The organism is Pseudomonas sp. GW821-FHT09E12, assembly GCF_059416085.1.
The window spans coordinates 108,493-164,741 of record NZ_JBWKOM010000009.1 but is presented as its reverse complement, the minus strand read 5'-3'; the positions used below and the strand labels follow the sequence as shown (position 1 = coordinate 164,741).

The 56,249-nt window shown below is 64.9% G+C and carries 51 protein-coding genes (2 of these 51 only partly in view); 22 read left to right on the top strand and 29 right to left on the bottom strand.

Annotation, left to right across the window (positions count from 1 at the left end):
- The 4 genes from AC07PQ_RS24855 to AC07PQ_RS24840 all read right to left on the bottom strand — a co-directional run.
- A protein-coding gene (locus tag AC07PQ_RS24855) for a heme acquisition protein HasA (protein WP_007928863.1) crosses the window boundary here: on the bottom strand, positions 1–618 show its 5' portion. Its footprint begins 3 nt before the window's first position; the window shows 618 of its 621 coding nt (coding positions 1–618); the start codon lies at positions 616–618; the stop codon falls past the left edge of the window.
- Between the two features lie 81 nt (positions 619–699).
- Positions 700–3,384 carry a TonB-dependent receptor gene (locus tag AC07PQ_RS24850; RefSeq protein ID WP_493186542.1) on the bottom strand — a complete coding sequence of 895 codons (2,685 nt, stop codon included), beginning with the start codon at positions 3,382–3,384 and terminating at the stop codon, positions 700–702.
- 132 nt (positions 3,385–3,516) lie between these two features.
- Positions 3,517–4,521: a FecR family protein gene (locus AC07PQ_RS24845; RefSeq protein WP_493186543.1), complete on the bottom strand. Its 1,005-nt coding sequence runs from the start codon at positions 4,519–4,521 to the stop codon at positions 3,517–3,519.
- A gap of 63 nt (positions 4,522–4,584) precedes the next feature.
- On the bottom strand, positions 4,585–5,103 hold the full coding sequence (locus tag AC07PQ_RS24840) for an RNA polymerase sigma factor (protein WP_007928868.1): 519 nt from the start codon (positions 5,101–5,103) through the stop codon (positions 4,585–4,587).
- Positions 5,104–5,359: 256 nt separating this feature from the next.
- On the opposite strand from AC07PQ_RS24840, the gene aroQ reads away from it, so the two are divergent.
- Both aroQ and AC07PQ_RS24830 read left to right on the top strand, forming a co-directional pair.
- Entirely contained in the window at positions 5,360–5,809 is a 450-nt protein-coding gene (gene aroQ / locus AC07PQ_RS24835; RefSeq protein WP_007928871.1) for a type II 3-dehydroquinate dehydratase, read from the top strand.
- On the top strand, positions 5,806–6,660 hold the full coding sequence (locus tag AC07PQ_RS24830; protein ID WP_493186544.1) for a shikimate dehydrogenase: 855 nt from the start codon (positions 5,806–5,808) through the stop codon (positions 6,658–6,660). Before aroQ ends, AC07PQ_RS24830 begins: the two co-directional genes overlap by 4 nt.
- Before the next feature lie 87 nt (positions 6,661–6,747).
- Here AC07PQ_RS24830 and AC07PQ_RS24825 read toward each other — a convergent pair whose 3' ends face one another.
- A complete protein-coding gene (locus AC07PQ_RS24825) occupies positions 6,748–7,947 on the bottom strand; it encodes a benzoate/H(+) symporter BenE family transporter (protein ID WP_493186545.1) in 1,200 nt (399 codons plus the stop codon).
- Between the two features lie 134 nt (positions 7,948–8,081).
- Between AC07PQ_RS24825 and pdxR the strand changes: the two genes are divergently transcribed.
- Entirely contained in the window at positions 8,082–9,563 is a 1,482-nt protein-coding gene (pdxR, locus tag AC07PQ_RS24820) for a MocR-like pyridoxine biosynthesis transcription factor PdxR (RefSeq protein WP_493186546.1), read from the top strand.
- A 4-nt stretch (positions 9,564–9,567) separates the two neighbouring features.
- Here pdxR and AC07PQ_RS24815 read toward each other — a convergent pair whose 3' ends face one another.
- A complete protein-coding gene (locus AC07PQ_RS24815; RefSeq protein WP_007928882.1) occupies positions 9,568–10,245 on the bottom strand; it encodes a TetR/AcrR family transcriptional regulator in 678 nt (225 codons plus the stop codon).
- Between the two features lie 104 nt (positions 10,246–10,349).
- Positions 10,350–12,257, bottom strand: coding sequence for a 3-dehydroshikimate dehydratase QuiC (gene quiC, locus AC07PQ_RS24810; RefSeq protein ID WP_493186547.1), 1,908 nt, complete (start codon positions 12,255–12,257; stop codon positions 10,350–10,352).
- A 646-nt stretch (positions 12,258–12,903) separates the two neighbouring features.
- On the opposite strand from quiC, the gene AC07PQ_RS24805 reads away from it, so the two are divergent.
- Positions 12,904–14,241, top strand: a complete 1,338-nt coding sequence (locus tag AC07PQ_RS24805; protein WP_007928884.1) for an MFS transporter — start codon at positions 12,904–12,906, stop codon at positions 14,239–14,241.
- 91 nt (positions 14,242–14,332) lie between these two features.
- Here the strand turns inward: AC07PQ_RS24805 and AC07PQ_RS24800 are convergent, their stop codons facing one another.
- The 4 genes from AC07PQ_RS24800 to AC07PQ_RS24785 form a co-directional block, all read right to left on the bottom strand.
- Positions 14,333–15,211 (bottom strand): DMT family transporter, encoded by an 879-nt coding sequence (locus AC07PQ_RS24800; protein WP_493186548.1) that lies wholly within the window; start codon positions 15,209–15,211, stop codon positions 14,333–14,335.
- Between the two features lie 124 nt (positions 15,212–15,335).
- On the bottom strand, positions 15,336–16,151 hold the full coding sequence (locus AC07PQ_RS24795) for a sugar phosphate isomerase/epimerase family protein (protein ID WP_007928886.1): 816 nt from the start codon (positions 16,149–16,151) through the stop codon (positions 15,336–15,338).
- A 2-nt stretch (positions 16,152–16,153) separates the two neighbouring features.
- Positions 16,154–17,209, bottom strand: coding sequence for a Gfo/Idh/MocA family protein (locus AC07PQ_RS24790; protein ID WP_493186549.1), 1,056 nt, complete (start codon positions 17,207–17,209; stop codon positions 16,154–16,156).
- A 502-nt stretch (positions 17,210–17,711) separates the two neighbouring features.
- A complete protein-coding gene (locus AC07PQ_RS24785; RefSeq protein WP_007928890.1) occupies positions 17,712–18,488 on the bottom strand; it encodes an IclR family transcriptional regulator in 777 nt (258 codons plus the stop codon).
- Positions 18,489–18,698: 210 nt separating this feature from the next.
- Here AC07PQ_RS24785 and AC07PQ_RS24780 point away from each other — a divergent pair, with 210 nt between their 5' ends.
- The gene (locus tag AC07PQ_RS24780; protein WP_493186550.1) at positions 18,699–20,426 is read left to right on the top strand and encodes an FAD-dependent oxidoreductase; all 1,728 of its coding nucleotides are present in this window, start codon (positions 18,699–18,701) and stop codon (positions 20,424–20,426) included.
- Positions 20,427–20,599: 173 nt separating this feature from the next.
- Here the strand turns inward: AC07PQ_RS24780 and pcaG are convergent, their stop codons facing one another.
- The 3 genes from pcaG to pcaQ all read right to left on the bottom strand — a co-directional run bounded on the left by pcaG (position 20,600) and on the right by pcaQ (position 22,968).
- Complete coding sequence (gene pcaG / locus AC07PQ_RS24775) at positions 20,600–21,205, bottom strand: protocatechuate 3,4-dioxygenase subunit alpha (RefSeq protein ID WP_493186551.1); 606 nt, start codon at positions 21,203–21,205, stop codon at positions 20,600–20,602.
- A gap of 10 nt (positions 21,206–21,215) precedes the next feature.
- Entirely contained in the window at positions 21,216–21,935 is a 720-nt protein-coding gene (pcaH, locus tag AC07PQ_RS24770) for a protocatechuate 3,4-dioxygenase subunit beta (protein ID WP_007928900.1), read from the bottom strand.
- A 103-nt stretch (positions 21,936–22,038) separates the two neighbouring features.
- Positions 22,039–22,968, bottom strand: a complete 930-nt coding sequence (pcaQ, locus tag AC07PQ_RS24765; RefSeq protein WP_493186552.1) for a pca operon transcription factor PcaQ — start codon at positions 22,966–22,968, stop codon at positions 22,039–22,041.
- Positions 22,969–23,107: 139 nt separating this feature from the next.
- Here pcaQ and ypfJ point away from each other — a divergent pair, with 139 nt between their 5' ends.
- Together ypfJ and AC07PQ_RS24755 are read left to right on the top strand one after the other, a co-directional pair.
- On the top strand, positions 23,108–24,004 hold the full coding sequence (gene ypfJ / locus AC07PQ_RS24760) for a KPN_02809 family neutral zinc metallopeptidase (RefSeq protein ID WP_085534569.1): 897 nt from the start codon (positions 23,108–23,110) through the stop codon (positions 24,002–24,004).
- Positions 24,004–24,981: an alpha/beta hydrolase gene (locus AC07PQ_RS24755; RefSeq protein ID WP_274304713.1), complete on the top strand. Its 978-nt coding sequence runs from the start codon at positions 24,004–24,006 to the stop codon at positions 24,979–24,981. The genes ypfJ and AC07PQ_RS24755 overlap by 1 nt, the downstream gene beginning before the upstream one ends.
- A 120-nt stretch (positions 24,982–25,101) precedes the next feature.
- Here the strand turns inward: AC07PQ_RS24755 and AC07PQ_RS24750 are convergent, their stop codons facing one another.
- The 3 genes from AC07PQ_RS24750 to AC07PQ_RS24740 form a co-directional block, all read right to left on the bottom strand.
- The gene (locus AC07PQ_RS24750) at positions 25,102–25,695 is read right to left on the bottom strand and encodes an HAD family hydrolase (protein WP_493186553.1); all 594 of its coding nucleotides are present in this window, start codon (positions 25,693–25,695) and stop codon (positions 25,102–25,104) included.
- Positions 25,692–26,561: an acyl-CoA thioesterase II gene (tesB, locus tag AC07PQ_RS24745; RefSeq protein ID WP_007928905.1), complete on the bottom strand. Its 870-nt coding sequence runs from the start codon at positions 26,559–26,561 to the stop codon at positions 25,692–25,694. Before tesB ends, AC07PQ_RS24750 begins: the two co-directional genes overlap by 4 nt.
- A 101-nt stretch (positions 26,562–26,662) precedes the next feature.
- Positions 26,663–27,232, bottom strand: a complete 570-nt coding sequence (locus AC07PQ_RS24740) for a GNAT family N-acetyltransferase (protein ID WP_007928906.1) — start codon at positions 27,230–27,232, stop codon at positions 26,663–26,665.
- 74 nt (positions 27,233–27,306) lie between these two features.
- Between AC07PQ_RS24740 and AC07PQ_RS24735 the strand changes: the two genes are divergently transcribed.
- Positions 27,307–28,227, top strand: a complete 921-nt coding sequence (locus tag AC07PQ_RS24735; protein WP_493186554.1) for a histone deacetylase family protein — start codon at positions 27,307–27,309, stop codon at positions 28,225–28,227.
- A 759-nt stretch (positions 28,228–28,986) separates the two neighbouring features.
- Entirely contained in the window at positions 28,987–30,228 is a 1,242-nt protein-coding gene (locus AC07PQ_RS24730; RefSeq protein ID WP_493186555.1) for a TIGR03862 family flavoprotein, read from the top strand.
- Positions 30,229–30,429: 201 nt separating this feature from the next.
- Here the strand turns inward: AC07PQ_RS24730 and rhlE1 are convergent, their stop codons facing one another.
- On the bottom strand, positions 30,430–31,764 hold the full coding sequence (rhlE1, locus tag AC07PQ_RS24725) for an RNA helicase RhlE1 (protein WP_007930755.1): 1,335 nt from the start codon (positions 31,762–31,764) through the stop codon (positions 30,430–30,432).
- 214 nt (positions 31,765–31,978) lie between these two features.
- Here rhlE1 and AC07PQ_RS24720 point away from each other — a divergent pair, with 214 nt between their 5' ends.
- The gene (locus AC07PQ_RS24720) at positions 31,979–32,434 is read left to right on the top strand and encodes a hypothetical protein (RefSeq protein ID WP_493186556.1); all 456 of its coding nucleotides are present in this window, start codon (positions 31,979–31,981) and stop codon (positions 32,432–32,434) included.
- A gap of 69 nt (positions 32,435–32,503) precedes the next feature.
- Here the strand turns inward: AC07PQ_RS24720 and yedA are convergent, their stop codons facing one another.
- Entirely contained in the window at positions 32,504–33,418 is a 915-nt protein-coding gene (yedA, locus tag AC07PQ_RS24715) for a drug/metabolite exporter YedA (RefSeq protein WP_493186557.1), read from the bottom strand.
- A 161-nt stretch (positions 33,419–33,579) separates the two neighbouring features.
- Between yedA and AC07PQ_RS24710 the strand changes: the two genes are divergently transcribed.
- Positions 33,580–34,032, top strand: coding sequence for an Lrp/AsnC family transcriptional regulator (locus AC07PQ_RS24710; RefSeq protein WP_007930752.1), 453 nt, complete (start codon positions 33,580–33,582; stop codon positions 34,030–34,032).
- 125 nt (positions 34,033–34,157) lie between these two features.
- Here AC07PQ_RS24710 and AC07PQ_RS24705 read toward each other — a convergent pair whose 3' ends face one another.
- From AC07PQ_RS24705 to AC07PQ_RS24695, 3 genes are all read right to left on the bottom strand, one after another.
- The gene (locus AC07PQ_RS24705) at positions 34,158–34,769 is read right to left on the bottom strand and encodes a 3'-5' exonuclease (protein ID WP_007929135.1); all 612 of its coding nucleotides are present in this window, start codon (positions 34,767–34,769) and stop codon (positions 34,158–34,160) included.
- Positions 34,770–34,801: 32 nt separating this feature from the next.
- Entirely contained in the window at positions 34,802–35,281 is a 480-nt protein-coding gene (locus tag AC07PQ_RS24700; RefSeq protein ID WP_007929138.1) for an NYN domain-containing protein, read from the bottom strand.
- 138 nt (positions 35,282–35,419) lie between these two features.
- A complete protein-coding gene (locus AC07PQ_RS24695; protein WP_007929140.1) occupies positions 35,420–36,202 on the bottom strand; it encodes a DUF2076 domain-containing protein in 783 nt (260 codons plus the stop codon).
- A 180-nt stretch (positions 36,203–36,382) separates the two neighbouring features.
- On the opposite strand from AC07PQ_RS24695, the gene AC07PQ_RS24690 reads away from it, so the two are divergent.
- Both AC07PQ_RS24690 and AC07PQ_RS24685 read left to right on the top strand, forming a co-directional pair.
- A complete protein-coding gene (locus AC07PQ_RS24690; protein WP_007929142.1) occupies positions 36,383–37,042 on the top strand; it encodes a DUF7847 domain-containing protein in 660 nt (219 codons plus the stop codon).
- Positions 37,043–37,131: 89 nt separating this feature from the next.
- Positions 37,132–38,211, top strand: coding sequence for an endonuclease/exonuclease/phosphatase family protein (locus AC07PQ_RS24685; RefSeq protein WP_493186558.1), 1,080 nt, complete (start codon positions 37,132–37,134; stop codon positions 38,209–38,211).
- Between the two features lie 92 nt (positions 38,212–38,303).
- Here AC07PQ_RS24685 and hrpB read toward each other — a convergent pair whose 3' ends face one another.
- On the bottom strand, positions 38,304–40,835 hold the full coding sequence (hrpB, locus tag AC07PQ_RS24680) for an ATP-dependent helicase HrpB (RefSeq protein ID WP_493186559.1): 2,532 nt from the start codon (positions 40,833–40,835) through the stop codon (positions 38,304–38,306).
- Positions 40,836–40,952: 117 nt separating this feature from the next.
- Between hrpB and pmcY the strand changes: the two genes are divergently transcribed.
- Together pmcY and AC07PQ_RS24670 are read left to right on the top strand one after the other, a co-directional pair.
- Entirely contained in the window at positions 40,953–41,372 is a 420-nt protein-coding gene (gene pmcY, locus AC07PQ_RS24675; protein WP_007927053.1) for a periplasmic Zn2+ metallochaperone PmcY, read from the top strand.
- Between the two features lie 31 nt (positions 41,373–41,403).
- Positions 41,404–42,300 (top strand): cation diffusion facilitator family transporter, encoded by an 897-nt coding sequence (locus AC07PQ_RS24670; RefSeq protein WP_007927055.1) that lies wholly within the window; start codon positions 41,404–41,406, stop codon positions 42,298–42,300.
- Here the strand turns inward: AC07PQ_RS24670 and AC07PQ_RS24665 are convergent.
- A complete protein-coding gene (locus AC07PQ_RS24665) occupies positions 42,294–43,301 on the bottom strand; it encodes a DUF6515 family protein (RefSeq protein ID WP_493186560.1) in 1,008 nt (335 codons plus the stop codon). The genes AC07PQ_RS24670 and AC07PQ_RS24665 overlap by 7 nt on opposite strands.
- A 443-nt stretch (positions 43,302–43,744) precedes the next feature.
- Here AC07PQ_RS24665 and AC07PQ_RS24660 point away from each other — a divergent pair, with 443 nt between their 5' ends.
- Both AC07PQ_RS24660 and AC07PQ_RS24655 read left to right on the top strand, forming a co-directional pair.
- Entirely contained in the window at positions 43,745–44,224 is a 480-nt protein-coding gene (locus tag AC07PQ_RS24660) for an Lrp/AsnC family transcriptional regulator (protein ID WP_007927059.1), read from the top strand.
- Between the two features lie 213 nt (positions 44,225–44,437).
- Complete coding sequence (locus tag AC07PQ_RS24655) at positions 44,438–44,647, top strand: DUF2788 domain-containing protein (RefSeq protein ID WP_007927060.1); 210 nt, start codon at positions 44,438–44,440, stop codon at positions 44,645–44,647.
- On the opposite strand, the gene AC07PQ_RS24650 is transcribed toward AC07PQ_RS24655, so the two are convergent.
- The 4 genes from AC07PQ_RS24650 to AC07PQ_RS24635 form a co-directional block, all read right to left on the bottom strand.
- Positions 44,642–45,283 (bottom strand): pseudouridine synthase, encoded by a 642-nt coding sequence (locus AC07PQ_RS24650; RefSeq protein ID WP_009045773.1) that lies wholly within the window; start codon positions 45,281–45,283, stop codon positions 44,642–44,644. The genes AC07PQ_RS24655 and AC07PQ_RS24650 overlap by 6 nt on opposite strands.
- 70 nt (positions 45,284–45,353) lie before the next feature.
- Positions 45,354–46,826 carry an AMP nucleosidase gene (gene amn, locus AC07PQ_RS24645; protein WP_162136172.1) on the bottom strand — a complete coding sequence of 491 codons (1,473 nt, stop codon included), beginning with the start codon at positions 46,824–46,826 and terminating at the stop codon, positions 45,354–45,356.
- 165 nt (positions 46,827–46,991) lie between these two features.
- Complete coding sequence (locus AC07PQ_RS24640; protein ID WP_493186561.1) at positions 46,992–48,641, bottom strand: acyl-CoA dehydrogenase family protein; 1,650 nt, start codon at positions 48,639–48,641, stop codon at positions 46,992–46,994.
- Positions 48,642–48,716: 75 nt separating this feature from the next.
- A complete protein-coding gene (locus AC07PQ_RS24635; RefSeq protein ID WP_493186562.1) occupies positions 48,717–51,098 on the bottom strand; it encodes a hybrid sensor histidine kinase/response regulator in 2,382 nt (793 codons plus the stop codon).
- Between the two features lie 292 nt (positions 51,099–51,390).
- On the opposite strand from AC07PQ_RS24635, the gene AC07PQ_RS24630 reads away from it, so the two are divergent.
- The 4 genes from AC07PQ_RS24630 (at position 51,391) to AC07PQ_RS24615 (ending at position 54,901) form a co-directional block, all read left to right on the top strand.
- Positions 51,391–52,188, top strand: a complete 798-nt coding sequence (locus tag AC07PQ_RS24630; RefSeq protein WP_009051019.1) for a hydroxymethylpyrimidine/phosphomethylpyrimidine kinase — start codon at positions 51,391–51,393, stop codon at positions 52,186–52,188.
- Positions 52,189–52,205: 17 nt separating this feature from the next.
- Entirely contained in the window at positions 52,206–52,823 is a 618-nt protein-coding gene (gene thiE / locus AC07PQ_RS24625; RefSeq protein WP_493186563.1) for a thiamine phosphate synthase, read from the top strand.
- A gap of 24 nt (positions 52,824–52,847) precedes the next feature.
- Positions 52,848–54,131: a glutamate-1-semialdehyde 2,1-aminomutase gene (gene hemL, locus AC07PQ_RS24620; RefSeq protein ID WP_007927075.1), complete on the top strand. Its 1,284-nt coding sequence runs from the start codon at positions 52,848–52,850 to the stop codon at positions 54,129–54,131.
- Between the two features lie 215 nt (positions 54,132–54,346).
- On the top strand, positions 54,347–54,901 hold the full coding sequence (locus AC07PQ_RS24615) for a tetratricopeptide repeat protein (protein WP_007927077.1): 555 nt from the start codon (positions 54,347–54,349) through the stop codon (positions 54,899–54,901).
- 47 nt (positions 54,902–54,948) lie between these two features.
- On the opposite strand, the gene AC07PQ_RS24610 is transcribed toward AC07PQ_RS24615, so the two are convergent.
- On the bottom strand, positions 54,949–55,275 hold the full coding sequence (locus tag AC07PQ_RS24610) for a DUF1820 family protein (protein ID WP_007927079.1): 327 nt from the start codon (positions 55,273–55,275) through the stop codon (positions 54,949–54,951).
- Positions 55,276–55,410: 135 nt separating this feature from the next.
- Here AC07PQ_RS24610 and miaB point away from each other — a divergent pair, with 135 nt between their 5' ends.
- On the top strand, positions 55,411–56,249 hold the 5' portion of the coding sequence (miaB, locus tag AC07PQ_RS24605) for a tRNA (N6-isopentenyl adenosine(37)-C2)-methylthiotransferase MiaB (protein WP_493186594.1). The gene runs 511 nt beyond the window's last position; the window shows 839 of its 1,350 coding nt (coding positions 1–839); its start codon is at positions 55,411–55,413; the stop codon falls past the right edge of the window.

Here is a 56,249-nt window from a genome sequence, read left to right as displayed (position 1 = left end):
GGCTGCCAGCGCCCAGTCCTGGGCCACATCCTGCACACCCACCAGGCCGATGTCGGCCGCGGCGGCGGATGCCGGGGCAACGTGGGCGACACCGGCCGCGGCCAGGTCGTCGAACGTCGAGTTGACCGACAGGTTCGGGCTGATCGCCTTGAGCAGGGCATCGATCTCGCCGGCCAGCGCCGAGCTGTCGCCGCTCATCAGGCCATACACCACCTTGTGCACTTCGCCAGCACGGCCTTCGTCGCGCAGGCTGTTGAGGCCCAGGTTGGTGAAGCTGACTTCCTGGCTGACTAGGTCGTAGCCGCCGGCGCTCGGGCCACCGGTCAGGGTGTCGCCCAGCGAGACGGTGTTCAGGTTGCCCCACAGGGTGTGGCTCGGGCTCTCGAACAGGGTGTAGTTCAGGTTGCCTTCGGCCACGAACGCGGCGTCGCTGTTGGTGCTCTTCAGGGCGTACTCGGTACCCGAGAACGGGCCCGGGTTGAAGCCGCCGGTGTTGGTGCCATCGACCACCTGGCCCGGGCGATGGTTGACGTCGCCAAAGTAGGCCGACCAGTCATTGAGGTAGTTCGCAACGCTGACGCCGCCGTAGGTAGCGCTGTAGGAAATGGAAATGCTCATGCAAAACTCCAGTACATAGGTTGGTCACTCCGCAGCGGGCCAATGCCCACTACGGTTTTGCCCTTCTCTGGGCAAAAGCGGTCAGAACTGATATTCGAGGGTGCCCTGCAAGGTGCGGCCACGCCCCAGGGTGAAAGCCAGCACGTCGCCCATGGGCACCAGGTAGGCGCGGTCGGTGACGTTCTCCATCGCCAGGCGCAGGGTCAGTTCTTCGGTGGCGCGGTAGCTGCCGTACAGGTCGTAAACGGTGTAGGACTTCCAGTCCGCGGGGTAGACGCTGGTGGTGGTACGGGTGTTGCTGCCGCCTTCCGAGTAGCCCGCGCTGTAGCGGGCCCGGGCGCCGATATCCAGCTTGCGCTCGAAGAAGCGCGCGCCCAGGGTCAAGGTGCCGCGGTCCATCGGCATGTGTTCGGCCGAACCGAGGATCGCGCTGCAATGGCTGGCGCTATTGGCCTGTGCGTCCGGGCGCATGCCGACCACCGGGGCGCGTCCGGCCGTGCTGTTCTTTACGGTCTGGGTCACCCCGCCCAGCCACGCGGTCTTCGAGCAGAAGTCGTTGCTGCCGATCATGTGGGTGTAGGCCAGCTGCCCGTAGGCGCGCCCGGCGTCGTAGTCGAGCTGGTACTCCACACCCTTGAAGCGGGTGTCCTGCAGGTTGTTGACGTAGGCGCTGTTGCCGATCCCGGCCATGCCGTAGCCGGGGGGCTGCACGCCCATGTTCATGAAGATGAAGTCTTCGACGCGGGTGTCGAAGTACGCGACCTTGATCCCCAGCCGGTCCTCGTCGAACCACAGGTTTTCCTTGAACACATTGACCCCGGCTTCCCAGGTGGTGGAACGCTCCGGGCGCAGGAAGGGGTTGGGGTACATGCTTTCGGCGCCACCGCCGTGGGGCCGGCCGGTGATCAGGGTCTCGGTGATCGCCGGCGGACGCCAGCCCTTGCCGTAGCTGGCGAACAGTTGCAGCCAGTCCACGCCGGGCTTGATCGACAGGCCGAAGGTCGGCGAGAAACGCCCTTCCTCGGTGTCCACGTCATAGTCGATCGGCACCGTGGTTTGCCGGGTGGTGCCGAGAATGAAGGTGCGGGTATTGATCCCGGTATCGCCGCGCAGCCGGTAACGGTCGTAGCGCAACCCGGCGTTCAGGTTCAGCCAGCCGTCGTAGTCGTAGTCCAGGCGCGCGAACAGGCTGCCGAGGGCGCGGTCGCCCTTGGGCGTCATGCCTTCCGAGGCCGGGGCGTTCACCGCCGAACCGCTCGCCACCGGCTGGCTGGAGTCCGGGCGCACCTTGTCGTAGAAGAACTCCAGGCCGTAGTTGGCCTTGAGCGTCGACAGCTCGCCGAGGGCGAAGGTCGAGGTGTTCTGCGCCTGGGCGCCGTAGGTGTCGGTCTGGTAGGTGATCGAATATCCGGGAGTGATGCCCCGTTGCAGGGTGCTCTGGTCGTTGCGATTGTCGACGTAATAGAGCTTGGCCTTGAAGTCCACCAGCGGGTTGTCCGGGGTGTAGCTGTAGTCGAGGGCGAAGTTCTGCGAGCGCACATCGCTGCTGCCCAGCTTCTCCCACAGCTGATCCTTTTCGGTGTTGAGCATGTTGGCGTCGTCGTAGGACACCTGGGTGGTCAGGTAGCTGAACTGCAGGCGCTGGTCCTGGGGCAGGTTCAGCCCGAGCTTGGCCAGGCGCGAGCGCATCACCGAAGCGGAATAGGCCACCGGCGAGTTCTTCACCCGGTCGTTGATCGAAGGGTCCCGCCAGCCGCCGGTGCGCAGTTCGCCGATGCTGCCGCGGGTTCCCGGGTCGTAGTCGCCCAGGTGCCGCTCGCTGGCGGCGACCAGCATGTCCCAGACTTCAGTGCCGATGGCGAAGGCCGAACTGCCGATAAAATGCGTGCCGTTGCTGCGCCCGCCCAGGCCGCTGGTCAGGCGGATGCGCCCGCCCATTTCCTCGCCCGGCTTGATCAGGTCGCGGGCTTCCAGGGTGCGGAAATTGGCGATCCCGCCGATCACCCCGGCACCGCCCATGCTGGAGGTCGCGCCCTTCTCGATCACCACCTCGGAGAGCAGCTCGGGGTCGACATACAGGGTGCCGTTGCGTTGCTGGTGGCCGCTCTGCTGGTAGTTCTGGCGCATGCCGTCGACCGCCATGTTGACCCGCCCGTAATCCTGGATGCCGCGGATGTTCACCGACAGGCCGGGGTCCTGCTGGCTGACCGCCGAATACACGCCGCTGGTTTCTTCCAGCATGTCCGCCGCGTGCCGGGGCGGATTGCGGTCGATTTGCTCACGGCTGACGACGCTCACCGAACGCGGCGCGCTGTAGACCCAGTCGCCTTTGCGCCCTTCGAGGTTGCCGGACACGGTGGTGGTGGCCAGGGCCAAGGCCCCCTGGTGCTCGGCGGCGACGCGGTTCAGGGTGACCTGGCTGTCGCCGGTGAAGCGGTATTCCACCGGCGCGTTGCCCAGCAGCCGCGCCAACCCTTCCTGGACGCTGTAGCTGCCCTTGAGCGGCGAACTGTGCAGGCCCTTGAGGCGCTGGCTGTCGAACAGCACTTGCAGCCCGGCCTGTTCGGCGAAGGCCAGCACGGCGCTGTCCAGGGCCTGGGCAGGAATGTCGAACATCAGGCGGCTTTGCTGCTCGGCACCGGCAACCGCGGCCCCCTGCGCCGCATGCGCCAACCCGGCATCGAGCAGCAGCCCCGCGGCGCCCAGATGAATAGCCAGGGCCAACCGGCTTGCGGCATGAACTCCAGTGCGACTGCTTACCCTCATATCCGTATTCCTGCGCTGGCTGCTTTTTATTGATGCGAATGCATCTCAATTAGCTAGACGTGCCAGGCAGGAAAACTCAGTAAGGTTTTTTCCAACTATTTTTCACGGGGAGGAAAGCGGCGGCGCCAGGCCTCAGTAAATCAGGCTGACGCCGGCCAGATCGAAGTGCCGCACCTGCAGTTCCCGGGTCAGGGTGGCCAGGGCAGTGTCGAGCATGTCCAGGCGGAACACGCCGCTGACCTGACGCTGGGCCAGGGCTTCGTTACCCAATACCACCCGGCCGGGGCGATAACGATTGAGCTGTTCGATCACCAGCGCCAGCGGCTGGCGATCGAACACCAGCACGCCACGCCGCCAGCTCGTGGCCCGTTGCAGATCCAGGCCATCCAGAGTGACCACTCCCGACAGCGGGTTGTAGCGGGCGCTCTGCCCTTCCTGCAGGACCCGCTCGGAAGCGCCCTGCTGCGCCGGCGCATCCAGGCTTACGGCAACGCTGTGTTGCAGCACGCCGACCCAAACCTGCTGGCTGCTTTCACGCCCCACCACGAAGCGCGTGCCCAGGGCGCGGGTCTGCCCGCCGGCACTCTCGACCACAAAAGGGCGGGACTCCTCGCCGCCCATGGGCGCCACGTCGAACACCGCGGAGCCGGCGAGCAAATGCACCTGGCGCTGGGCCTGGTTGAAATTGAGGCGAATGGCGCTGGACGAATCCAGCTCCACGGTACTGCCGTCGGCCAGGTGCACGGTGCGCACTTCGCCTTTGCCGGTGAGGTAGTCGGCCTGCATCCGCAGCAAGGCGTGCGGCCCTTGCCACCAGCCGAGCGCGACAGCCAGCACCAGCACCGCCGCGCTGGCCGCCCGTGGCAGGAAACGCCGGCGGCGCGGCCGCTGAACCGCCGTGGCCCTGGCGGCGGGCGCGCGACGCGGTTGCGCCAGTTCCGGCTCCAGGCGCAGCTCACCCAGCGCGTCCCAGGTCCGCCGGGCAAACGCCAGCGCCGGGGCGTGGCGCGGGTCCCGCGCTTGCCATTGCTCCAGCTCGGCCTGCTCGGCGGCGCTCAGTCCACCGGCATGCAAACGCACCGCCCAGTCGGCGGCGGCCTCAGTGATACTGCGCTCTTGCGGACCCTGGCTATTCACGTGTGAATCTCGATTTCTCGTTATATATAAGCAGTGACGACTGACCCCGGGTTTTACCGTAACTCACTCGTCGGCCGCCCGACCGCCGGTAGCCAGGCGCTGCATCACATGGGCCAGGGCCCTGGACAGGTGTTTCTGCACCGAGCTGTCGGAAATCTCCAGATGCCTGGCCACTTCGGCGTGGGTCATGCCTTCGATCCGGTTCAAGCGGAAGATCTCCTGAGTGCGCGGCGGCAACTCCAGAATGGCCTGCTTCAATGCCTTGCGCTGTTGCTGCGCCATCGCCTGAGCCTCCAGACCGGCCTGCTCGTCTTCGATCTCGGCCAGGGCTTCATGGGGCACGGTGTCGGTCTTGCGCCGCGCCTCCTGACGGACATGGTCGATCAGCAGATTGTTCGCCGTGCGGTAGAGATAACCCTGGGAATTGTCGATGCGCTCGCCGCGCGTCTGTTCGGCCAGCCGCAGGAAACTCTCCTGCACCAGATCAGCGGCCAACTGCGGGTCCCGTACCTTGCGCGCCAGGTACCCACGCAAGGTAGCGGCATGCTTGAGAAACAGCCCCTTGAGATCCACGTCCGACAAACCGACTCCCTGGAACTTGAAGGAAATTGGCCGGCATCTTACGGCTTACTAAGAATTATTTTCAATTGATATGAGTACGCATCCTCTGCCGAGAAGGTGAAAGAACTTCTCCGCTCATCCGGGTAGTGTTCGATTATCGAACCATTATTTCGGGGCTGTCCCCCGGCTCATTGACCAAATTAACCAGTTAGTACAATTTAGCCCCAGCCGCTGGCCGCTCAAGCCACGCCCACAATAACAACGGAGAATTCCCCCCATGCGCCCTATCGTTCTGGTGCTCAACGGCCCGAACCTGAACCTGCTCGGCACCCGCGAACCCGCCACCTATGGTCACGAGACCCTGGCCGACATTTCCGCCCTGTGCGGGCGTGCCGCCGAGGAGTTCGGCCTGACCGTGGAGTTTCGCCAGACCAACCACGAAGGCGAACTGCTGGACTGGATTCACGGCGCCCGTGGCCGTTGCGCCGGGATCGTGATCAACCCGGCGGCCTGGACCCACACCTCGGTGGCGATCCGCGATGCCCTGGTGGCCAGCGAGTTGCCGGTGATCGAAGTGCACCTGTCGAACGTCCACGCCCGCGAACCGTTCCGCCATCATTCCTTTGTCTCGGGCATCGCCCTGGCAGTAATGTGCGGCTTTGGCAGCCATGGCTATCGCCTGGCACTGGCGCATTTCAGCCAGCGCTTTCAAGGAGCCCAGGCATGACCCAGCAGAACACCGTACTGGCCGGACTGATCGGCGCCGGCATCCAGGCCTCGCGCACCCCGGCGCTGCATGAGCACGAAGGCGACGCCCAGGGCCTGCGTTATCTGTACCGGCTGATCGACCTGGACCAGCTGCAACTCGACAGCAACGCCCTGCCCGACCTGCTACTGGCCGCCGAGCGCATGAACTTCACCGGGTTGAATATCACCTTCCCGTGCAAGCAAAGCATCATCCCGCTGCTCGACGAGCTGTCGCCGGAAGCCCGCGGCATCGGTGCGGTGAACACCGTGGTGCTCAAGGATGGCAAGCGCATCGGCCACAACACCGATTGCCTGGGTTTTGCCGAAGGTTTGCGCCGCGGCTTGCAAGGCGTGGCCCTGGCGCGCGTGGTGCAGATGGGCGCCGGCGGTGCCGGTGCCGCGGTGGCCCATGCGCTGCTCAGCGAAGGCGTGCAACAGTTGCATATCTTCGATGTGGAAAGTGCCCGCGCCCAGAGCCTGGCGGATAACCTCAACCAGCATTTCGGCCCCGGCCGGGCCAAGGCCGGCGTCGACCTGCCCGCCACCCTGGCTGCCGCCGACGGCCTGGTGAACACCACACCCGTGGGCATGGCCAAGCTGCCGGGCATTCCGGTACCGGTCGAGTTGCTGCGCCCCGGATTATGGGTCGCGGAGATCGTCTACTTCCCCCTGGAAACCGAGCTGCTGCGCAACGCCCGAGCCCTCGGTTGCCGCACCCTGGACGGCGGCAACATGGCGGTGTTTCAGGCGGTGAAGGCGTTCGAGCTGTTCAGCGGCGTGGCGCCGGATGCCCAGCGCATGCTCGCGCATTTCCAGAGCATGAATGGCTGACAGCGCCTGACCAGGTCAGTGCGGGGCTGTGATCGGCTCCGCTCTCGACAGGTACCTGCCACACTCCCCCGCGGCCATGCATGGCGACTAGGCGCGTTCATGACGACCAGCTGGCCGCAGCCGTCCGTGCATCACGCCGTGCGCCAGCAACCCCGCCAGCAAGCCCCAGAATGCGCCGCCCAACCCGAACAAGGTGATATTGGCGGCGGTCGCCAGGAAGGTGATCAAGGCGGTTTCCCGGCCACTCGGCTCGACCAGCGCGGTGGCGAGGTTGCCGCCGATCGCCCCCAGCAGGGCCAGGCCCGCCAGGGTGGTGATAAAGGTCGCCGGCAGGACCACGAACAGCGCCGCCAGGGTGCTGCCGAAGATCCCCACCAGCAGGTAGAACACCCCACACGCGAGCCCGGCCAGATAACGCTTGGCCGGTTCTTCATGCGCCTCCTTTCCCGTGCAGATGGCGGCGGTAATGGCGGCGACATTGAACGCATGGGAACCGAACGGCGCCATCAGCAAGGAGCCCAGGCCGGTCGCGGTGAGAATCGGATTGGCACTGGTCTTGAACCCATCGTTGCGCAGCACCAGCATGCCGGGCATGTACTGGCCGGTCAGGGTGATCAGGAACAACGGCAGGGCCACGCTCAGCAGCGCATTCAGCGAGAACACCGGCACAGTCAGCACCGGCAGGGCCGGCTTGAGTTCGAGGCTGGCGAAACTGACCTGCCCCAACCCGAGCAACAGCACAATGCCAATCAGCAACACCCCGACAATCGCATAACGCGCGGTAAAGCGCCGTAGCAGCACATAGCTGAGCAGCAGCGCGCCCACCAGCAAAGGATCGCCCCCTGCGCCGTCGAAAGCGCCAATCCCGAAGCGCAACAGAATGCCCGCCAGCAGGCCCGCCGCGATCCCCGGCGGGATCAGCTTCACCAGCCGCTCGAAATAACCCGACATGCCCAGCACCACGAAGCCGGCAGCCGACAGCATGAAGGCGCCGATCATTTCCGGGTAAGGCGTACTCGGCAGTACCGCGATCAGGAAGGCCGCGCCCGGTGTCGACCAGGCGGTAATGATCGGCTCGCGGTAGCGATAACTCAGCCAGGCGCCGGTCAGGCCGACGCCGATCGAGATCGACCAGATCCACGAGGCGGTCTGCTCCGGGCTCAGCCCGGCCGCCTTGGCCCCCTGGAAAACCAGAATGAAGGTTCCCCCGTAATTGACGATGACCGAGATCAGCGCGGCAACGCTTGGATGCAGCAGGTCAGTGATTCTGATGCTGGCGGTTTTCATCGGGGAAACCCTCTGGCTGTGTTGGCAAGGCGAGGGAGTATCCGCAGGTAATGGCCTGTATAAAATATCCACTTTCGATCAATATCCCAGACCACTTTTCCAGCTGCCGCCGACCGGCGATCCACAGGCCCCCGATGAAAACCCGCAAAACCGCCTATCCCATCTGGAACCGTCTGCAACTGGCCAAGGACGGCCACTTGTCCTTGCGCGAGCAATTGCTGCTGTTCCTGCGCAAAGGCATCGCCGACGGCAGCGTCAAGGCCGGGATCCGCCTGCCGGCTTCACGCGTGCTGGCGACACAATTGGGGCTATCGCGCATGACCGTGACCGAGGTCTATGGGCAGTTGATCGCCGAGGGATTCCTCGAGGCCCGGACAGGTTCGGGGACCTACGTCATGGCACGGATCGCCGAGCAAACGGCCTCGCCGCCCGCCCGGACAGAGGCCCCCGTCGGCTCCACCCGGGCGCTGACGGGGACCGACTCGATGTCCGTGGCCCGGGCCGCCTGGCCGCTGACCCCGGGCCTGCCGGCGCTGGATGCCTTTCCCTATGCGCTGTGGGGGCGCCTGGAAGGCCGCTTCTGGCGACGCCGGCCACTTCCCGACCTGTCCTACGGCGACCCGCAGGGTTTCCTGCCATTGCGCGAAGCCCTGGCGGCGTACCTCGGCGCGGCACGCGGAGTGGTGTGCCAGGCCAGTCACATCGTGATTACTCCCGGTGCCCAGGCGGCGGTGTCGATTGCCACCCTGGCGCTCACCGACCTGGGAGAGCGGGTCTGGGTCGAAAACCCCGGCTACGATGCGGCCTACCGCAGCGTGCTGCTGGCCGGTGTGCAGGCCGTGGGCGTTCCGGTGGATGCAGAAGGCCTGGATGTGCAGGCCGGCCGCCGGCTCGCGCCCGATGCGCGGCTCGCCCTGGTATCGCCTTCGCATCAGTATCCCCTGGGGGTCGGCATGAGCCTGGCGCGACGCCTGGCCTTGCTGCAATGGGCCCACGATGCCGATGCCTTCATCCTCGAAGACGATTACGACAGCGAGTTTCGCTACGGCGGCGCGCCAACCCCGGCGCTCAAGGCCCTGGACGGCCATCAGGGGCGGGTCATTTATGTCGGGACCTTGAGCAAGCTGCTGGCGCCGGGCCTGCGCCTGGGGTTCCTGGTCGCCCCCGAGGCGGTGGTGGAGGTGTTGCGCAACGTGCGCAATGGCAGCGGCCACCGCGTGCCTTTGTCGCTCCAGGCGACGGCGGCGGAGTTCATCGGCAATGGCCACCTCGGCAGCCACATCCGTCGTAGCCAGGCGGTTTATGCGCAGCGTCGCGCCGCCTTGCTGGCGGCCATTCACAACGCCGGCAGCGAGCGCATGACGGTAGCCAGCAGCGCCAGCGGATTGCACCTGCTCGCCGAACTGCCCGATGGGCTCGACGACCAGGCGATCGCGGCCGCCGCCCATGTCCGGAAGATCGGCGTCGCGCCGCTGTCAGGTTTTTTCGTGGGTGCCCAGGGCGGATCACGCCCGGGCTTGCTGATGGGCTTTGGCAATACCCGGGCGGAGTCAATGCCGGATGCGGTTGAAACCTTGTGCCGGCTGATCGACCGGCAACGAGGTTCAACCCTCTAGGCGATCAGGCCTGCAAGTAGCGCAGCACCGACTCGCAGATCATCTCGCGGTGGCGCTGCTTGATCGCTTCGTCGGGCAGGTCGATCTGGAAGATCTCGCCGAACGTGTGACGGTTGGACACGCGGTAGAAGCAGAACGAACTGATCAGCAAATGCACGTCCAGTGGGTCCAGGCCGGCGCGGAACACGCCCTCGTCGGCCCCGCGCCGGAGGATCTCGCCCAGGGCATGCAGGATGGTGTTGTTCATCGCCTTGATCGCTTCGGAGCGCTTCACGTATTCGGCGTTATGGATGTTCTCGATGCTGACGATGCGCACGAAATCGACGTTGCGGTCGTGGTGATCGAAGGTGAACTCCACCAGCCGGCGAATCGCCTCGCGCGGCGCCAGCTCCGCCAGGTGCAGGCGGCTTTCGGTGTTGCGGATATCGCCGTAGAGCTTCTCCAGCACCTCGACGTACAGCTGCTCCTTGCTGCCGAAGTAGTAATAGATCATGCGCTTGGAGGTGTGGATGCGCTCGGCGATGGCATCCACCCGAGCACCGGACAGGCCCTGCTGCACGAACTCCACAATGGCTTCTTGCAGAATGTTCTCGCGGGTCTTTTCCGGGTTGTTCTTGCGACTCTTGCGTGGCTCGATCACGGGCTGCTCGGGCGCTACGGAGAGTTCTGTGGTCATTGTCATTCTGGGGCTCACGGCCATCGCTGCACACGCGGGCGATTATGGGCCGCCTCGCGCAGCGAAGGAAAGCAGGACGGCGGCCCTTTGCCGCCGCCGTTACGAAACTCCTACAACTTCGCGTGCCGCACCCCGCCACTGCGCGACTTGGCCATGGCCGCCAGGCGTACCGCGACGTTCGCCGCGCCATACCCGACATAGCCATTCTTGCGCTGGATGATCTCGAAGAAGAAGCGCCCCTCGAACGGCTCGGTGTAGACATGGAACAGCTCGCCACCCTGGGTGTCACGGTCGTAGAGCACGTTGTAGTAGGCCAGTTCGCTGAGGAACTCGTCGTCGAAATCGAAGCGCGCCGCCAGGTCGTCGTAGTAGTTGAGCGGGATATCCAGCAGCGGCACGCCCGCCTCCTTGGCCCGGCTGACTTCGGCAAAGATATCGTCGCAATCGAAGGCGATGTGATGCACGCCCGAGCCGCCGTAACTGGACAGCGCATGGGAGATCGCGGTCTTGCGGTTCTCGGAAATGTTCAGCGGCAAACGAATGGTGCTGCAACGGCTGCGCAGCGCCCGGCTCTTCACCAGGCCGTAGGGGTCGGGCAGCACCACTTCGTCGTCGGCGGTGAAGTCCAGCAGGCTCTTGTAGAACAGCACCCAGCTGTCGAGGCTGTCGGCCGGCAACGCCATGGCCATGTGGTCGATGCGCTTGAGGCCGCCCTTGGCCACCACGCCGGGGAGCATATTGAAATCGGTGTCGTACAGGTTCCCGCCCTGCTCCTGGTCCACCAGGTAGATCAGGCTGCCATCCAGCTCGCGTACGGAGGCCAGTTCCAGTTCGTTGGGGCCCACCAAGCCGCGGTACGGCTGGCCCTTGTAGGCCACTGCGCGCTCCAGCGCCTTGGCGCTGTCCTTGACCCGGATCGCCGTGGCGCACACCGAGGGGCCGTGGGCTTCGAAGAAGCTGTGGGCAAAGGAATAAGGCTCGGAGTTGAGGATCAGGTTGATATCGCCCTGGCGCATCAGGCTGACATTCTTCGAGCGGTGCTGGCCGGCCCTGGCGAACCCCAGGCGTTCCAGCCAGCCGCCAAGCTTGGCGCCCAGCGCTTCGTCCACGGCGAACTCGAGAAACTCGGTGCCGCCATATTCACTGGCCGGCGGCGGCGCGAACAGCGTATCGATATTGGCCACCGGCGTGGCTTCCTGCGCCAGGCGCTGGCGGGTTTTCTCCTCGAGGTACAGCAGCGAGCGCAGGCCGTCCGCGGCGTTGGCCCGGGGTGGCGCGGCGCGGAAACCGTCGTTGAAGATCTCCAGGGACAAAGGCCCGGTGTAGCCGCTCTTGATGATCGGCGCGAGGAACCCCGGCAGGTCGAAATCGCCCTGCCCCGGGAAGCAGCGAAAATGCCGGCTCCACTCCAGCACGTCCATGGCCAGGATCGGCGCGTCGGCCATCTGCACGAAGAATATCTTGTCCCCGGGAATCTCGGCGATCGCCGCCGGGTCGCCCTTGAGCGACAAGGTGTGGAAGCTGTCGAGCAGCACGCCCAGGCTCGGATGGTCGGCCTCACGGACGATGTCCCAGACCTGTTGATAAGTATTGACGTGCCGGCCCCAGGCCAGGGCTTCGTAGCCGATCCGCAGGCCACGGCTGCCAGCGCGCTCGGCCAGCAGGCGCAGGTCGTCCACCAGGATCTGCCGATCGCCGACGCTGTCGGCCGCGGCATTGCTGCACACCAGCACCAGGTCGGTGCCCAGTTCCTGCATCAGGTCGAACTTGCGCTCGGCGCGTTCCAGGTTGCGTTGCAGGCGGTCGCGGCGGCAGCCTTCGAAATCGCGAAAAGGCTGGAACAGGGTGATGGCGATGCCCAGGTCTGCGCACATCTGGCGGATTTCCCGAGGGCTGCCGTCGTAGTAGAGCAGGTCGTTCTCGAAAATCTCCACACCGTCGAAACCGGCGGCGGCAATGGCTTCGAGTTTTTCCGGCAGGGTACCGCTCAAGGAGACGGTGGCAATGGAGCGCTGCATGTTTCAACTCCCGGTAATGACCACAGATCGGGCGCCGTGCCTGTGGCCGCTGCCGCAGGTCCTCCAGCGCACTGAAGATCCCGCGCCCGCTTCGCGGGCGATCGCAGCCTGCGGCAGCGGCTACAGGTACGTTTGTTATTGGATGGGGCGGATTATTGAGCCGGGCAGTACAGACAGCAATTCAAAGTGTACGAACCAGTTAGTTTTTCGTGCGATTATCGAACAAAATGGCCGTTGGCGAATTGACGATTTTTCGTCCGCTGCGCACCATCGACAGCACATTGAGCCGGCACCTAAGCGCCGGCTTCAATCGTCCAAGACCCAGAACACACCATAAAAATTTCAAAAATCGGGTACACCCTCATGCTTGCACTCAACGCCACACCTCTCTGTCTGGCCCTCTGGCCCTCACCCGGCCAGACCTCCAACAGCCGCCTTCAGACGGACGCACTACGGCCCCTGGGCTGACCATGCCCGCACGCTGACCAACCCGCTTTCCACCGCCGCGCCCGACGCGCGTCGACCAAAGCACTCAGCCGATCGATCATCGAGTTCATCCGCGGTCCGTCCGCACAGTCGACAATCGATCACGCGCCCTTGAGTCCCGACGAGTTGTCCCTCGTCAGTCATTGAACGGATGGCACACATGATTCCTTCTCAAAGCTCCCGCATGGCCCCGAGCCTCGGCACCGCCTCCGGCGGCATCGGCGACAAGATCCGCGGCGCCATGGCGGTCGGCAAGACCCGCTGGGGCATGCTCGCCCTGGTGTTCTTCGCCACCACCCTGAACTACATCGACCGCGCCGCCCTGGGTGTGATGCAGCCGATCCTGGCCAAGGAAATGAGCTGGACGGCGATGGACTACGCCAACATCAACTTCTGGTTCCAGGTCGGCTACGCCGTCGGTTTCGTCCTGCAAGGACGGTTGATCGACCGGGTCGGCGTCAAGCGCGTGTTCTTCTTCGCCGTGCTGTTGTGGAGCCTGGCCACCGGCGCTCACGGCCTGGCCACTTCGGCCGCGGGCTTCATGGTCTGCCGCTTTATCCTCGGGCTGACCGAGGCCGCCAACTACCCGGCCTGCGTGAAGACCACACGCCTGTGGTTCCCGGCCGGCGAACGCGCCGTGGCCACCGGCATCTTCAACGCCGGGACCAACGTCGGCGCCATGTTCACGCCGATGCTGCTGCCGTTGATCCTGCATGCCTGGGGCTGGCAGGCGGCATTCCTGTGCATGGCTGCGCTGGGCGGCATCTGGCTGCTGTTCTGGGGCCTGAAGTACTTCAACCCGGAAGATCACCCGAGCGTCAAACAGTCCGAGCTCGAGTACATCCAGAAAGAAGTCGAACCGGAACAGGCCCGCGTGCCTTTCTCGCGCATCCTGCGTATGCGCGGCACCTGGGCTTTCGCCCTGGCCTACTCGATCACCGCGCCGGTGTTCTGGTTCTACCTGTACTGGCTGCCGCCGTTCCTCAACCAGCAGTACAACCTGGGCATTAACGTGACCCAGATGGGCATCCCGCTGATCATCATCTACCTGACCGCCGACTTCGGCAGCGTCGGCGGCGGCATCCTCTCGTCGTTCCTGATCGGCCGCGGGGTCAACCCGATCAAGGCGCGCCTGATGTCCATGCTGCTGTTCGCCTGCTGCATCGTCGGCGTGGTCATGGCCGCCGGGGCCAGCAACCTGTGGCTGGCGGTGTTCGCCATCTCCCTGGCCATCGGCGCGCACCAGGCCTGGACCGCCAACATCTGGAGCCTGGTGATGGACTACACGCCCAAGCACATGATGAGCACGGTGTTCGGTTTCGGCGGCATGTGCGCGGCCATCGGCGGCATGTTCATGACCCAGCTGGTGGGCCATATCCTGACCGTCACCAACAACAACTACACCGTGCTGTTCACCCTGATCCCGGCGATGTACTTCATTGCCCTGACCTGGATGTACTTCATGGCCCCACGCAAGATTCCAAAAATAGAAGACTGACGCTTTCCTCTCGCAGGCCCGGTTCCGGGCCTGCTTTTTTCTCCCCCCTTCTCTCAGTCGATACCGGCTGTCCTCCCGTTGCCAACGCCACTCAGCGCCGCCGCTGTTGCCAGGCAGCCGCCAGGCCGCTGAGGCAGATCACCGCGATGCCCAGCTGGGTGATTGGCTGCGGCGTATGGCTGAACAACAGCCAGCCCAGCAATCCGGCGAAGACGATCTGGCAATAGCCGAACGGTGCCAACAGCGCCGGCGCCGCATGGCGGAAGGCCTGGGTCAGGAACAGGTGGGCGGTCATGCCGCAGGCCCCCAGCGCCAGCATCAGCGCGCCATGGACAAAGCCCGGCACCTGCCAGAAGAACGGCACCAGCGCGCTCATCACCAGGGTGTTGCACAGGCCGGCGAAGAAGTTGCTGGTGGTCGGGCTGTCGTGCTCGGCGAGCTTGCGGGTCAGCAGTTGGTAAAAGCAGAAAAACAGTGCCGAGCAGAAAGGCAGCAGCACCGCTGGGGTGAACAGGTCGCCACCCGGGTGAACGATGATCAGCACCCCGATAAAACCGCAGATCACCGCCAGCCACTGGCCCTTCGTGACCCGCTCGCCCAGCAGCGGCACCGACAGCGCGGTGACCAGCACCGGCGCCAGGAAGTTGACCGCCGTGGCTTCGGCCAGCGGGATAAACAGCAGCGCCGAGGTGAACAGCAGGCTGGTGCCGAGCAGGCACAAGGCCCGCGCCAGTTGCAGCAACGGCCGCTTGGTGCGCAACACCCGCAGGCCCGATTGCGGCAGGAAGATCCCGGCCATCAGCAGGGTATGAACCAGGTAGCGGGCCCAGACCACCATCACGATCGGATAGAACCCCGAGAGGTATTTCGACAGGGCGTCGTGGCTGGCGAACAGGAAGGTCGCCACGACGACCAGCAGGATGCCCTTGAAGGGCTGGTTGACACCGGAAAGGGGTGTACTGAGGGTCATCCGCGGAGTCTCTCAAGATAGGGTTTGTTTGTAGAAAACAGCTTCGCGGGCAAGCCTCGCTCCTACAGACGCGGCGTCCGTAGGAGCGAGGCTTGCCCGCGAAAAGGGTCACACCTGCTACCCGCTAAAGCCGGGCCAACAACGCCCGGGTCTTGTCCAGGGCCATTTGCGCCCGCTCCAGGGCGCCGACACCCTGTTCGAGCAATTTCACCGTGGGGATCTCCAGGCTCAACGGCAGGTTGGCCGGCAGACAATGCAAGAGCCCCGCCAGGTCGCAATCGCCATCCCCGGGGAAACGCCGCTCGTTGCGGGCCTGGCGCAGGATCTCCTGCATATCGTCCGGTCGCGGGCCGGCCACGTCGCACAGCTGGGCATAACGCAGCCGTGACGGCGCGACCTTTGCCAAGTCCTCCAGGCGCGAGGCCGAGCGATCGAAGTGGAATGCATCCACCAGCACGCCGGCGTTGTCGCGGCCGGCGTTCTCCACCACCCGCAGCGCCTGTTCCAGGTTGCGTGCATCGGTCCAGGGCATGAACTCCAGGTGCGGGTGCAGGCCGTAGATCGACGCCAGGTCGCACAGTTCGGCGAAGCGCTCGGTCATGCGCCCCTCGTCGGGGTCGTTGCCGGCCACCAGCAGCTCGCTGGCGCCGAACTCCGCGCCGACCGCCAGCACCGCTTCGAAATCCGCCACCCGGGTGTGCGGTTCGAGCCGCAGGATCTCCACATCCAGCACGCCGACGCCGGTGTCGCGCAGGCGGCTCAGGGTCTGTCGGCGCAGCTCGGCATCGGCCACCAGGGCAAAGTGATGCTCCTGTGGCGTCGCCGGTACCAGGCGCAAACCGACGTGGCTGTAACCGGCACGGGCCGCCACCTCGACCATCTGCGGCGGTGAAATTTCCAGCACCGTGAGGCTGGCCAGGGACAGAATACGTTCGCTCATGCTCATCCCTCGATCAGCGCCGGGGCACAGGCCCGACCGGTCACCGCCGCTTCGCGGATCGCCTCGATCAGCGCCAGGGTCCGCGCCGCATCGGCCACGCTGACCAGCGGCTCGACCTCGCGTCGCGCCACTTTGACGAAATGCTGCAACTGCAGGCGCAGGGCCTCGGCGGCGGTGAAAGGTTCCTCGACCGCCAGCAACGGCTGATGCCAGCCGGCGCCGGCCTCGGCGTACTGCCAGCGCTTGAGCTGCGGAATGCTCAGGGCGCCAGCGGTGCCAGCCAGCAGGTAGCACGGCTGGTCGGCCTGGCGCGGGTATACCGGGTTTTCGCCGGAATCCAGCTCCCAGCTCCAGGGCGCCGCCACGGCGTCGGAACCGGTCAGGCTGCCCAGGGCACCGTTGGCGAATTGCAGCAGGACGGCGGCGCAATCCTCGTTGGCAAAACCACGCACCGCGTTGCTGGTGACGGCCTGCACCTGATGCACCTCGCCGCACAGATGACGCAGCAGGTCGAGGTCGTGAATCAGGTTGGTCAGCAGCATCCCGGCCCCGGGTTCGCGGCGCCAGGGAATCTCGAAATAGCTGTCGGGCTTCTGCAACTGCCAGAGCGCGGTGACCGTGGTCAGCCGGCCCAATGCCCCGCCCCGCACCAGCGCATGGGCGCGAACGATCAGCGGATTGTGGCGCCGGTGATGCCCGACCAGCACCGGGACGCCGCTGGCTTTCACCGCGGCCACCAGTTCGCGCGCTTCATCCAGGTGCACGCCAACCGGTTTCTCCAGCAGCACCGGCACCCCGGCCGCCAGGCAATCCAGGGCGGTGCCGACGTGCAGGTTGTTCGGGTTGGCGACTATCACGGCGTCGGGGCGGGCCTGTTCGAGCATCAGTCCATGGTCGGGGTAATACGGCACCTGCCACTGCGCGGCGATCCCGGCGGCTAGCGTACCGGGATCGGCCACGGCGCAGAGCCTGGCCTCGGTGAGGGTCTTGAGGTGCTGGTAATGCTGCTGGCCCATGTTGCCGGCGCCGATCAGGGCAATGCGCAAAGGCGAGTCCAAGGCGGGATCCTCTTGTGATTGTTATGGGAACGTGAGATTTCAAATATTTAGAACTCGGTTCCACTTTCACACAAGAGCAAAACGAAATAGTGTCCGATCAACGAACAGCTTTAAGGCTTGAGATCGTGAAGGCCCTACGACCAGCGTGGCCCGGGCTTATCGCAGGCTGCGCCAGCGGCTACAGAACACGAGGAAACCCTGTAGCCGCTGCCGAGCCCCGCGAGGCTGCGATCGGGCGCGCAGCGGCCGCAAAACCGGCGACCGCGCTCAGCCTGTCCCACCCGTGGTGAGCGGTTTTGCGGCTCCTGCGGAGCCGATCGCAGGCTGCGCCAGCGGCTACAGAAAACGGAGGAAACCCTGTAGCCGCTGCCGAGCCCCGCGAGGCTGCGATCGGGCGCGCAGCGGCCGTAAAACAGGCGACCGTGTTGAGCCTGCCACACCGCAGTGAACGGTTTTGCGGCTCCTGCGGAGCCGATCGCAGGCTGCGCCAGCGGCTACAGGCTCAGCTGAAGAGTTCGGAGGCCTGGCTGGCGGCCGAGAGTTCGTCGGTGAACTTCAACAGCAGCGGCGCCAGTTCATGCAGGCGCGCCAGCGGCATGCGCGCGCTGGGGCCGGCGATGCTCAGCACTCCGACCACCCGGCCGTCGACCGGATGACGCACCACCGCGGCCACCGCCGAGGTGCCCACCGCCGAACTTTCCTCGACCCAGGCGTAGCCCTGTTCCCGGGCCAGGCGCAGGCGTTCGAGCAGTTCGATGTTCGAGCGCGGCGCGTTAGGGCCCAGGTCCGCGGGGATCTCGGCGGCCTGGCGCTCCACCAGCGATAACGCCTCAGCATCGCTCAAGCAGGCCAGCCAGGCATGCCCGGAAGCGGTATAGAACAACGGCGCCTCGCGGCCCATGTCGGGGTCGTAGCGCAACCCGGAACGGGCGCCCTGGGACTTGGCGATCCAGGTCTGGCGCTCGTCCTCGATCACCCCGAGGCGCACCAGCTCGCCGGTTTCCTGGGCCAGCCGGTCGAGCACCGGCTGGACGATATCCGCGCCGCTGCTGGACAGGTAGCGAAAGCCCATGGCCACCAGCTTGGTCGACAGGTGATAGCGCAGGTTGTCCGGGTTCTGGCGCACATAACCCAGGCGGATCAGCTCCGCCAACAGCCGGTGGGTGGCGCTTTTGGGGATGCCCAGCTGCTCGGCCAGGGTCTGCATCGGCAGGCCGCGAGGGTCGCTGGTAAGACTTTCCAGAACGCTGAAGACGCGCTCGATTTGACTGCCGGCCATGGTCGGGTCCAGACGAAATTTGGCCGATTCTAGTGACAACCGGCGCAATGGGGAAACACACCGCGGCCTCGTTCGATAACCGCCCATAAAAACCTCGGCACGGCGCAGATGATCCTGCCCTCGCCTTGCTGCCGACTATTCGACTCCGTATATTTTTTGGAATCAAGTTCCAAAAATAATAATCATTCGTTTAGCGGAGTTGCTTCTTCCATGCCTGCCATCGCCTCCCTGCACCACCCCGATATCGATTGCGACGTGCTGGTCGTCGGCTCCGGCGCCGCCGGCCTTTCGGCGGCCGTGACCGCGGCCTGGCATGGCCTGAAGGTCATAGTGGTGGAGAAAGACCCGGTGTTCGGCGGCGCCACCGCCTGGTCCGGCGGCTGGGCCTGGGTGCCGTGCAACCCGCTGGCGCGACGCGCCGGCATAGTCGAGGACGTGGAACTGCCGCGGACTTACCTGAAACATGAACTGGGCGAACGCTACCGGCCAGCAATGATCGACGCCTTCCTCGAAGCCGGCCCGCGCATGGTGTCGTTCTTCGAGCGCCATACCGCGCTGCAATTCGCCGACGGCAACGCCATCGCCGATATCCACGGCGATACGCCGGGCGCCGGCACCGGCGGACGCTCGGTGATCGCCGCGCCCTACGATGGGCGCGAGGTCGGCACGCTGCTCAAGCGCCTGCGCAAGACGATGCGCGAAACCTCGTTCATCGGCATGCCGATCATGGCCGGCGCCGACCTGACGGCCTTCCTCAACCTGAGCCGTTCGCTGCCGGCAGCCTGGCATGTGAGCAAACGCGTCGCTCGCCACCTGCGCGACCTCGTCACCCATCGCCGCGCCCTGCAACTGGTCAATGGCGTGGCGCTGGTGGCGCGCCTGGCCAAGTCGGCGCAGGACCTTGGCGTGCTGCTCTGGGAGTCGGCGCCGGTCACCGAATTGCTGCGTGACGGCGACGCGGTGACCGGAGCGATTGTCAGCAGCGCCACCCGGGGGCCCATTCGTATCCACGCCCGCAAAGCGGTGGTGCTGGCGGCCGGTGGTTTCGCCAACGACATCGAGCGGCGCAAGGCACTGTTCCCACGCACGCCCACCGGCCACGAGCATCTGGCCCTGCCGCCGCTGGCGGTCTCGGGCGACGGCTTGCGCCTGGGGGAAAGCGTCGGTGCCCGGGTCGATACCGACATGGAATCCCCCGTGGCCTGGGCCCCGGTTTCCGCGGTGCCCTACCAGGACGGCAGCCACGGGCATTTCCCGCACATCATCGAGCGCGGCAAGCCGGGAGTCATCGGCGTCTTGCGCAACGGCCAGCGCTTCGTCAACGAAGCCGACGGTTACTACGACTATGTGCGAGCGATGGTCGCGGCGGCGCCCGAGGGCGAAGAAGTGGCGTCGTGGCTGATCTGCAGTCACCGGTTCCAGCGCCGCTATGGCCTGGGCATCTCCCGGCCCTTCCCGGTGCCGCTGGCGCCCTTTATCCGCAGTGGCTACCTGAAACGCGGCGCGAGCATCGAGGAACTGGCCGAGGCCTGCGGCATCGATGCGGACGGCTTGCGCGCCACCCTGGCGGAATACAACCGGCATGCCCGACAAGGCCAGGACCCGCTGTTCGGCCGGGGCTCGACGCCCTACAACCGCAAGCAGGGCGACCCGCGCCAGCAACCCAACCCGTGCGTGGCGCCCATCGAACAGGGGCCTTTCTACGCGGTGAAAGTCCAGCCGGGCTGCTTCGGCACCTTCGCCGGGCTCAAGGTCAACCCCCACGCCCAGGTGCTCGACGGCCAGGGCCAGGCCATCGCCGGCCTGTATGCCGCCGGCAGCGACATGGCCAGCATCATGGGCGGCCACTACCCCGCCGGCGGCATCAATCTCGGCCCGGCGCTGACCTTCGGCTATATCGCCGGGCGGCACATCGCGGGCGCCAGCGATTACGAATAAGCCAGCAATCAACTTCGAAAAGGGTGTGGTTCCTGAGATCGCTTGAAGGCCCTGCGGACCTTATCGCAGGCTGCGCCAGCGGCTACAGAAAGCACGGAATCCCTGTAGCCGCTGCCGAGCCCGCGAGGCTGCGATCGGCTCCGCAGGAGACGCCCGCGGTTACGGATGGCCAATCAGAAATCGAAGAACACCGTCTCCTCTTCCCCCTGGATGCGGATATCGAAGCGGTACGCCCGCTGCCCATCCACGTCACAGGGATGCGCCAGCAGGGTGTCGCGCCGCTGCGGCTGCTCGATCAGGTTCAGCACCGGGCAGGCGGCGTTGGCTTCCGGCTCGTCGGCGAAATACAGGCGAGTATGCAGGTGGATGTTGATCCCCCGGGCGAACAGCGCCACGTTGATGTGCGGCGCCATCGGCGCCCCGGCGGCGTTGTTCACCACGCCCGGCTTGACCGTGTGCAGCGTCCACTCGCCGGCATCGAAGGTGGTGGCCGTGCGCCCGAAGCTGTTGAAGGCTTTCTCCGAATCGAACACTGGGTCGTAGACGCCCTCGTGGTTGGCTTGCCAGAACTCGAGGAACGAGTCGCGCATCAGATGGCCGTTACCGTCATACACATGGCCGATCAGCAGGATCTTTTCCCCCTGGGCGTCGGGCCCGGCCATCCGGTTCCAGATCTCGTCGCTGCGGGTCGGGTTGCCCGCGGCGGCCAGCGCCAGGCCGATGTGCACATAAGGGCCGGCTGTTTGCGAAGGGGTTTCAGGCAGCAATTGGATAGGCATGGCGGGCTCCTCAGCAATTCTCGAAGTGGGTCTTGCGCTGGCCGCGCAACACGATGTCGAAGCGATAGGCCAGGCAGTCCATCGGGTTGGCGCTGCTCATGTCCAGCCGCGCGATCAGGCTCTGCACCGCGTCCGGGTTGGCGATCGACTTGACGATCGGGCACAGCGGGATCAGCGGGTCGCCCTCGAAATACAGCTGGGTGATCAACCGCGTGGCGATCGACGGCCCGCTGATGGAGAAGTGGATATGCGCCGGGCGCCAGTCGTTCGGGCCGTTGCGCCACGGGTAAGGGCCGGGCTTGATGGTGCGGAAGCTGTAGTAGCCATCACGGTCGGTCAGGGCCCGGCCGACACCGCCGAAGTTCGGGTCCAGGGGCGCCAGGTAACGGTCGTTCTTGTGCCGGTAGCGACCACCGGCGTTGGCTTGCCACATCTCCACCAGGGTGTGGGGAATCGGCTGGCCGTACTGATCGCAGACCCGGCCGGCGACGATGATCCGCTCGCCCACCGGCAAGCCGCCGTTATTGAAATTGAGCAGCAGGTCGTTGTCGAAACGCCCGGTCTTCAGATGGGAGAAATCGGGGCCGCTGGTTTCGCTCAGCGATTGCGGGATGCTCACCAGTGCCTGGCGTGGCGAACGGGCCACGGAGGTCTTGTAGTCGGGGGTCAGGGCCTTGGGATGCCAATTACGGTCACGGATAACGAAACGACTGCTGTCTGCATCGGACATGTCGGTCTCCTGTTGTTTGATTTATGGAGCGCAGCCCACGCAGTTTCAAACAACAGCAGCCCGGCGACTATTGAAAAGCCCCCTCAACAACATAACCAAACGGTTATGGATAACGCCCCTCGCGATAGGCCTGCCCGACCTCCCGCAGCACCTCGACGCACCATTGCGCCGCCAGCGATAGCGGCAGGCTGGCATTGCTGGAGATGCCCACCGAGCCGCCCGGCTCACGCTGCCCCAGCTCGATCTCGCGCAGCTCGCCGTTGGCCAGGTCCAGGCGCACCGCATCCAGCGGGGCGATCCACAGCGCATCGCTGGACAGCGCATAGCGCCGGCTCAAGGCCACCGAGAGGGTCTCCAGGCGCTGGCGCGACTGGCTGATGCCGCATTGCACGAACAGGCTGTCGGCGAACTTGCGGATGGTGGTGCCGGCCAGCGGCAGTACCAGCGGGTAGCGCTCCAGCGCATGCCGGTCCAATGGCCCGTGCAGCAACGGATGATCGGGGCGCGCCACCAGGGTCATCGACTCGCTGTACAGATGCTCGAAGCTCAGGCCCTGGATCTGCGGGCTGTCCGTCATGCGCCCGACCACCAGGTCGACATCGCCGACCCGCAACTGCGACAGCAGGTAGGCGCTGGGGCCGGTGACCACGCTCACCACCAGCGCCGAATGCCGTTCGTGCAGGCGCCGCACCACCTCCGGCAGCAGCAGGCTTTCGGCGGTCGAAAGCACACCCAGGCGCACCACGCCGGCGGCATATTCGCCACCTCGCAGGGTGTTCACCCCCTCGCGCAGGGCCTGCACCGAGGGCCCGGCGTAACGCAGAAAGGCCATGCCGGCCTCGGTCAGGCTGAGCCCGGCCTTACTCCGGGCGAACAGCCGGGTATCGAGCAGTTCTTCCAGTTCCTTGAGGGTTTTCGACATCGCCGGCTGGCTTACCGCGAGCACATCCGCCGCCCGCGCCAGGCTGCCCTGGCGAGACATTTCAAGAAAACATACGAGGTGACGGAATTTGATGCGGGTATCGATGTTCAAAGGAGGCCCCGGATGTGTCGCGACAGGATCGATGCGGCTGTGGGCCATGGTAGCGTGCATGCAAAAGGCTGACGACCGGACTGGCGTCTGCCCTACTCACCAGCAACACTGATCAGCAAATTAGAACGAGGATTCACCCATGCTTTGGAAGAAAGGACGGCGCAGCGACAACGTGGTGGATGCTCGCGATGACAGTGGCGGCGGTGGAGGCGGCGGTCTGCGCTTTGGCGGCGGCAAGGGCCTGAGCCTGACCGCCATCATCCTGATCGTCGGCATCGGCTGGGTCACCGGCCAGGACCCGCTGCAAATCCTCGGGCAGCTCGCCGGGCAGATGGACCAGTCCTCGGCGCCCGCCACCACCCAGCAGACCCGCCAGGCGCCGCCGGCCAACGACGAGCAGGCGGAATTCGTGCGCTCCATCCTCGGCGACACCGAAGACACCTGGGGCCAGATCTTCCAACAGGCCGGACGCGCCTATCAGCAACCCAAGCTCATTCTGTTCCGTGGCCGGGTGAACTCCGCCTGCGGATCGGCGACCTCCGCCACCGGCCCGTTCTACTGCCCGGCCGACCAGCAGGTGTACCTGGACATGGACTTCTTCCGCGAGATGGACCAGCGCTTCTCGGCCGCCGGCGACTTCGCCCAGGCCTACGTGATCGCCCACGAAATCGGCCACCACGTACAGACCCTGCTCGGCGTCTCGGCGAAGATCCAGGCGGCCCGCCAACAAGGCCGGCAGATGGAAGGCGACGGCGGCCTGCTGGTGCGCCAGGAACTGCAGGCCGACTGCCTGGCGGGTGTCTGGGCCAACCATGCGCAGAAACGCCTGAACTGGCTGGAGCCGGGGGATATCGAAGAAGCCCTGAACGCCGCCAATGCCATCGGTGACGACCGCCTGCAACAGCAAGGCCAGGGCCGCGTGGTACCGGACTCCTTCACCCATGGCAGCTCGGCGCAACGGGTACGCTGGTTCAAGGCCGGTTTCACTCAAGGCCAAGTTGCCCAGTGCGACACCTTCGCGGCGAAGAGTCTGTAATGCGCCGGGTACTGGTGCTGCTCACGCTATGGATGATCTGCGCCGGTGCGCAGGCAGCGGAAAATGGCGTCAAGACGATCAGCCCCGCGCGACTGAACCTCGAAGGCGGCGAACTGGCCATCGGCCTGAGCCAGGACTGGCAGCGGCCGCTGCCCGAGGTCCAGCGGGCGCTGATCATTGTCCACGGGCGTCTGCGTAACGCCCAGACCTACCTGCAAAGCGCCGAACAGGCCACCAGCCAGGTCGGGCAAAGTGCGTCCACCCTGGTGGTCGCCCCGCAGTTTCTCAACCAGAGCGATATCGAGCGTCACCAACTACCCGGTTCGCTGCTGCGCTGGCAGGGCAATGACTGGATGGCCGGCGAGCCGTCCAGCGGGCCCAGGGCAGTCAGTTCCTATGCGGTGCTGGACGCGATCATCACGCGGCTGAGCGATCGCCAGCAGTTCCCGTCCCTGACCGAGATCGTCATCGCCGGCCACTCCGGTGGCGCCCAGGTGGTGCAGCGTTTCGCCCTGCTCGGCCAGCACCATCCGGGCCTGGAGGATGACGGCATCAAGCTGCGCTACGTCATCGCCAACCCGTCGTCCTATGCCTACTTCGACGAGCAGCGCCCGGTGAAGGTCGATGCCGGCGCGTGCCCCGGTTTCAACCGCTGGAAGTACGGCCTGCTCAAGCTGCCGGCCTACGCCGCCGGCCAGACCGCGCAGCAACTGGAACAGCGCTACGTCAAACGCGATATCACCTACCTGCTAGGCAAACAGGACACCGACCCGCACCACCCGGCGCTGGACACCAGCTGCGCCGCCGAGGCCCAGGGCGCCTACCGCTTGATTCGCGGGCACAACTACTTCGACTACCTGAAACAGCGTCATCCCCAGGGATTGCAACAGCAATTGATCGAAGTGCCCGGGGTCGGGCATGACGGCGACAAGATGTTCACTTCGCCCGAGGGGCAGAAGGCATTGTTCGGCCAATAAACAGAGTGAGATCAGCAAGAACGCTATCGCGGGCAAGCCTCGCTCCTACAGGTTCGTTGTCGTACCCGGCAGAGGGCTACAACGCAGATCCGTAGGAGCGAGGCTTGCCCGCGATGCTTTTTAAGCCAGCACCATCCGCCGCAGCGCGCTGCAATCCTCGGCATGCCAGTCGGCCAGCTCCGGCCACGGGTTATCCGGCAGGTTGACCAGCACCGTGTGGGTGCCCGCCGCGCGACCGCAATCAAGGTCGAAGCGGTAGTCGCCGACCATCACCATTTCGGCGGGCGCCACCTCCCAGGCCGTGGCCAGCTTCAGCAAGCCGCCCGGGTGAGGCTTGGGCGGTGCTTCGTCGCGCCCCAGCACGTCCTCGACGGCAAAGCAGTCGGCCAGGCCGATGGCCTCCAGGGTGACATGGGCCAGCTCCCGCGCATTGCGGGTCAGGATGCCCAGGCGATAGCCCCGCGCCGCCAGCTCCCGCACCAGCTCCACCGCCCCCGGCGCCGGCCGCGAACCCAGCGCCAGGTCGCGTTCGTGCTCCAGCAGCCAGGCGTGTTTCGCCGCGGCTTCGACGGCGGGCAAGGCCGCGAGGTGGGTCAGGATGTCGTGCTCCGGCGGGATCCCCAACGCCTCGCGGATGGCCGCGAAATCGTGCACGGCCACCGTCAGGGTGCCGTCCATGTCGAACACCCAATGCCGAACCTCGGCCAGGCTCATGCCCAGTCCTTGCGGTGGCGGATCAGGCCTTCCTGGGTCACCGACGCCACCAGCTGGCCGGCGCGGTTGAACACGCTGCCACGGGAGAAACCGCGGGAATTGCCGGCCCACGGACTGTCCATGGCATACAGCAGCCAGTCGTCGGCGCGCAGGTCGGCGTGGAACCACAGCGCATGGTCGAGGCTGGCGACCTGCATGTCCTTCTGCCACACCGACTTGCCGTGGGGCAGCATCGAGGTGGTCAGCAGGCCGAAGTCCGAGGCGTAGGCCAGCAGGTATTTATGCAGCGCGGGAATGTCCGGCAGGCTGCCGTCGGCGCGGAACCAGACGTATTTGATCGGGTCCGCCGGCTGCGGGTTGTAGGGGTCTTTCTCGGTGACCGGGCGCACTTCGATGGGCTTGGGGCACAGCAGTTTCTCGCGCATGTGCTCAGGGATAAGGTGCGCTCGCTGCTGGGTGATCTCCAGCTCCGACGGCAGGTTTTCCGGGCCGACCACCTGGGGCATCGTGTCCTGGTGCTCGAAGCCTTCCTCGTCGTACTGGAACGAGGCGCTGCAGGTGAAGATCGGGTTGCCCTTCTGGATCGCCGTCACCCGGCGGGTGCTGAAACTGCCGCCATCGCGTACCCGATCGACCTGGTACACCACCGGCAACGCCGCGTCGCCCGGGCGCAGGAAATAACCGTGCAGCGAATGCACATGGCGGGCCTCTTCGACAGTCTGGCTGGCCGCGGACAGGGACTGACCCAATACCTGGCCGCCGAACAGCTGGCGGAAACCCAGGTCTTGGCTGCGACCGCGAAACAGGTTTTCCTCGATCGGTTCCAGGGTCAACAGGTCGACCAGATCATCCAACACGTGGCTCATTCAGACTCTCCTCACACAGAGCAATGCCGCGCAGTCTTCGCTGCTGCGGTCGATTCAATCGGGTTCACACACATGGGCACACTCCAGATGCCCCCGACCTGCTATCCATGCAAGGTTTCCAACCATTGTTCGCGGTTGATGCGATACAGCACATGATGACGCAGCGGATGCTCGCTGCCGAGCTTTGGGTGATCGAAATCGTCGTGCGCAGCGTGTTGCATGCCGATGGCCTGCATGACTTTCTGCGACGGCAGATTGCTGGTGGTGGTGAAGGCGACGATCTCCTTCAGGGCCAGGCGATCGAAACCACAGCGCAGCGCGGTCCAGGCCGCTTCGCTGGCATAGCCCAGGCCCCAGTGCTCGCGCGCCAGGCGCCAGCCGATTTCCACCGCCGGGGTGAACGGCGCCTCGAAGCCCACCACGCCCAGCCCGGTAAAACCGATAAAGGCCCCGGTATCCTTGCGCTCCAGCGCCCACGTGCCAAAACCGTGCTCGGCGAAATGCCCACGGATCCGACCGATCAGCGCGGCGCTTTCCAGGCGGCTCAGGGGGGCCGGAAAGTAACGCATCACTTGCGGATCGGCACACATCGCCGCGAACGCCGGCAAATCCTCGTCGCGCCACTGGCGCAACAGCAGTCGAGCACTTTCGAGTTGCAGTATCGGCTCCATCGTCCCCTCCATTTCCATGCGTGCCAGTCTACATCGCTGGTAGGATCCTTTTCGGATTCCTACATGAAATTGCCATGCCACTGCCGCTGATCTACCACGAAGACTACAGCCCTGAGTTCCCGGCGGAGCACCGCTTCCCCATGGACAAGTTTCGCCTGCTGCGCGACCACCTGGTGGACAGCGGCCTGACCCGCGATGCCGACCTGCTGCGCCCGGAACTGTGCCCCAGGGAGACTCTCGCCCTGGCCCACGACCCTGGGTATATCGAACGCTATATGGCCGGCGAGTTGTCGCGGGAAGACCAGCGGCGCCTCGGCCTGCCCTGGAACGAAGCCCTGGCCCGGCGCACCGTGCGCGCCGTCGGTGGCTCGTTGCTGGCCGCCGAACAGGCCCTGGAGCATGGCCTGGCCTGTCACCTGGCAGGCGGCACCCATCACGCCCACTACGACCACCCGGCGGGCTTCTGCATCTTCAACGACCTGGCGGTGATCAGCCATTACCTGCTGGAAGCCGGACGGGTCGGCCGGGTGCTGATCTTCGACTGCGACGTGCACCAGGGCGACGGCACCGCGCGGATTCTCGAACATACCCCGGATGCCGTGACCGTCTCGCTGCACTGCGAAAAAAACTTCCCGGCGCGCAAGGCCACCAGCGACTGGGACATCCCCCTGCCGATGGGCATGGGCGACGCCGACTACCTGAAGGTGGTCGACGATGCCCTCAATTACCTGCTGCCGCTGTACCAGCCGGACCTGGTGCTGTACGACGCCGGGGTGGATGTGCACCAGGACGATGCCCTGGGTTACCTGAAGCTGACCGACCAGGGCGTCGCCGCCCGCGACGAACAGGTGATGCGCCATTGCCTGGGCCGCGACATCCCGGTGCTCGGGGTGATCGGCGGCGGCTACAGCAAGGACCGCCAGGCCCTGGCCCGGCGCCACGGTATCCTGCACCACAGCGCGCAACGGGTGTGGACGTCATTGGGTTGCCATTGAAAAATGAGCGCCGCCGCATCATCAGGTTGTCATCAAAAGGTGGGCGTCTTACCCCCAACGGCTGTGGAGCCGCTTATGGATAACCTGCGCGTAAGCCGCTGCATGCCAGGCAATACAAGCCCTCCAGCCCGCTGCTCATTTTTCGACCAACACCTATGGCCGCTGCCGTAGGCGGCGATCGGCCGGAACGCTCGCTGGCGTCGGCACTGGCGCTGGAGGTCCTGCGGGCCTGTCGCAGCCTGCGGCAGCGGCTACAGAAATGGGGGCCGGTCGCGTCATCGGGTTGTCATCAAAAGATGGGCGTCTTACCCCCAACCGCTGTGGAGCCGCTTGTGGATAACCTGCGCGTAAGCCGCTGCACGCCAGGCAATACAAGCCCTCCAGCCCGCTGCTCATTTTTCGACCAACACCTATGGCCGCTGACGTAGGCGGCGATCGGCCGGAACGCTCGCTGGCGTCGGCACTGGCGCTGGAGGTCCTACGGACCTTGCGCAGCCTGCGGCAGCGGCTGCAGAAATGGGGGCCGGTCGCGTCATCAGGTTGTCATCAAAAGATGGGCGCCTTACCCCCAATCTCTGTGGAGCGGCTTGTGGATAACCTGAGCGCAAGCCTCTGCAGCCCATGGGATACAAGCCCTGCAGAGCATTGAACGTTTTTTGATCAACCCCCTGCATAAGCCGCTGCGGGACGCATGGAGCATTGGCGGCGGGCCTGCCTCGGGTAGAATGCCTGGCTTATTCCGCCACGCTGCCGCCCGCCATGACCTTATCCCGCACCACCCTGCCCCATCACGTCGCCATTATCGGTGGCGGCCCCACCGGCTTGATGGCGGCCGAGGTGCTGAGCCTGGCGGGCCTGCGCGTCGATCTCTACGACGGCATGCCATCGGTAGGCCGCAAGTTCCTGCTGGCCGGGGTCGGCGGCATGAACATCACCCATTCCGAGGCCTACCCGGCCTTCCTCTCGCGTTATGCCGAACGGGCCCCACAGATGGCCCCGCTGTTGCGCGAGTTCGGCAGCGAGGCGTTGTGCCAATGGATTCACGGCCTGGGCATCGAGACGTTCGTCGGCAGCTCGGGCCGGGTGTTCCCCACCGACATGAAAGCCGCGCCGCTGCTGCGCGCCTGGCTCAAGCGCCTGCGCGATGCCGGCGTGGTTATCCACACCCGTCATCGCTGGCTCGGCTGGAATGTCGATGGCAGCCTGCGCATCCACAGCCCGGAAGGCGAAAAATCGGTTCAGGCCGACGCCGTGTTGCTGGCGCTGGGTGGCGGCAGCTGGTCGCGCCTGGGTTCGGATGGCGCCTGGATGCTGCCGCTGGAGCAGCGCGGCGTGCAACTGGCGCCCCTGCAACCGAGCAACTGCGGGTTTGAGGTGCAGGACTGGAGCGATCTGCTGCGCAGCAAATTCGCCGGTGCCCCGCTGAAGAACGTGGCCATTGGCCTGAACGACGACATCCCCCGCCTCGGCGAGTGCGTGATCACCACCACCGGGATCGAGGGCAGCCTGATCTACGCGCTGTCGGCACCGATTCGCGAGGCAATCAACAAGCACGGCACCGCCACGGTGCATATCGACCTGTTGCCGGGCAAACCCCATGACCGGATCCAGGCCGCGTTGAGCAAGCCACGGGGCTCGCGCTCCATGGCCAAGCACCTGCACAGCCAGGTGGGCATCGATGGGTTAAAAGCCGCGCTCTTGCGTGAACTGACCAGCGCCGACTGCTTCGCCGACCCGGCGCTGCTGGCCAAGGCGATCAAGGCCCTGCCGCTGACCCTGGTGAAAACCCGGCCCCTGGACGAAGCCATCAGCAGCGCCGGCGGGGTGACGTTCGAGGCCATGGACCAACGCCTGATGCTCAAGCAATTGCCCGGCGTGTTCTGCGCCGGGGAGATGCTCGACTGGGAGGCACCCACCGGCGGCTACCTGCTCACCGCGTGTTTCGCCAGCGGGCGGGCAGCGGGGTTGGGGATGCTCGAGTGGTTGCGGGAAAAGGCCTGAACCCGGCGCAGGCCCTGTAGCCGCTGGCGCAGCCTGCGATCGAGGTGGGCGGCATTCCGACACAGTCCTCGTAAAACCAGACGACCCGGTTCTCTTGGAGAAACCGGGTCGTTTGGTTTGGCGGCCGCTACGTCGGAATGCCGCCCATGCCGATCGCAGCCTCGCGGGCTCGGCAGCGGCGACAGGAGCGGTGTTGATCGCTTACGGCTTGCGCTTGCGCGGCCCGGTGTTGAACGCCGGCACCTTGCGCACCGGTTTCACCGCCGGAGCTTCGGCCACTTCGCCACTGTCCACCCACTTGCCCAGGTTGCGCTTGCCGCCTCCGCCGGAAGTCTTGGGTTTCTTCGGCTTTTTCGGCTTCTTGATCACCTGGCCGCTGGCGTCGGTTTCCGGTACCCGGTGCTCCGGGATGAAGTCCGGCTCGTCGTGGCGCTTGAGGGTCTGGCGGGTCAGCATCTCGATGGCCGACAGCAGGTTCACTTCATCGGCGCACACCAGCGAGATCGCCTCACCGGTGGAGCCGGCGCGGCCGGTGCGGCCGATGCGGTGGATGTAATCCTCGGCGACGATCGGCAGGTCGAAGTTGACCACCAGCGGCAAGTCCTCGATGTCCAGGCCACGGGCCGCGACATCGGTGGCCACCAGGATCTGGATCTCGCTGGCCTTGAAGCGGTCCAGCGCCCGCTGGCGGGTGGCCTGGGGCTTGTCGCCATGGATGCCGTCGGCGTTCACGCCCTGGCCCTGCAGCCTTTCCACCAGCGCGTCCACGCCGTTGCGGGTCTTGGCGAACACCAGCACCTGCTTCCAGCGGTTCTTGCGCAGCAGGTGGCTGAACAGCTCCGGCTTGCGCTTCTTGTCCACCGTCACCACCCATTGCTTGACGGTGTTGGCGGCAACGTTGCGCGGGCTGACTTCGATGCTCAGCGGGTCGTTGAGCATCTGCCCGGCCAGCAGGCGGATGTCATCGGAGAAGGTCGCGGAGAACAGCAGGGTCTGACGCTTTTTCGGCAGGGCGCGATAAATGTTCGCCAGCTCTTCGGAAAAGCCCAGGTCGAGCATGCGGTCGGCTTCGTCCAGCACCAGGGTCTGCAACTGGTTGAACTTCAGCGCGTTCTGGCGGAACAGATCGAGCAGGCGGCCCGGCGTGGCCACCAGCAGGTCAACGCCGCCGCGCAGCTTCATCATTTGCGGATTGATGCTGACGCCGCCGTATACCGCGTAAGTGCGCAGCGGCAGGTTCTCGGCGTACTGGCGCACCGCTTCGTGCACCTGTTCGGCCAGTTCGCGGGTCGGCACCAGAATCAGGGCGCGCACCGAGTTGGCGGAGACTTTCGGCCCTTCCATGGCCAGCAACTGCAACAGCGGCAAGGCGAAGCCGGCGGTCTTGCCGGTGCCGGTCTGGGCCGCGGCCATCAGGTCGCGACCGCCCAGCACCGCCGGAATGGCTTGCGCCTGCACCGGTGTCGGGGTCTGGTAGCCAAGCGTTTCGAGGGCGCGCAGCAAGGGTTCGATCAGGCCAAGAGTGGCGAATGTCATGGGGATACCGTAGGGAGATTGTCAGCGCAGGTGTGCAATGGGCGGCAGTTTACCCTAATTCAGGCGGGTTTCTTTCGGGCTGACGAGTTGCCCCGCAACAGGTCGCCAGCTGGCGGGCATGAAGAATGCAGGTGGACGCGCCTTGAGGTACGGGAGGAGAATTCAGCCCCTTTTTTCCCTATCGCACCTTTGAAGATCCAGGAGCCTGACCTGTATGGATACACCCAACCCCTTCCAGACACCGACCGCCGAATTGCAGACCCCGGCGGCGACTGCGCCATTGCGCCTGTACAGCATCAACGCTGTCGGCCTTGCCACCTTCCTCGGCACTTCCGTGGCGGGGTCCTACATGATCGCCGCCAACCTCAAGGCGCTCGGCCGTGAAAGCGAAGTGAAGAAGGCCTGGTACATCGGTATCGGCCTGCTCATCCTGATGATGGTGCTGGGCGCGGTGCTGCCGGAAAGCGTTCCAGCCGTGGTCTTCGTACTGCCACCGATTTTTGCGATGAACACCTACGCACGCCAGCTCTTCGGTCCGGTCGTCGTCGAACACAAACTCAGCAAGGGGCCTTTCTTCTCGTTGTGGCGCGTCGCCGGGATCAGCCTGCTGTTCATGCTGGCCTTCGTCCTGGTGCTGCTAGCGCTGGTGATGCTGTCCAACCCGGACTGAGTACGACAGGCTGGAACAAAAAACGCCGGGCAATGCCCGGCGTTTTTGATCATGCGCCAACAGGCCATTTCAAGCGGTGGCTTCTTCCTGTATCGCGGTGGCTTTTGGTTTGCGCCACTGCGGCAGGCCGATCAACACCACGGCACTGATGATCACCACCATCGCCAGCGCCTCCTCCAGGCCGATGGTCTCGCCGACAAACACGATCCCCAGCAGCACCGCTACCGCCGGGTTGACGTAGGCATAGCTGGTGGCCGCCGCCGGACGCACATGCTTGAGCAAGTACATGTAGGCGTTAAAGGCGATGATCGAGCCGAAGCCGATCAGGTACGCCAGGGCTGCCCAGCCTTCGATCGGCGGAACGGCGGCCAGTTGCTCGCCGCTCAACCAGCTGCCGATCAGCAGCACCACGCCGCCCACCAGCATCTCGACGGCACTGGCCATCGCCCCTTGCGGCAACGGCAGGTGCTTGCTCCACACCGAACCGAAGGCCCAGGCCGCCGCCGCGAACACCAGCAAAGCCGCGCCGGTCGGGCTCGACTGCAGGTTGGAACCGAGGTTGAGCATGGCGATGCCGATCAGCCCGAGGACGATCCCGGCCCATTCCAGGCGAGTGTTGCGCGCCCCCCAGAAGTAACCGCACAGCAGGGTGAACAACGGCACCGTGGCCACCGCCAGGGCCGCCACTCCGGACGCCACGCCCATGTGTTCGGCGACAGTGACCGCGCCATTGCCGCAGCTCAGCAGCAGGATGCCGATCACCCCCGCAGCCCGCCATTGCGCCCAGGTCGGTGCCGGCGCCCCGCGCCAACGCAGGAAGCCGTACATCAGGCTGCCGGCGATAACGAAACGGATGCCGGCGAGCATCAGCGGCGGCCAGTATTCGACACCGATACGGATCACCAGGTAGGTCGACCCCCAGATCACGTACAACGCAGAAAAGGCGGCAATCAGGGGCAAGGGAAAACGGCGTAGGCCAGGCATGGGAAGCTCGAAGACAGGACGAGGGAGAGGGTTATTCTAGAAAGCCGGCCGGCGGAACTTAAGTTACAAAACCTGTTTAAAGCATCGGTACACTTTTCAAAACATGGAGATTCTGGCTATAAACCATGCTTTCGAAAGTCGCTGAGTTTGAGAGCCTTATCATGGATAAATATGACCGCATGCTCCTCGCCGCCCTGCTGGAAAATGGCCGGGCGAGCTACGCCGAGCTGGCGCGCAAGGTGAACCTCTCCGCCCCCGCCGTGGCCGAACGGGTGGCCAAACTCGAAGCCAGCGGAGTGATCACCGGTTACCAGGCCAAGGTCGACCTGGCCAAGCTCGGGCTGCCGATCCAGTGCGTGATCGAACTGCGCATGGCCCAGCACGGTAATCAGAAGGCCTATGACGAACTGAGCCGGATCCCGCAACTCACCGAATGCCAGCGGGTCACCGGCGATCCGTGCGTGATCATGCGCGCCGCCGTCGGCTCGATGCCGGAGCTGGAAGAGCTGATCAACCGGGTAGCGAAGTACGGGTTCAGCAAGACCTCGATCGTGCTCTCCAGCGCCATCGAACAGCGCGTGCCGCTGGGGCATCTGGAGAGCAACGGCAAGTGAACCCAGCCAGCGCCGACTGTGTAGCCGCTGCCGCAGGCTGCGATCGGCTCCGAAGGAGACGCGCTCTTGAGGGCCTCGGAAGACTCTTCGAGCCTTATCGCAGCCTGCGGCAGCGGCTACAGGAGTCAGGCGCCGCGATGGCGCTTGAGGTGTTCGCCGATCTTGGCGGCCGGCACTTTCTGCAATTTGCATAGGAAATCGTGGGACAGCTCGCGCAGCCCGTGTTTCTGCCGCAGCTCCAGCGCCAGGTGGGCGGTGAGGTTGGCGGCCATTTCCGCATCGGCCATGGCCCGGTGAGCCTGGCCGGTATGGGGCAGGCTGGCGAAACTGGTGAGGGTGCCGAGCTTGTGGTTGGGCGCCGCCGGCATCAGCCGTCGCGCCAGCAACAGGGAACAGGCGAAGTTCTGCAAGCGGGTGCGCTTGATCCGGCCGAGTTCGTAGTCCCAGAACTTCTGGTCGAACGCAGCGTTGTGCGCCAGCAGCGGCGTGGTGCCGACGAACTCATTGACCTCGTTCATCACCTGCTCGGCCGGCGGCGCGCCGCGCAGCATGGCGTTGCTGATGCCGGTCAGTTGTTCGATGAAGGCCGGCACCCGCACGCCGGCGTTCATCAGGCTCTGGTAACGCTCGACGATGCGCCCCTGCTCAAGGATCACCACGGCGATTTCCGTGGCCCGGCAACTGCTGCTCGGGGAGATCCCGGTGGTTTCAAAGTCGATGACTGCGATGCGTTCCAAACCTGCCCAGCTCCGTACAAAAAATAGTCAGCTCAGCTTTTGAGCAGTAGCGCGCCTTCGATCGGCACGTAGCGCGTGGCCGCGCGAATCAGCGAATTGGCGGTCAGCCCCGGCACGCCATAGGCCACCGCTTCGACCCCGTGCTTGCTGATGATGCGCTCGAGCAACAGGTCGAAATCGCCATCACCGGAAGCCAGCACCACTTCGTCGACATGGGCGGCGGCGTCCATGATGTCGATGGTGATACCCACGTCCCAGTCGCCCTTGGCCGAGCCGTCGCTGCGCTGGATATAGGGTTTGAGTTTTACCGTGAAGCCCAGGTTGCGCAGGATCTGCTGGAACTGCTGCTGCTTGCTGTCGCCCCGGTCGATCGCATAGGCGTAGGCCTCGACTATCTGCCCCTGCTGGCTGATATCGGCCCACAGGGCGGCATAGTTGAAGTGGCAGCCATAGGCCTGGCGCACGGTGTAATAGAGATTCTGGACATCGGCGAACACAGCGATTTTTTTCACCGCTTATCCTCATGGCGCTCACGCGCGCGAACTGGGCCGGGACTCAAACCCTGAAAAAGTCGCCCAGTATGCCAGCCAGAAGGAAGGTTCCGCGAATAATCGGTCCGGGACGCTGTTGCGTTCCGGACCGATGGCGGATCAGACGAAGGAATCGTCGTCGGAAAAGAACGAGCTGTCGTCGTTGCCGTAGTCGGCATCGCTGAAACCACCCTGGTCGTTGTTGCCCCAGGAGTCGTTGTTGGCCATGCGCTGCTCGTCATTGCCCCAGCCACCCGCGTTGTCGCTGGCGGGTGCCGGTTCTTCCTTGATCACTTCGACGATTTCCTGCGGCTGCTGGTTGCCATGGAACAGGCTGCTGAGACCTTGCGCCAGCATCACGCCACCCGCCACGCCGGCGGCAGTTTTCAGCGCGCCACCGAGGAAACTGCTGCCAGCCGCGGCCGGAGCCTGCTGGGGTGGCGCGGCATAGTTCTGCTGGGGATAGCTCTGTTGCGGGTAGTTCTGCTGCGGCTGCGGGTTGAACGCCGGCCGCGCCGGTTCGCGCCAGCCACCGCCGGACGAGGCCGGAGCGCTTTGCGTCGGCGCCGGCTGCGGATCGCGGGAACCGCTGCCGAAGATGCTCGAAAGGAAGCCGCCACCGCTGCTGGGCGCCGGCGCCGCGGCCTGGGACCTGGCCTGCTGCAGCTCGGCCTGCAGTTGCTGGACTTGCTGGGTGAGTTGCTTGTTCTGCTCGTCGAGGCTCTTGATTGCCGCCTCTTGCACCAGAATCGCCTGGGTCATGAAATACCCGGCGGCAGGCTGCCGGGTCAGATGCTCCTTGATCCGCGCCTCGGCCTGGGCGTCGCGCGGGGCTGAATCCTTCTCGGCTTGCTGCAACCGTGAAAACAGTCCATCGATCAGGGTTTGCTCTTCGCTGTTCATGGCGACCTCTTTAGATTGCCGGTAAAAAACGGGGCCTTGTCCGTCATGCGCAAGGTGCAACCAGTAATGGGGCTACCCAGCGAGCTTTCAATGGCCTTTACCTAACGTTTACGTTTGCTCGCCCCGGGGCTGCATCGGTTAAAGTGTCCAACCGCTTTTTGTGATCTGCGATAACCACTGATGAATCCGTTAACCGTTCTGCGCGACTCCCTGTACTTCTGCCAGCGCAACCTGGGCCGTATCGTCCAACTGTGCCTGCCGCTGGTGGTCCTCGAAGCGCTGCTGCAGCAGGCGGTCGACAGCTCGCTGGGCCCCGAGGCCTTTCCCGGCTACAGCGTGATCGTCGGCCTGCTGATCTACCCGCTCTACACCGGGGTACTGATCCTGTTTCTAGATGCCCGCAGCCGTGGCGAATCGCCATTGGCCCGCGACCTGCTCGCCGCAACCGTCAGCCTGTGGCCGCGCTTTGCCCTGCTGACCGCCATCAACACCCTGCTGATCCTGCTGGGCCTGTCGCTGTATTTCCTGCCCGGGCTGTGGCTGATGGTGACCCTGGCCTTCGCCGAATACCTGCTGGTGCTCAAGGGCCTGCAACCACTGGCCGCGATCAAGGAAAGCTTCCGCCTGACCCGCGGGCACTTCCTGCGGATCCTGGTCTGCATCCTGGCCGTGATGGCCCCGTTGTGGGTGCTCAAGGGCGCCAGCCTGGCGGCGTACCCCGAGCCGGGTCCGATGCTGTCGCTGCTGATCGAAAGCGCCCACAGCTTCCTGCAGTTGTTCACCAGCGTGGTGGTATTCCGCCTGTTCATGCTGATCGGCGACTCGCCTGACCAGCAATGACCCCGGGGGCCGACCGCTCTACCCCTTGGGCCGCGGTCCCGCTCTCGGTTATGCTCGGGCTCAATCCAGCAACGCCATAAGCCGAGCCGATGCCCCGCCTATTTCGCTTCATCCTCCTGGGCCTGCTGATCAGCGCAGGCCTGTTATCAGCCCTGGTCTACAGCCTGACCTGGCGCCCCGACGCCAAGGAGTCGCTGCCGGTCGCCTGCACCGGCAAGGTGCCCAGCCTGGTGCCAGGCCAGGCGCTGAAGGTGATGACCTGGAACGTGCAGTACCTGGCGGGCAAGCGCTACGTGTTCTGGAACGACCAGGCCCAAGGGCCGGACGAGCGCCCGACCCCGGAAGACATGGCCTTCAGCCTGGACGAAGTGGCCCGGGTGATTCGCGATGAACAGCCGGACATCGTGCTGGTGCAGGAGCTGGACGACGGCGCCAAGGCCAGCGACTACCAGGACCAGCTCAAGCTGCTGCAGGAACGCCTGACCGACCTGTATCCGTGCAGCACACAGGCCTTCGACTGGAAGGCCGACTTCGTACCCTCCCCGCACATCTTCGGCAGCGTTGGCCGGCAACTGGCGACTTTGAGCCGCTACCGCATCGAACACGCCGAACGCCTGCAATTGCCGGTGCCCGAGGCCAATCTCCTCAGCCGCCAGTTCCAGCCGAAAAACGCCGTGCTGGTGAGTTACCTGCCGTTAAGCGACGGTGGGCAGATGGCGGTGCTCAACACCCATCTGGAGCGCGCGACGAAACCCGACGCCACCCTGCAAGCCCAGGTGAACGCGGTCACCAGGATCCTCGACCGCTTCGAAGCCCGTGGTACGCCCTGGCTGATCGGCGGCGATTTCAGCCTGCTGCCCCTGGGCCAGTACCAGCGGCTCGCCCCCGAGCAACGCACGCCCTACTCCGCCGACAGCGCGCTGCACACGCTCTGGGACAAGTACCCGATGATTCCCACCAACAACGAGGCCAGCGGTATCGACCGCGCCCTGTGGCTGACCCACTACCCCAACGACCCGGCCCTGAGCGGCCCGGATCGCACCGTCGACTACCTGTTCCACAGCCCGCGGCTCAAGCGAGTCGAGGCCCAGGTACGGCAGGACGACACCCTGCGCATCTCCGACCACCTGCCACTGATCGCCCGCTTCCTGCTGCCCGCCGCGCCGTAGCCGCTGCCGCCGATCGGCCGGAACGGTCGCTGACGTCGGCACTGGAGGTCCTGCGGACCTATCGCAGCCTGCGGCAGCGGCTACACACTGGGTTACTTGCGCGGTTTGGCGCGGGCCGTGGCTTCGGCCACCAGCGGGTCGTCCGGCCAGTAGTGTTTCGGGTAACGGCCCTTGAGGTCCTTCTTCACCTCGGCGTAGGTACTGCGCCAGAAGTTCGCCAGGTCCTGGGTGACCTGCACCGGCCACCGCGCCGGGGACAGCAGATGCAGCTTGACCACCTGCCGGCCACCGGCGATCCGTGGTGTCTCTGCCAGGCCGAACAACTCCTGCAAGCGCACCGCGAGAATCGGCGGTTGTTCACTGTAATCAAGGCGGATCGACGAGCCGGACGGCACTGTCAGGTGGTGCGGCGCCAGCTCGTCCAGGCGCTGCGGCAACGGCCAGGGCAGCAGGCTGTGGACAATGCTGGCCAGTTCCAGGTTGGTGAAGTGGCTGAGGCGCGAAACCTTGCCCAGATACGGCAGCAGCCAGCTTTCCAGGCTCTTGAGCAACGCCGCGTCACTGACATCCGGCCACTGGCTTTCGCCCTTGGCCTCTAGATCGAGCTGGCGCAACAAGGCCACCCGGGCCTGCCACTGGCGCAGCTCCGGGGTCCAGGGCAACAGTTCCAGGCCCTTGCGCCGCACCAGGTTGACCAGGGCCTGGCAGCGCGCTGCCTCGTCCAGGCCGGTCAGCGGCTCGCGGCTGAGCACCAGTTCGCCGACCTTGCGCTGGCGCTCGGCACGCAACACTCCTTCGCGCTCGTCCCAATCAAGCTGATCGACGCAGCGCACCTGCTCGGCCAGGACCGAGTCGAACAGCGCCGGGTCGAAATCCGCCGCCAGGTAGATGCGCTCTTCCCGCTGCCCCTGGCGACTGCCCAGGTCGGCGATCACCAGCCAGGGTTGCTTCATCAGGCTGTCGGTCTCGCTGAACAGCGCCGCGCGGCCGTTGGCCAGCCGGTATTCGGCGCCGCCGGGACGACGTTGCTGGGCGACCCGATCCGGATAGGCCAGCGCCAGCAAGGCGCCCAGCCAGCGCGGGTGATCCGGGTCCGCCACCGCCTGGCTTGGTTGTCCGCGCAGATAACCACGGTATTGCCGGGCCAGTTGCCGAGCCCGCTGGACCCCGCCCTGGGCGCCACGGGCCGCGCGCTCTTCGCCGGACAGCAGCACCAGGCGGCTATGCAGGTCGGCACCGCCGCCACGCAGGATGTCGCGCTCGCCGAGCAAGGCGGCGACGTCGCAGGCCATGTCCGCCAGCCCCAGGGCCTGGCCGCGCAACAGCAGATGGGCAATGCGCGGATGGGCCGGCAACTCGGCCATTGCCTGGCCATGAGGCGTCAGCTTGCAGTCCTCGCCAGCCTTGGCCGTCAGCGCTCCGAGGCGTTCGAGCAAGTCCTGGGCCTGGGCATAGGCCGCGCCGGGCGGCACATCCAGCCACACCAGTTGCGCCGGTATCACACCCCAGCGGGCCAGTTGCAGGGCCAGGCCCGCCAGGTCCGCCTGGAGAATCTCCGCGCTGCCATAGGCCGCCAGTTGTTCGTGCTGGTCCTGGGACCACAGGCGATAGCACACGCCCGGCTCCAGGCGCCCGGCCCGGCCGGCGCGCTGGGTGGCGCTGGCCCGGGAAATACGCTGGGTGTCGAGACGGGTCATGCCGCTGCCCGGGTCGAAACGCGGCACCCGTGCCAGCCCGGCATCGACCACCACGCGCACGCCGTCGATGGTCAGGCTGGTCTCGGCGATATTGGTCGCCAGCACCACTTTGCGCTTGCCCGGCGGGGCCGGTTCGATGGCCGCGCGCTGCGCCGCCAGGTCCAGTTCACCGTGCAGCGGACAGAGCAGCATCTCCGGGCGCTCGCCCAGGGCGTCGGCCAACTGCTGATGCACCCGGCGGATCTCGGCCTGCCCCGGCAAGAACACCAGGACGCTGCCGCTTTCATCGTTCAGCGCTTCAAGAACGGTCTGCACCAGCCGCGGCTCGATGAACTCGCCCGGCTGGAAGGGCCGCCCCCAGCGCACATCGACCGGGAACATGCGGCCTTCGCTGCGCAGGATCGGTGCGTCGTCCAGCAGCCCGGCCAGGCGCTCGCCTTCCAGGGTCGCCGACATCAGGAGGATTTTCAGCGGCTGCTCGTCGCGAAACAGATCGCGGCCATTGAGGCTCAAGGCCAGGGCCAGGTCGGCGTCGAGACTGCGCTCGTGGAATTCGTCGAAGATCAGCAGGCCGACGCCTTCCAGCGCCGGATCGTCCTGCAGGCGGCGGGTCAGGATCCCCTCGGTAACCACCTCGATGCGGGTGTTCGGGCCGACCTTGCTATCCAGACGGATACGGTAGCCCACCGTTTCGCCGACCTTTTCCCCCAGTTCGCTGGCTAGGCGCTCGGCCGCCGCCCGCGCCGCCAGGCGCCGCGGTTCGAGCATGAGAATGCGTTGTCCGGCCAGCCAGGGTTCGTTCAACAGGGCCAAAGGCACACGGGTGGTCTTACCGGCGCCGGGCGGTGCTTCGAGCACGGCCTCGTGGCGTGTCGCCAGGGCTTCACGCAGGGCGGGTAAAACTTCATCAATTGGCAAAGAATTCATACTGGCTCCCAAACAGAGGCGCGAGTATAACGGCGAACTGCCTGGCGTTAATCACGGTCTGAATTCATACCGGCAACGCTTCAGCCTTGCTCTTTCGTGTCTGTTCAGGAGATTTACATGCGTATTCCTTTCCGCATCATCGGCGGCGTCCTGGTTGCCACCCTGCTGACTCAGCTCACCGCCTGCGGCTCGATCTTCTTCCCCGACCGGCGCGGCCAGATCGACGGCAAGATCGACCCGCTGGTAGCCGTGCTCGACGCCGTGGGCCTGCTGTTTTATGTGATCCCGGGGCTGATCGCCTTTGGCGTTGACTTCGCCACCGGCGCCATCTACCTGGAACCGGGCAAGACCGCGCAGGTCGACCCGCACAAGCTGCAGCAAGCCATAGGCGCCGACGGCCAGGTCGATAACCACAAGTTGCAGGCTATCCTCGAAAGCGAGCTGGGCCGCAGCTTCCCTCTGGACGATCCACGCCTGATCCAGCACAAGGGCAGCGCGCAGCAACTGGCCCTGTACGGTCTGCAACCGGCAGCCTGACCCTCGCGTTTCTTGAAGGAACAAGCCTTGTATGAGCAGTAGCCCGGAACACGCACGCCTGTTGCGCCTGGCCACCCGCGCCTCGCTGGCGGTGGCCAGTATCCTGATCGTGGCCAAGGCCATCGCCTGGTGGCTGAGCGGCTCGGTCAGCCTGCTGGCCGGCCTCACCGACTCGCTGCTCGATGGCGCCGCGTCGTTCCTCAACCTGCTGGCCGTGCATTACGCCCTGCGCCCGGCCGACGAAGACCACCGCTACGGCCACGGCAAGGCCGAATCGTTGTCGGGCATGGCCCAGGCGCTGTTCATCGCGGTGAGCGCGGTGCTGATCGGGGTACAGGCCGTCGAACGCCTGCAGAACCCCGAACCGCTGGGCGCGCCCTGGATCGGTATCGGCGTGATGCTGTTGTCGCTGGCGCTGACCGTGGCGCTGCTGATGGTGCAATACCGGGTGATCCGCGAAACCGGCTCCACCGCGGTACGCGCCGATTCGCTGCACTATCGCTCCGACCTGCTGCTCAATGGCAGCATCCTGCTGGCGCTGGTGCTGGCCAGTTTCGGCTGGCAGCAACTGGACGCCTGGTTCGGCCTGGCGATTGCCGTCTACATCCTGTGGAGCGCGATCCAGATCGCTCGGGAAAGCGTGGCGGTGCTGATGGATGAGGAACTGCCGCCCGAGGTCAGCCAGCACATGCTGGAGCTGGTATGCGCCGTGCCCGGGGTACTCGGCGCCCATGACCTGCGCACGCGGATTTCCGGCAACCACTGGTTCGTGCAACTGCATCTGGAATTACCGGGGGAGCTGACCCTGTCGGTGGCCCACGGCATCAGCGATCAGGCCGCCGAGGCGATCCATGCGGCCTATCCGCGGGCCGAGGTGCTGGTGCACGCCGACCCGCAGGAAGCGGTGCTCGCCGCCCGGGCTCAGTAAGTCACCTGATAGCCGCGCGAGTTCAAGCAACCGCCCTGGGCCTGGCGGTAGGTCTGGACCACCTGCGGCGCCGGGGGATAGGTCATCGCCGCCGGGTCGAAGCCGCTCTGCTGCACCGCCCAGCGATAACAGTCGTAGCGGTCCTGATTGATCTGCTGCGGGCTCTGTCCGCTGACCGGGTAGGCCAGCACGTTGTAATCATTGCTGGCCTGCGGCGGCGGACTGGCCACCGGCGGCTCGACCACTACGTACTGCTGGGTACTGGCCTCGTAGCTGTAGTAGGCGCCCGCGGCCAGGAAGAACAGCGCGCTGCCGATCCACACCTCGCGCGCGTAGTCCGGCAGGTAGGCCACGCGAATCCCGTAGGGTGGGCGCACCACAACGTAACGCGGCCCCTCTGGGCGGTACCAATAGCCACCGGAGAAGTAATAGTCCCGGCCGCGATAAGGCACACGGTAATGCCGGTCCGGAAAACGATCGATCACATAACCCGGCCGATATTGCGGGCCTGGCCCCCAGCCATTGCCACGACCCTCCGGACGGCCCGGCCAGCGATAGTCGTAGGGACGCGAGCCCGGCCCGCCGGCCTGCCAATGCGGGTTGTAGTCGTTGCGGCGCGGAATGTCCTGGTAATAACCCTGGCGCGGTTCCTGGGTCTGGCGGACGGTATCGGGGCGGCCCTGGATCGGCAGGTTGGCGGACGGCTGTGCCGGTCGTCCCCGCCCTTCATCATTCGGCCCGTGGTTCTGCCAGCGCCCGTTCTCGACGTTGCGCTCGAACTGCTGGCTGTTGTCGCCGCGAATGATTTCAGTCTGCGGGCGCGGCGGCTGGTTTTCGCCGCGTCCCTGCCCCTTGCCCGAGTGCCCCTCGCCACCGCGCTGGCCGCCATCGGGGCCACCGCGACCGTCATTGCGGTTATCGCGGTCATCGGCGAGCACCTGTGCACTGACGCTCACACACAGCAAACCAACACCTGCCAAACGCCAGATGCGCGATTTCATGCTATTCCTCACTACGGATGGGGGCCTGTAGATAAGACTGGAAAAGCCCAGGCCGGTTCTGCCACAGGTTATCAGTCGCAACACTTATTTATTGAGGCGCCACGGGATATTTCCTGGCGCGCAGGCAATAAAAAAGGGGGACCCGTCGGTCCCCCTTTGAGAATTTCGTCCGTGCTCGACGCTTATGGCGCCGGCTCACCTCACGCCGTCTTCTGGACAGTGTGTAGCCCGGGGGCCGGCTCAACCCTGTGGGATTGGCGGCCGCGGCAGGCCTGATTCGGCGGGCCGCAGTGGACTCTATGTCCGGGCAGTGATTCTGGTGATAAGAATAGGCCTGGCGCGCCGACAGAGGATTGCGAAGATTGCTCCAACAAACATGACTTGCGCAATTTTTAACTCAAGATAGATAATATTTCGCAATAGTTATTAAAAAGGCCTGTTCCATGAGCAAACTCGACCGATACGACCTCAGCATTTTGGCGGAATTGCAGCGCGACGCCCGCATCTCCAATCAGGAACTGGCCGAACGTATCGGCCTGTCGCCTTCGCCGTGTTCGCGTCGGGTCAAGCAACTGGAAGATGACGGCTACATTTCCCGCCAGGTCGCCCTGCTGGACCGCAAGATGCTCGGCCTGAGCCTGACCGCCTACGTACTGATCGGCATGGATCGCCACACCCCCGAGCGTTTCGAGAACTTCGAGGCGGCGATCCGCAGCCTGCCGCAGGTCCTCGAATGCAGCCTGGTGACCGGGATGGACGCCGACTACCAGCTCAAGGTGGTGGTGCCGGACATGGATCACTACCAGAAACTGCTGCTCGGCCATCTGACCCGCATCGACGGCGTGACCAGCGTACGCTCCAGCTTCGTGCTCAATCAGGTGCTCAACAGCACCGAACTGCCGCTGACTCACCTGCGCAACTGAGCGCTATCTCTTCTGTAGGAGCGAGCTTGCTCGCGATAGAAATGTCCGGCCGCAACCGATGTATGGCCTGGAATATTTATCGCGAGCAAGCTCGCTCCTACAAGGACATGCGGAGCCTGTGACGACGAAGCGCACCTGGATCAATGCCCGGTCGCGGCCCCTTGACGTATACTCGCCCCCGCCTTTTAGCCTTGCCCGCGCTGGAGATGTTCGATGGATCCTGCAGTATTCGAAGAGTGGATGATGACCGGCCTGGTGACCATCCTGATCATTTTCATGGCCTTCATCGTCTGGGATCTGGCGAAGAAGTCCAAGGCCGGACGCTTCGGCTCGTTCATCCTGTTCTTCGTCCTGGGCCTGGGCGTGGCCGCGTTCATTATCAAGAGCGTGGTGATCGGCCTGATCGAATCCGGCGCCTTATAAGCGCGCCGGAACCTCCTTCCACTGGCCCTGATCGAGCCCTTCAATCGTCCAGTCGCCGATCCTGACCCGCACCAGGCGTAATGTCGGCAACCCCACGGCCGCGGTCATGCGCCGCACCTGGCGATTGCGCCCTTCACGAATAATCAATTCCAGCCAACTGGTGGGCACGCTCTTGCGAAAGCGCACCGGCGGGTTGCGCGGCCACAGTTGCGGCTCTTCCAGCTGCCGGGCTTCGGCTGGCAGGGTCATGCCGTCATTCAACTCCACTCCATCACGCAGACGCTGCAATTGCTCGGCCGTGGGCTCCCCTTCCACCTGCACCCAATAGGTCTTGGCCAGTTTGTGCCTGGGGTCGGCGATGCGCGCCTGCAACTGGCCGTCGTTGGTCAGCAGCAGCAAGCCTTCGCTGTCGCGGTCCAGGCGCCCGGCCGGGTAGATGCCGGGGATCGCGATGAAGTCCTTGAGGGTCGCCCGCCCTTCGCCGTCGCTGAACTGGGTCAGCACATCGAAGGGTTTGTTGAACAGGATCAGCTTCGGCTCGGCCGGTGGTGCCTTGGCAACACGGCGCGGCGCGGAAGACGACGAAGGACTCTTCACGCCAGGGCGGCGGGAAGCGGGACGAGGAGGACGAGACATGGCGAAAAGAGCATCTAACGGTCAGGGCCGACCATGCTAGTGGCCCGACCGTTAAATGACCATCCCGCGATCAGCGGAACGGCGGCTCGTCGAAGCTGCGCAGCTTGCGCGAGTGCAGCGAGTTGAGCTCGGTACGCAGCAGGTCCACCGCAGCGATACCGATCTTCAGGTGCTGGCTGACCGCGCGCTCATAAAAGGCGTTGGCCGAACCCGGCAGCTTGATTTCGCTGTGCAGCGGCTTGTCCGAGACACACAGCAAGGTGCCGTATGGCACCCGCAGGCGATACCCCTGGGCGGCGATGGTGCCGCTTTCCATGTCCACCGCCACGGCGCGGGACAGGTTGATCAGCGGACGCTCCTGGGCCCAGCGCAATTCCCAGTTACGGTCGTCGTAGGTCAGCACGGTGCCGGTGCGCAGGCGTTTTTTCAGGTCGTCGCCCTTCTCGCCGGTGACGTTGGCGGCGGCCTGCTGCAACGCCAGCTGCACTTCGGCCAGGGCCGGAATCGGAATGTTCGGCGGCACCACGCGATCGAGAATGCCGTCGCGACGCATGTAGGCATGGGCCAGCACGTAGTCGCCGATGGTCTGCGACTGCCGCAGGCCGCCGCAGTGGCCGATCATCAGCCAGCAGTGCGGACGCAATACCGCCAAATGGTCAGTGATGTTCTTGGCATTGGACGGGCCGACGCCAATGTTCACCAGGGTCACGCCGTGGCCGTCGCTGGCCTGCAGGTGATAAGCCGGCATCTGGTAGCGGTGCCAGACCACCCCGGCGGCGATCGACGAGGCTTCACCGTGATCCATGCCCTTCTCGATGATCACATTGCCCGGCAGGACCATGCGCACGAACCGCGGATCGCTGCGCAGTTGCTCCAGGCCGTGGGTGATGAACTGGTCGACATAGCGGTGGTAGTTGGTCAGCAGGATCCATGGCTGCACATGGCGCCAGTCGCTGCCGGTGTAGTGCACCAGGCGGCGCAGGGAGAAATCCACCCGCGCGGCATCGAACAGCGCCAGGGGCAGCGGATGGGTGTTTTCCCAATCGTACAGCCCGTCGGCGATGCCATCGGTGGCGGCGGACAGGTCGGTGCTGGGGAACACCCGCGCCAGCACCGCGGCGGTGACGCCGGAACCGGCCAGCTCATCGCCCTGCTCGACCACGTACGGATACGGGATGTTCTGCTCGCTGACGCCCACTTCCACGGTCACGGTGAAGTCGTGCATCAATGGCACCAGCTGTTCCAGCAGGTACTTACGGAAGGCGGCGGGATGGGTGACCGTGACGCTGTAGGTGCCCGGCAACTGGACCTTGGCGTAGGCCCGGGTGGTCTGCGGGACTTCGCCCTGACAGAGATAAGTCAGGCGCAATTCCGGGTAACGAAACAGGGCGCGTTGTTCGGCGTCCGGTTCGACACGATCCTTGAGGTAACGCTTGAGCGCCTGGCTCAGCGACGTGGTGGCCCGCTCATGCAAAGCGGCAAGCCGGTCCACGGCTTGCTCGGCGGTTTGAACGACAATAAAAGCTTCGGTCACGGTAAGCATCCTGTGTTCTGATCTTGCAGGCCTTCATCTTGCCTGCAACGCCGTCTCACGGGAACAGCGGAATATGCGTAGGAGCGAGCTTGCTCGCGAAAGATCTTTCAGGCCCCAGCCGATCGGTAGCCTGGACTATTTATCGCGAGCAAGCTCGCTCCTACAACAAACCAGTCAGAAGCCTGTCGGGGTGGAGCGCGCGACTATCGCTTCCACATCCAGCCCTCGCGGCAAGGTGCCGTAGACCCTTCCTGCCGAACCCAGGCGACTGGCGATAAAGGCATCGCTGACCGCTGCGTTGCCGGCTTCCAGCAGCAGCTTGGCCTGCAGGCCCAGGGCGATGTCCTCGGTCAGCTGGCGGGCGCGGTACTGAATGTCGTCGGTGTCCTGGAAGGCGCCTTTCAGGTTGGCGACATGCGCGGCCAGGCGCCTGTCGCCATGGCCATCGCCCAGCTCGGCGAACAACGCATCGAGCACGCCCGGCTCCTTGGACAAGGCGCGCAGCACATCCAGGCACTGCACGTTGCCGGAACCTTCCCAGGTCGAGTTGACCGGCGCTTCGCGGTACAGCCGCGGCAGAATGCTCTCCTCGACATAACCGGCGCCGCCCATGCACTCGGCGGCCTCGTTGATCATTGCCGGGGCCCGCTTGCAGATCCAGTACTTGCCCACCGCCGTCACCAGTCGCGAGAACAAGGCTTCTTGCGGGTCATCCAGGTTGTCCAGCGCGCGGCCCATGCGCAGGCTCAAGGCCAGCGCCGCCTCGCTTTCCAGCGCCAGGTCGGCCAGTACGTTCTGCATCAAGGGTTGCTCGCTGAGTACACGCCCGCCCACCAACCGATGGGCACAATGATGGGCGGCCTGGGTCAGCGCCTGGCGCATCAGCGAGCTGGAGCCGACCATGCAATCGAAGCGGGTCATGGCCACCATCTCGATGATGGTCGGCACACCGCGCCCTTCTTCACCGATCATCCACGCCAGGGCCCCGCGGAACTCCACTTCGCTGGAGGCATTGGAGCAATTGCCGAGCTTGTTTTTCAGGCGCTGGATATAGAACTGGTTGCGGCTGTCATCCGGACGATGGCGAGGCAACAGGAAGCAGGTCAGGCCTTTTTCGGTCTGGGCCAGGGTCAGGAAGGCGTCGCACATCGGCGCCGAACAGAACCATTTGTGGCCCACCAGTTCATAAGCCTGCCCCGGCCCCGTAGCACCCACCGGATACGCCTTGGTGGTGTTGGCGCGCACATCGGTACCGCCTTGTTTCTCGGTCATCGCCATGCCGATGGTGACGCCGGCCTTGTGGGCCATGCCGACATTGCGCGGGTCATATTCGGTGGCGAGGACTTTCGGCAGCCATTGTTCGGCGAGATCCGGCTGCAGCTTCAGCGCCGGCACACAGGCGAAGGTCATGGTCAGCGGGCAACCGCTGCCGGCCTCGGCCTGGCTGTGCAGATAGGTCATGGCGGCGCGCGCGACATGCGCCCCGGATTGCGGATGAGCCCAGGGCAAGGACGTCAGGCCGTGCTCGATGGCGGTGCGCATCAGCTCGTGATACGCCGGATGAAACTCCACCAGGTCGAGGCGATGCCCGTAACGGTCATGGCTGGTGAATACCGGCTTGTTCTGGTTGGCCAGGAACCCCGCTTCCATCAGCGGCCCACCGGCCAGGGCACCGTAGGCGTCGATCCGCGATTCGGCCCAGCCGGCGCCGAAATGCCGTGCCCACTCCTGCAACGGCAGATCGATTCGATAGAGGTTGGTACCGTCCAGGGAAGGTGGCTGGTTGGTGACTTCGTGGGTCTCGGCGAACTGGTGCAGGTTCATGTCGGGGCTCCTTGAGGGGTGTGCCAGAACCTCAGTTAAGCACCCCCTCCCCACCGAACAAAGTGGCATACCCGCCTAAATGCCGGCGCTTTCGCCCTGTTCCGAGGCCAGTACCCGACGCGCCAGAACAGCTTGCAGATCCTCGAATTTCACCGGCCAAGAGAGGTAATCGAGCAGGCAGCGCTCAGCATCCAGACCATGTGCCGAGGCCGACACCAGCAGCACCGGCAACCCGGCGCAACCCGGCATGCCATGCACCTGGTCGCATAGTTTGAGCGCCTCGGCCTGCTCGATCTGGCAATCGAGCAATACCGCATCCACCGACTCCCGGCGCAACAACGCCAGCGCCCCGCGAGCGTTCTCGGCCGTGCGTACCTGATAACCCAGCTTGAGCAACATGCCGCGGATCACCAGTTGATTGATGCTGTTGTCGTCCACCAGCAGCACACTGCAATCCTGCGGCATGCGCCGGACGGCGCGGACCCGCAGGGCCGGCTGGGAGGCCATCGGCTGCTCGCCGTCCACCTCGAAGGTCACCTCCAGGCGGAAACAGCTGCCACGCCCCGGCTCCGATTCATGGGTCAGATGGCCGCCCAGCAGATCCACCAGTTGCCGACAGATCGCCAGCCCCACGCCCAGTCCGCCGTACTCACGGGTCATCGATCCATCGAGCTGGAAGAAGCGCTGGTACAACGAGGCCTCATCGAGGTTGACGAAACCGATGCCGGTGTCGATCACCGCGAAGGTCATCGCCACCCGCCCGGCTGCCACCGGCTTGCCAGTCACTCGCAGGACCAGGCCACCCACCCGGGTGAACTTGATGGCATTGTCCAGCAGGCACTCCAGGCACTGGCTCAACTTGCCGCGATCGCCCAGCAGCCGATTGGGCAGCCCGGCGGCCAGGTCGACATCGAAGCCCAGCCCCTTGGCCGAGGCGTTGGCGCAAAACTGGCCCAGCAAGGCATCGAGCAGCGAACGCAGGCTGAAAGTCTCGTGCTGGGCGCTGAGCTTGCCGGCCTGCAGCTCGGTCAGGGTCAGGATGCCATTGACCATGCGCATCATGTCCCGGGCCGAACCGGCGGCAGTCTGCTGGTATTGCTCCAGTTCCGGATCGAGATCGACGGTCTGCATCAGCTCCAGGGAACCGATCACCCCATTCATCGGCGTGCGCAGTTCGTGGGTCAGGGTGGCGAGGAACTCATCCTTGAGCCGGTTGCTGTGGGCCAGCTGCTGGTTGAGCACTTCGAGCTTCTGCCCGGCATCGAACAGGGTCTGCGCCTGCTGCTCGCGCATCGAGTTGATGCGGTCGGCCAGGGCCAGCGACAACAGCGCCACCTCGATGGCCGAACCGATCTGGCTGGAATACATGGTCAGGAACATGTTCGGCAGATAGCCCAGCACCATCAGGGTATTGATGATCCCGCCCACCAGGAACGCCGACCAGGCGATGATGAAGTAGCGCGCCACGCGCATGCCGCGGCACCAGGCGACGATGCCGGAGACGAAGATCACCACGGTAAAGATCAGCGCCAGGGCCGTGGCCAGACGCAACGCCAGGGCGTAGCTGGTCATCAGCGACAGGGCCACCACCACGGCACTGCACAGGATCAGCACCAGCAGCAGGCGATCGACCCAGCGGCTGTGGCTGGCGGTCTGCAGGAAACTGCGGGCGAACTGGCTGCCGAACAGGGCCGCCGCGCCGATGAAAAATGGCGTTGCCGCGTTGGCCCACCACGGGTTGTCCGGCCAGAAGTACTCCACCGCGGCGCCGTTCACCGACAGTTGGTACAGCCCGAACGAGGCGATGTAGAGGATGTAATAGAGGTAACTGGTGTCGCGCACGCTCAGGTAAATGAACAGGTTGTAGACCAGCATCCCCAGCAGCACGCCGTAGATCAGGCCGAGTACATACAGGCGCACCGGCTGCGCTTCCAGGTACGCCGTGCTGGACCAGAGCGTCACCGGCGCCTGGACCGAGCCCTGGCTCTGCAGGCGCAGGAACAGGGTCTTTTGCTCGTAGGGCGCGAAGCTCAGGTCAAACAGGTAATTGTTCTGGCGGATCTGCCGGCTGTCGAACGGCAAGGCATCGCCGGTGCGCTGGGCCAGACGGTAGCCCCCGGTTTCATCGGGCACATACAGTTCCAGATGATCGAGCGGCGGATAGGCCAGCTCCAGCAGCCAGGTGTGTCGTATGGAAGGGTTGGCGGGACGGTAGCTGAGGTGGATTTTCAGCCAGAATGCCGAGCGGGAGTAACCCGCGTTGAGGGTGGCCTTGTCATGGGTCTTGAAACTACCGGCCATCGCCGCTGCGCTGACATCCGCGATCGTTGCCTGACCACTCGCGTCTTCAAACACCTGCATCACCCGACCCAAGGGCAGGCTTTGGGTGAACTCGTCGAACTCGACCGCGCCAGCCAGCATCGGCAAGCTCAACAGCAACATCAGCAAATAGCGCATAAAGCCCCAGCGTGGCCTGTCCGGTTGTGTCAGGAAGCCCCCCATTTCCCTTTGAGTAGACGTAAAACCGGCATGACCTGTTATTGGTTTGGATCCACTCTAGCATAGCCGTTGATGGCCAAAGAACACCATGAAAAGTTTTAGTTTAAAGGCTCTAGAACGGGCGTTTCAGCGCTATCCATTGATCTAGAGCTGTTGCCTCGGTCAACTTGTCGGCAAGGCGGAAAAACCAGCCCCGGCCGACACGCGAGGAGCCGTGCAAAAAAGACGTTTGGTGGTAAGCTCGCGCACCATGAATATCTACAGCTCTCGCCCCGTTGTCCTCTGTCTCTCCGGCCACGACCCCAGTGGTGGCGCCGGCCTGCAGGCAGATATCGAAGCCCTGCTCGCCCAGGGTTGTCATGCAGCTCCCGCCGTGACCGCGCTGACCGTGCAGGATACGGTCAACGTCAGCGACTTCCGTGTGCTGGATCGCGAGTGGGTGCTGGCCCAGGCCAACGCCGTACTCAACGACTCCACGGTCGCCGCGGTCAAGCTGGGCATGCTCGGCTCGCTGGAAATGGTCGACACCGTGGTCGAGCTGTTGCAGGCGCATCCGCACCTGCCGATGGTCTGCGACCCGGTATTGCGCGCCGGCGGCGGCGGACGCCTGGGCAAGGACGAGGTCGGTTACGCCATGCGTGAACGCCTGCTGCCACTGGCGACCATCGCCACCCCGAACCTTCCGGAAGCACGAATCCTCGCCGAGTTGCCCGAAGGCACTGCGGACCAGTGCGCGGAAAAGCTCCTGCCGTTCGTCAAACACCTGCTGATCACCGGCGGCCATGGCGACGAGCATGAAGTGCATAATCGCCTGTACAGCCGCGACGGCAGCCGTCACACCTACACCTGCCAGCGGCTGCCGGGCAGTTATCACGGTTCCGGTTGCACCCTGGCCAGCGCCCTGGCCGGACGCCTGGCCCAGGGCGAAAGCCTGGCCAGCGCCGTGAAGTCGGCCCTCGATTACACCTGGCGCACCCTGCGCGACGCCGAGCAACTGGGCCAAGGCCAGTTCGTACCGCGCCGCCTGCCGCTGGACTTCTGCTCGTAAGCCATGAGGCTCGCTCGATGAAACTACGTGGTCTGTATGCCATTACCGACAGCCAACTGTTGGCCGGCAAATTCCTGCAGTACGTGGAGGCGGCGCTCGACGGTGGCGTGACCCTCCTGCAATACCGCGACAAGAGCAGCGACGAGGCCCGCCGCCTGCGCGAAGCCGAAGCCCTGCACAGCTTGTGCGAGCGCTACAAGACGCAACTGATCATCAACGACGACGCCGAGTTGGCCGCGCGCATTGGCGTCGGCGTACACCTGGGCCAGACCGACGGCCCGCTGACTCCGGCCCGTGCCCTGCTCGGCCGCCAGGCGATCATCGGCTCGACCTGCCACGCCCAACTGGAGCTGGCCGAGCAAGCCGCCAAGGAAGGCGCCAGCTATGTCGCTTTCGGTCGCTTCTTCAATTCCAACACCAAGCCCGGCGCGCCGACGGCCCACCTGGAGCTGCTGGACCAGGCCCGCGCCCGGCTGCACCTGCCGATCTGCGCGATCGGCGGCATCACCCTGGAGAACGCCGCGCCGCTGGTCGCCCATGGCGTCGACCTGCTGGCCGTGGTCCATGGCCTGTTCGGCGCCGACAGCGCCCAGGAAGTGACCCGCCGTGCCCGCGCCTTCAACGCCCTCTTCTAACCGCTGATTTTCGAGAGTCCGATCATGTCTCGTTCCGAAACCCTGTTTGCCAATGCCCAGAAACACATCCCCGGCGGCGTGAACTCGCCCGTGCGTGCGTTCAAGAGCGTGGGCGGCACGCCGCTGTTCTTCAAACACGCCGAAGGCGCCTACGTCACCGACGAAGACGACAAGCGTTATGTGGACTACGTCGGTTCCTGGGGGCCGATGATCCTTGGCCACAGCCATCCGGATGTGCTGGACGCGGTGCGCAAGCAGCTGGAACACGGTCTGTCCTACGGCGCCCCGACCGCCATGGAAACCGAAATGGCCGATCTGGTCTGCTCCATCGTGCCGTCCATGGAAATGGTGCGCATGGTCAGCTCCGGCACCGAAGCGACTATGAGCGCGATCCGCCTGGCCCGCGGTTTCACCGGCCGCGACAGCATCATCAAGTTCGAAGGCTGCTACCACGGCCACTCCGACAGCCTGCTGGTCAAGGCTGGCTCTGGCGCGCTGACCCAGGGCGTGCCCAGCTCGGCCGGCGTACCGGCGGCTTTCGCCAAACACACCCTGACCCTGCCGTTCAACGACATCGACGCGGTCGAGAAGATGCTCGCCGAGGTCGGCCAGGAAGTGGCCTGCATCATCGTCGAGCCGGTGGCCGGCAACATGAACTGCGTGCCACCGGCCCCGGGCTTCCTCGAAGGCCTGCGCAGCCTGTGCGACAAGCACGGCGTGGTGCTGATCTTCGACGAAGTGATGACCGGTTTCCGCGTCGCCCTGGGCGGTGCCCAGGCGCACTACGGGGTGACCCCGGACCTGTCCACCTTCGGCAAGATCATCGGCGGCGGCATGCCGGTGGGTTGCTTCGGCGGTAAACGCCAGATCATGGAACACATCGCGCCGCTGGGCCCGGTCTACCAGGCCGGCACCCTGTCGGGCAACCCGCTGGCCATGGCCGCCGGCCTGACTACTCTGCGCCTGATCAGCCGTCCGGGCTTCCACGCCGAGCTGAGCGACTACACCAGCCGCCTGCTCGACGGCCTGCAGCAACGCGCTGACGCCGCCGGTATCCCGTTCGTGACCACCCAGGCGGGCGGCATGTTCGGCCTGTATTTCAGCGGCGCCGACGATATCGTCACGTTCGACGATGTGATGGCCAGCGATGCCAATCTGTTCAAACGCTTCTTCCACCTGATGCTCGAAGGCGGTGTCTACCTGGCCCCGAGTGCCTTCGAAGCCGGCTTCACCTCGATCGCCCACGGCGACGCCGAGCTGAAACTGACCCTGGACGCGGCCGAACGCGCTTTCGCTGCCCTGAAGTAACCTTCCCCGCCAAACCGGCGCCACACTTGCTGACGCCGGTTTTACGCTGCATTCGCGCCCCAACTCCTGAAACAGCCCCGAAAGCGGCGGATATCGCGCCCGCGCAGCAGAAAAACGAGTAAAGACTTTGTAAGGTTGGCCCTGCTTATTTCATAATGCGCGCTTATTGGATCCCTCGATGGGTCCGCGCGCCCTTCAGAGGTAAGTCGATTCCCATGAACCGCACCGGCCGCGCCCTTGCACTGGGCTGCCTGTTGCTCCTTCAGCCCCTGCTCGCGCATGCACAAGCAGGCGGCAACTCGTTGTTGATCCCAGCGATGGGTCGCTGCACCCTCAATACTCAGTCACAGGATCTGTCCGAGGCCCTGGCGGTCTGCCAGAAGGCGGCTGACGAAGGGGATGCGCAAGCGCAATACGAGTTGGGCGAGTTCTACTACGAAGGTAAAAATACCCCGCGCGATCTCAATCAGGCCCTGAGCTACTTTGAAAAGGCCTCGCTGCAAGGCCACGCCCAGGCGCAATTCAAACTCGGCACCATGTTCTTTCGCGGCGAAGGCGTACCGGCCAACAACGTTCAGGCCTATATCGTGCTGAAGATGGCGGCAGTCAATGGCGCCGAAGAGGCACTGGACACGGCTGACGAAGTGGCTGAGCACATGCAGCGCGACGAGCTGGAAGTCGCCACCCAGGTGCTGGGGCAGATTTTCCGCAAATACCTGATGGAATTGCAGAGCGCCGACGGGCGTTCGCCCTTCTCACCCCTGCCTTGATGACATCGCGAGCAAGCTTGCTCGCGATAGCACACTCGATACAGCCCTTACTTCTCAGGCATCGGCATCGGAAACGGCATGACGTTGCTCACGCCACGCGCCTCGCTGATCTTCGGTGTACCCAGGCGCTCGACCTCGTCGATACGCACGATCGAATGCATCGGCACAAAGCTGCGCACCACGCCTTCGAACTGGGCCTTGAGCTTCTCTTCGCTCGGATCGACGACCACTTGCGTGCGCTCGCCAAAGACGAACTCTTCCACCTCCAGGAAACCCCACAGATCACTTTGATAGATCTGCTTGGCGTACATTTCGAACACCTGTCCCTGGTTGAGGAAAATCACCTTGTAGATTGGAGCTTCACGTTTGGTCATGGTGGGCGGGTAACACATCGGGGGATATAAAAGAGGGCGCGAACTATAGCATAGCCACCGGACGCGCAGCGGTAGGAACCTCAGGCCATGTTCCCTATAATGCGCGGTTCTTTGAATCACGTGATGACTCCGTCCATGGCCAAGAAGCTCTACATAGAAACCCACGGTTGCCAGATGAACGAGTACGACAGCTCGCGCATGGTCGATCTGCTGGGTGAACACCAGGCCCTGGAAGTCACCGCCCGCGCCGAAGACGCGGACGTCATCCTGCTCAACACCTGCTCGATCCGCGAACGAGCCCAGGACCGGGTGTATTCCCAACTGGGTCGCTGGCGCGAGCTGAAGCTGGCCAACCCGGACATGGTCATCGCCGTCGGCGGTTGCGTGGCCAGCCAGGAAGGCGCGGCCATCCGCGATCGCGCGCCCTATGTCGACGTGGTCTTCGGCCCGCAGACCCTGCACCGCCTGCCGGAAATGATCGATGCTGCCCGCAGCAGCAAGCTGCCGCAGGTCGACGTCTCGTTCCCGGAAATCGAGAAATTCGACCACCTGCCAGAGCCGCGCATCGATGGCCCGAGTGCCTATGTCTCGGTGATGGAAGGCTGCAGCAAGTACTGCACCTTCTGTGTGGTGCCCTACACCCGTGGCGAGGAAGTCAGCCGGCCGTTCGACGACGTGATCTGCGAGATCATCCACCTGGCGGAAAACGGCGTGCGCGAAGTCACTCTGCTGGGGCAGAACGTCAACGGTTACCGTGGCCAGACCCACGACGGCCGCCTGGCCGACCTCGCCGAACTGATCCGTGTGGTCGCGGCGGTCGATGGCATCGAGCGCATCCGCTATACCACCTCCCATCCACTAGAGTTCTCCGACAGCCTGATCCAGGCCCACGCCGAAGTGCCGGAACTGGTGAAACACCTGCACTTGCCGGTGCAATCGGGTTCCGACCGGATTCTTGCGGCCATGAAGCGCAA

Coding starts and splice junctions, on each gene's coding strand:
- AC07PQ_RS24850 (WP_493186542.1), bottom strand. CDS start 3,384: ATGAGGGTAAGCAGTCGCACTGGAGTTCATGCCGCAAGCCGGTTGGCC.
- aroQ (WP_007928871.1), top strand. CDS start 5,360: ATGCGCCCTATCGTTCTGGTGCTCAACGGCCCGAACCTGAACCTGCTC.
- AC07PQ_RS24830 (WP_493186544.1), top strand. CDS start 5,806: ATGACCCAGCAGAACACCGTACTGGCCGGACTGATCGGCGCCGGCATC.
- AC07PQ_RS24825 (WP_493186545.1), bottom strand. CDS start 7,947: ATGAAAACCGCCAGCATCAGAATCACTGACCTGCTGCATCCAAGCGTT.
- pdxR (WP_493186546.1), top strand. CDS start 8,082: ATGAAAACCCGCAAAACCGCCTATCCCATCTGGAACCGTCTGCAACTG.
- AC07PQ_RS24815 (WP_007928882.1), bottom strand. CDS start 10,245: ATGACAATGACCACAGAACTCTCCGTAGCGCCCGAGCAGCCCGTGATC.
- quiC (WP_493186547.1), bottom strand. CDS start 12,257: ATGCAGCGCTCCATTGCCACCGTCTCCTTGAGCGGTACCCTGCCGGAA.
- AC07PQ_RS24805 (WP_007928884.1), top strand. CDS start 12,904: ATGATTCCTTCTCAAAGCTCCCGCATGGCCCCGAGCCTCGGCACCGCC.
- AC07PQ_RS24800 (WP_493186548.1), bottom strand. CDS start 15,211: ATGACCCTCAGTACACCCCTTTCCGGTGTCAACCAGCCCTTCAAGGGC.
- AC07PQ_RS24795 (WP_007928886.1), bottom strand. CDS start 16,151: ATGAGCGAACGTATTCTGTCCCTGGCCAGCCTCACGGTGCTGGAAATT.
- AC07PQ_RS24785 (WP_007928890.1), bottom strand. CDS start 18,488: ATGGCCGGCAGTCAAATCGAGCGCGTCTTCAGCGTTCTGGAAAGTCTT.
- AC07PQ_RS24780 (WP_493186550.1), top strand. CDS start 18,699: ATGCCTGCCATCGCCTCCCTGCACCACCCCGATATCGATTGCGACGTG.
- pcaG (WP_493186551.1), bottom strand. CDS start 21,205: ATGCCTATCCAATTGCTGCCTGAAACCCCTTCGCAAACAGCCGGCCCT.
- pcaH (WP_007928900.1), bottom strand. CDS start 21,935: ATGTCCGATGCAGACAGCAGTCGTTTCGTTATCCGTGACCGTAATTGG.
- ypfJ (WP_085534569.1), top strand. CDS start 23,108: ATGCTTTGGAAGAAAGGACGGCGCAGCGACAACGTGGTGGATGCTCGC.
- AC07PQ_RS24755 (WP_274304713.1), top strand. CDS start 24,004: ATGCGCCGGGTACTGGTGCTGCTCACGCTATGGATGATCTGCGCCGGT.
- AC07PQ_RS24750 (WP_493186553.1), bottom strand. CDS start 25,695: ATGAGCCTGGCCGAGGTTCGGCATTGGGTGTTCGACATGGACGGCACC.
- tesB (WP_007928905.1), bottom strand. CDS start 26,561: ATGAGCCACGTGTTGGATGATCTGGTCGACCTGTTGACCCTGGAACCG.
- AC07PQ_RS24740 (WP_007928906.1), bottom strand. CDS start 27,232: ATGGAGCCGATACTGCAACTCGAAAGTGCTCGACTGCTGTTGCGCCAG.
- AC07PQ_RS24735 (WP_493186554.1), top strand. CDS start 27,307: ATGCCACTGCCGCTGATCTACCACGAAGACTACAGCCCTGAGTTCCCG.
- AC07PQ_RS24730 (WP_493186555.1), top strand. CDS start 28,987: ATGACCTTATCCCGCACCACCCTGCCCCATCACGTCGCCATTATCGGT.
- rhlE1 (WP_007930755.1), bottom strand. CDS start 31,764: ATGACATTCGCCACTCTTGGCCTGATCGAACCCTTGCTGCGCGCCCTC.
- AC07PQ_RS24720 (WP_493186556.1), top strand. CDS start 31,979: ATGGATACACCCAACCCCTTCCAGACACCGACCGCCGAATTGCAGACC.
- yedA (WP_493186557.1), bottom strand. CDS start 33,418: ATGCCTGGCCTACGCCGTTTTCCCTTGCCCCTGATTGCCGCCTTTTCT.
- AC07PQ_RS24710 (WP_007930752.1), top strand. CDS start 33,580: ATGGATAAATATGACCGCATGCTCCTCGCCGCCCTGCTGGAAAATGGC.
- AC07PQ_RS24695 (WP_007929140.1), bottom strand. CDS start 36,202: ATGAACAGCGAAGAGCAAACCCTGATCGATGGACTGTTTTCACGGTTG.
- AC07PQ_RS24690 (WP_007929142.1), top strand. CDS start 36,383: ATGAATCCGTTAACCGTTCTGCGCGACTCCCTGTACTTCTGCCAGCGC.
- AC07PQ_RS24685 (WP_493186558.1), top strand. CDS start 37,132: ATGCCCCGCCTATTTCGCTTCATCCTCCTGGGCCTGCTGATCAGCGCA.
- hrpB (WP_493186559.1), bottom strand. CDS start 40,835: ATGAATTCTTTGCCAATTGATGAAGTTTTACCCGCCCTGCGTGAAGCC.
- pmcY (WP_007927053.1), top strand. CDS start 40,953: ATGCGTATTCCTTTCCGCATCATCGGCGGCGTCCTGGTTGCCACCCTG.
- AC07PQ_RS24670 (WP_007927055.1), top strand. CDS start 41,404: ATGAGCAGTAGCCCGGAACACGCACGCCTGTTGCGCCTGGCCACCCGC.
- AC07PQ_RS24665 (WP_493186560.1), bottom strand. CDS start 43,301: ATGAAATCGCGCATCTGGCGTTTGGCAGGTGTTGGTTTGCTGTGTGTG.
- AC07PQ_RS24660 (WP_007927059.1), top strand. CDS start 43,745: ATGAGCAAACTCGACCGATACGACCTCAGCATTTTGGCGGAATTGCAG.
- AC07PQ_RS24655 (WP_007927060.1), top strand. CDS start 44,438: ATGGATCCTGCAGTATTCGAAGAGTGGATGATGACCGGCCTGGTGACC.
- AC07PQ_RS24650 (WP_009045773.1), bottom strand. CDS start 45,283: ATGTCTCGTCCTCCTCGTCCCGCTTCCCGCCGCCCTGGCGTGAAGAGT.
- amn (WP_162136172.1), bottom strand. CDS start 46,826: ATGCTTACCGTGACCGAAGCTTTTATTGTCGTTCAAACCGCCGAGCAA.
- AC07PQ_RS24640 (WP_493186561.1), bottom strand. CDS start 48,641: ATGAACCTGCACCAGTTCGCCGAGACCCACGAAGTCACCAACCAGCCA.
- AC07PQ_RS24635 (WP_493186562.1), bottom strand. CDS start 51,098: ATGCGCTATTTGCTGATGTTGCTGTTGAGCTTGCCGATGCTGGCTGGC.
- AC07PQ_RS24630 (WP_009051019.1), top strand. CDS start 51,391: ATGAATATCTACAGCTCTCGCCCCGTTGTCCTCTGTCTCTCCGGCCAC.
- thiE (WP_493186563.1), top strand. CDS start 52,206: ATGAAACTACGTGGTCTGTATGCCATTACCGACAGCCAACTGTTGGCC.
- hemL (WP_007927075.1), top strand. CDS start 52,848: ATGTCTCGTTCCGAAACCCTGTTTGCCAATGCCCAGAAACACATCCCC.
- AC07PQ_RS24615 (WP_007927077.1), top strand. CDS start 54,347: ATGAACCGCACCGGCCGCGCCCTTGCACTGGGCTGCCTGTTGCTCCTT.
- AC07PQ_RS24610 (WP_007927079.1), bottom strand. CDS start 55,275: ATGACCAAACGTGAAGCTCCAATCTACAAGGTGATTTTCCTCAACCAG.